The sequence below is a fragment of the Staphylococcus sp. GDY8P85P genome (assembly GCF_017892405.1).
In the GTDB taxonomy this organism is placed as follows: Bacteria; Bacillota; Bacilli; order Staphylococcales; family Staphylococcaceae; genus Staphylococcus; species Staphylococcus borealis.
Window position 1 is genome coordinate 1 of the sequence record NZ_JAESLA010000014.1, and the last position, 57,671, is coordinate 57,671.

At 33.4% G+C, this 57,671-nt stretch carries 53 protein-coding genes and 1 pseudogene (1 of these 54 running past the window's edge); 13 read left to right on the plus strand and 41 right to left on the minus strand.

Annotated features, from left to right (window positions below; genetic code table 11):
• Window position 1: 1 nt before the first annotated feature.
• Window positions 2–172: pseudogene (locus tag KA828_RS03070) on the plus strand (IS5/IS1182 family transposase); the annotation flags it as partial.
• A 57-nt stretch (window positions 173–229) separates the two neighbouring features.
• Here the strand turns inward: KA828_RS03070 and KA828_RS03075 are convergent.
• The 5 genes from KA828_RS03075 to KA828_RS03095 form a co-directional block, all read right to left on the minus strand.
• Window positions 230–721: a cupin domain-containing protein gene (locus KA828_RS03075; protein WP_075108280.1), complete on the minus strand. Its 492-nt coding sequence runs from the start codon at window positions 719–721 to the stop codon at window positions 230–232.
• On the minus strand, window positions 721–1,437 hold the full coding sequence (locus tag KA828_RS03080) for a YebC/PmpR family DNA-binding transcriptional regulator (protein WP_053030638.1): 717 nt from the start codon (window positions 1,435–1,437) through the stop codon (window positions 721–723). The genes KA828_RS03075 and KA828_RS03080 overlap by 1 nt, the downstream gene beginning before the upstream one ends.
• Window positions 1,438–1,588: 151 nt before the next feature.
• A complete protein-coding gene (locus KA828_RS03085; RefSeq protein WP_193839916.1) occupies window positions 1,589–1,948 on the minus strand; it encodes a transcriptional regulator, SarA/Rot family in 360 nt (119 codons plus the stop codon).
• Window positions 1,949–2,089: 141 nt separating this feature from the next.
• Window positions 2,090–4,246 (minus strand): helix-turn-helix transcriptional regulator, encoded by a 2,157-nt coding sequence (locus KA828_RS03090; protein ID WP_210125390.1) that lies wholly within the window; start codon window positions 4,244–4,246, stop codon window positions 2,090–2,092.
• A gap of 324 nt (window positions 4,247–4,570) precedes the next feature.
• Window positions 4,571–5,230 (minus strand): Bax inhibitor-1/YccA family protein, encoded by a 660-nt coding sequence (locus tag KA828_RS03095; protein ID WP_193839661.1) that lies wholly within the window; start codon window positions 5,228–5,230, stop codon window positions 4,571–4,573.
• Window positions 5,231–5,726: 496 nt separating this feature from the next.
• Between KA828_RS03095 and KA828_RS03100 the strand changes: the two genes are divergently transcribed.
• Complete coding sequence (locus KA828_RS03100; RefSeq protein WP_210125391.1) at window positions 5,727–6,545, plus strand: LysM peptidoglycan-binding domain-containing protein; 819 nt, start codon at window positions 5,727–5,729, stop codon at window positions 6,543–6,545.
• Window positions 6,546–7,014: 469 nt separating this feature from the next.
• Here KA828_RS03100 and KA828_RS03105 read toward each other — a convergent pair whose 3' ends face one another.
• The 7 genes from KA828_RS03105 to KA828_RS03135 form a co-directional block, all read right to left on the minus strand.
• Window positions 7,015–8,019, minus strand: coding sequence for an inorganic phosphate transporter (locus tag KA828_RS03105; RefSeq protein WP_053030648.1), 1,005 nt, complete (start codon window positions 8,017–8,019; stop codon window positions 7,015–7,017).
• Between the two features lie 14 nt (window positions 8,020–8,033).
• Complete coding sequence (locus tag KA828_RS03110) at window positions 8,034–8,651, minus strand: DUF47 domain-containing protein (RefSeq protein ID WP_011276491.1); 618 nt, start codon at window positions 8,649–8,651, stop codon at window positions 8,034–8,036.
• 274 nt (window positions 8,652–8,925) lie between these two features.
• On the minus strand, window positions 8,926–10,815 hold the full coding sequence (locus tag KA828_RS03115; protein WP_210125392.1) for an FtsX-like permease family protein: 1,890 nt from the start codon (window positions 10,813–10,815) through the stop codon (window positions 8,926–8,928).
• Window positions 10,805–11,566 (minus strand): ABC transporter ATP-binding protein, encoded by a 762-nt coding sequence (locus KA828_RS03120; RefSeq protein ID WP_210125393.1) that lies wholly within the window; start codon window positions 11,564–11,566, stop codon window positions 10,805–10,807. The genes KA828_RS03115 and KA828_RS03120 overlap by 11 nt, the downstream gene beginning before the upstream one ends.
• A 132-nt stretch (window positions 11,567–11,698) precedes the next feature.
• On the minus strand, window positions 11,699–12,739 hold the full coding sequence (locus KA828_RS03125) for a sensor histidine kinase (protein WP_210125394.1): 1,041 nt from the start codon (window positions 12,737–12,739) through the stop codon (window positions 11,699–11,701).
• A complete protein-coding gene (gene graR, locus KA828_RS03130; protein ID WP_193839664.1) occupies window positions 12,732–13,406 on the minus strand; it encodes a response regulator transcription factor GraR/ApsR in 675 nt (224 codons plus the stop codon). Before graR ends, KA828_RS03125 begins: the two co-directional genes overlap by 8 nt.
• A gap of 14 nt (window positions 13,407–13,420) precedes the next feature.
• On the minus strand, window positions 13,421–14,344 hold the full coding sequence (locus KA828_RS03135) for an NAD(P)H-binding protein (protein WP_075108287.1): 924 nt from the start codon (window positions 14,342–14,344) through the stop codon (window positions 13,421–13,423).
• A gap of 111 nt (window positions 14,345–14,455) precedes the next feature.
• On the opposite strand from KA828_RS03135, the gene KA828_RS03140 reads away from it, so the two are divergent.
• The gene (locus tag KA828_RS03140; RefSeq protein ID WP_075108288.1) at window positions 14,456–14,962 is read left to right on the plus strand and encodes a GNAT family N-acetyltransferase; all 507 of its coding nucleotides are present in this window, start codon (window positions 14,456–14,458) and stop codon (window positions 14,960–14,962) included.
• 333 nt (window positions 14,963–15,295) lie between these two features.
• Here the strand turns inward: KA828_RS03140 and KA828_RS03145 are convergent, their stop codons facing one another.
• The 14 genes from KA828_RS03145 to KA828_RS03210 all read right to left on the minus strand — a co-directional run bounded on the left by KA828_RS03145 (window position 15,296) and on the right by KA828_RS03210 (window position 33,341).
• Complete coding sequence (locus KA828_RS03145) at window positions 15,296–16,342, minus strand: alpha/beta hydrolase (protein ID WP_075108289.1); 1,047 nt, start codon at window positions 16,340–16,342, stop codon at window positions 15,296–15,298.
• Between the two features lie 258 nt (window positions 16,343–16,600).
• Window positions 16,601–17,668, minus strand: coding sequence for a YkvI family membrane protein (locus KA828_RS03150; protein WP_075108290.1), 1,068 nt, complete (start codon window positions 17,666–17,668; stop codon window positions 16,601–16,603).
• A 1,020-nt stretch (window positions 17,669–18,688) separates the two neighbouring features.
• On the minus strand, window positions 18,689–19,189 hold the full coding sequence (locus tag KA828_RS03155) for a hypothetical protein (RefSeq protein ID WP_210125395.1): 501 nt from the start codon (window positions 19,187–19,189) through the stop codon (window positions 18,689–18,691).
• Between the two features lie 145 nt (window positions 19,190–19,334).
• The gene (gene dhaM, locus KA828_RS03160) at window positions 19,335–19,715 is read right to left on the minus strand and encodes a dihydroxyacetone kinase phosphoryl donor subunit DhaM (RefSeq protein ID WP_075108867.1); all 381 of its coding nucleotides are present in this window, start codon (window positions 19,713–19,715) and stop codon (window positions 19,335–19,337) included.
• Entirely contained in the window at window positions 19,712–20,293 is a 582-nt protein-coding gene (gene dhaL, locus KA828_RS03165) for a dihydroxyacetone kinase subunit DhaL (RefSeq protein ID WP_075108866.1), read from the minus strand. The genes dhaM and dhaL overlap by 4 nt, the downstream gene beginning before the upstream one ends.
• 32 nt (window positions 20,294–20,325) lie before the next feature.
• Window positions 20,326–21,288, minus strand: coding sequence for a dihydroxyacetone kinase subunit DhaK (gene dhaK, locus KA828_RS03170; protein ID WP_075108865.1), 963 nt, complete (start codon window positions 21,286–21,288; stop codon window positions 20,326–20,328).
• Between the two features lie 235 nt (window positions 21,289–21,523).
• Complete coding sequence (locus tag KA828_RS03175) at window positions 21,524–22,540, minus strand: FecCD family ABC transporter permease (RefSeq protein ID WP_210125396.1); 1,017 nt, start codon at window positions 22,538–22,540, stop codon at window positions 21,524–21,526.
• Window positions 22,537–23,496 carry a FecCD family ABC transporter permease gene (locus KA828_RS03180; RefSeq protein ID WP_371106752.1) on the minus strand — a complete coding sequence of 320 codons (960 nt, stop codon included), beginning with the start codon at window positions 23,494–23,496 and terminating at the stop codon, window positions 22,537–22,539. Before KA828_RS03180 ends, KA828_RS03175 begins: the two co-directional genes overlap by 4 nt.
• A 77-nt stretch (window positions 23,497–23,573) precedes the next feature.
• Window positions 23,574–24,371 (minus strand): ABC transporter ATP-binding protein, encoded by a 798-nt coding sequence (locus tag KA828_RS03185; RefSeq protein WP_053030677.1) that lies wholly within the window; start codon window positions 24,369–24,371, stop codon window positions 23,574–23,576.
• A gap of 215 nt (window positions 24,372–24,586) precedes the next feature.
• Window positions 24,587–25,420, minus strand: a complete 834-nt coding sequence (locus KA828_RS03190) for a YitT family protein (protein WP_053030679.1) — start codon at window positions 25,418–25,420, stop codon at window positions 24,587–24,589.
• A gap of 726 nt (window positions 25,421–26,146) precedes the next feature.
• Window positions 26,147–27,379: a NupC/NupG family nucleoside CNT transporter gene (locus KA828_RS03195; protein ID WP_070854508.1), complete on the minus strand. Its 1,233-nt coding sequence runs from the start codon at window positions 27,377–27,379 to the stop codon at window positions 26,147–26,149.
• Window positions 27,380–27,754: 375 nt separating this feature from the next.
• On the minus strand, window positions 27,755–29,926 hold the full coding sequence (locus KA828_RS03200) for a bifunctional glycosyltransferase/CDP-glycerol:glycerophosphate glycerophosphotransferase (protein WP_210125397.1): 2,172 nt from the start codon (window positions 29,924–29,926) through the stop codon (window positions 27,755–27,757).
• Window positions 29,927–29,945: 19 nt separating this feature from the next.
• Window positions 29,946–31,445: a glycosyltransferase gene (locus KA828_RS03205; RefSeq protein WP_075108862.1), complete on the minus strand. Its 1,500-nt coding sequence runs from the start codon at window positions 31,443–31,445 to the stop codon at window positions 29,946–29,948.
• Window positions 31,446–31,613: 168 nt separating this feature from the next.
• A complete protein-coding gene (locus tag KA828_RS03210; RefSeq protein ID WP_210125398.1) occupies window positions 31,614–33,341 on the minus strand; it encodes an ABC transporter ATP-binding protein in 1,728 nt (575 codons plus the stop codon).
• Between the two features lie 140 nt (window positions 33,342–33,481).
• Here KA828_RS03210 and pbp4 point away from each other — a divergent pair, with 140 nt between their 5' ends.
• The gene (gene pbp4, locus KA828_RS03215) at window positions 33,482–34,774 is read left to right on the plus strand and encodes a penicillin-binding protein PBP4 (RefSeq protein WP_210125399.1); all 1,293 of its coding nucleotides are present in this window, start codon (window positions 33,482–33,484) and stop codon (window positions 34,772–34,774) included.
• 274 nt (window positions 34,775–35,048) lie between these two features.
• Here pbp4 and tagD read toward each other — a convergent pair whose 3' ends face one another.
• The 4 genes from tagD to KA828_RS03235 form a co-directional block, all read right to left on the minus strand.
• Window positions 35,049–35,447 (minus strand): glycerol-3-phosphate cytidylyltransferase, encoded by a 399-nt coding sequence (tagD, locus tag KA828_RS03220; RefSeq protein WP_016930898.1) that lies wholly within the window; start codon window positions 35,445–35,447, stop codon window positions 35,049–35,051.
• A 99-nt stretch (window positions 35,448–35,546) separates the two neighbouring features.
• Window positions 35,547–36,611, minus strand: a complete 1,065-nt coding sequence (locus KA828_RS03225) for a glycosyltransferase family 2 protein (protein WP_075108859.1) — start codon at window positions 36,609–36,611, stop codon at window positions 35,547–35,549.
• Entirely contained in the window at window positions 36,608–37,696 is a 1,089-nt protein-coding gene (gene tarB, locus KA828_RS03230) for a teichoic acid glycerol-phosphate primase TarB (RefSeq protein ID WP_075108858.1), read from the minus strand. Before tarB ends, KA828_RS03225 begins: the two co-directional genes overlap by 4 nt.
• Window positions 37,697–37,806: 110 nt before the next feature.
• Window positions 37,807–38,619 carry an ABC transporter permease gene (locus KA828_RS03235; RefSeq protein ID WP_049426488.1) on the minus strand — a complete coding sequence of 271 codons (813 nt, stop codon included), beginning with the start codon at window positions 38,617–38,619 and terminating at the stop codon, window positions 37,807–37,809.
• A 324-nt stretch (window positions 38,620–38,943) separates the two neighbouring features.
• Between KA828_RS03235 and tagH the strand changes: the two genes are divergently transcribed.
• Complete coding sequence (gene tagH, locus KA828_RS03240; protein WP_075108857.1) at window positions 38,944–39,738, plus strand: teichoic acids export ABC transporter ATP-binding subunit TagH; 795 nt, start codon at window positions 38,944–38,946, stop codon at window positions 39,736–39,738.
• 228 nt (window positions 39,739–39,966) lie between these two features.
• On the opposite strand, the gene tarA is transcribed toward tagH, so the two are convergent.
• On the minus strand, window positions 39,967–40,731 hold the full coding sequence (tarA, locus tag KA828_RS03245) for an N-acetylglucosaminyldiphosphoundecaprenol N-acetyl-beta-D-mannosaminyltransferase TarA (RefSeq protein ID WP_075108856.1): 765 nt from the start codon (window positions 40,729–40,731) through the stop codon (window positions 39,967–39,969).
• Between the two features lie 205 nt (window positions 40,732–40,936).
• Here tarA and KA828_RS03250 point away from each other — a divergent pair, with 205 nt between their 5' ends.
• Window positions 40,937–41,680 carry a M50 family metallopeptidase gene (locus KA828_RS03250; RefSeq protein ID WP_075108855.1) on the plus strand — a complete coding sequence of 248 codons (744 nt, stop codon included), beginning with the start codon at window positions 40,937–40,939 and terminating at the stop codon, window positions 41,678–41,680.
• Window positions 41,681–41,747: 67 nt separating this feature from the next.
• On the opposite strand, the gene KA828_RS03255 is transcribed toward KA828_RS03250, so the two are convergent.
• Both KA828_RS03255 and KA828_RS03260 read right to left on the minus strand, forming a co-directional pair.
• Entirely contained in the window at window positions 41,748–42,395 is a 648-nt protein-coding gene (locus KA828_RS03255; protein WP_053030796.1) for a metal-dependent transcriptional regulator, read from the minus strand.
• 331 nt (window positions 42,396–42,726) lie between these two features.
• A complete protein-coding gene (locus tag KA828_RS03260; protein WP_210125400.1) occupies window positions 42,727–44,769 on the minus strand; it encodes a cation:proton antiporter in 2,043 nt (680 codons plus the stop codon).
• 417 nt (window positions 44,770–45,186) lie between these two features.
• Here KA828_RS03260 and KA828_RS03265 point away from each other — a divergent pair, with 417 nt between their 5' ends.
• The 3 genes from KA828_RS03265 to KA828_RS03275 all read left to right on the plus strand — a co-directional run bounded on the left by KA828_RS03265 (window position 45,187) and on the right by KA828_RS03275 (window position 47,938).
• Window positions 45,187–46,092, plus strand: a complete 906-nt coding sequence (locus KA828_RS03265) for a phosphatase PAP2 family protein (protein WP_075108853.1) — start codon at window positions 45,187–45,189, stop codon at window positions 46,090–46,092.
• 135 nt (window positions 46,093–46,227) lie between these two features.
• The gene (locus KA828_RS03270) at window positions 46,228–47,475 is read left to right on the plus strand and encodes an ArgE/DapE family deacylase (RefSeq protein WP_193839677.1); all 1,248 of its coding nucleotides are present in this window, start codon (window positions 46,228–46,230) and stop codon (window positions 47,473–47,475) included.
• Window positions 47,476–47,698: 223 nt separating this feature from the next.
• The gene (locus tag KA828_RS03275) at window positions 47,699–47,938 is read left to right on the plus strand and encodes a DUF3923 family protein (protein ID WP_193839678.1); all 240 of its coding nucleotides are present in this window, start codon (window positions 47,699–47,701) and stop codon (window positions 47,936–47,938) included.
• Between the two features lie 174 nt (window positions 47,939–48,112).
• Here the strand turns inward: KA828_RS03275 and KA828_RS03280 are convergent, their stop codons facing one another.
• The 8 genes from KA828_RS03280 to KA828_RS03315 are packed head-to-tail and all read right to left on the minus strand — an operon-like array spanning window position 48,113 to window position 54,624.
• Window positions 48,113–48,634 (minus strand): Na+/H+ antiporter subunit G, encoded by a 522-nt coding sequence (locus tag KA828_RS03280; RefSeq protein WP_210125401.1) that lies wholly within the window; start codon window positions 48,632–48,634, stop codon window positions 48,113–48,115.
• Entirely contained in the window at window positions 48,609–48,911 is a 303-nt protein-coding gene (gene mnhF2 / locus KA828_RS03285; RefSeq protein WP_053030711.1) for a Na+/H+ antiporter Mnh2 subunit F, read from the minus strand. The genes KA828_RS03280 and mnhF2 overlap by 26 nt, the downstream gene beginning before the upstream one ends.
• On the minus strand, window positions 48,908–49,390 hold the full coding sequence (mnhE2, locus tag KA828_RS03290) for a Na+/H+ antiporter Mnh2 subunit E (RefSeq protein WP_053030713.1): 483 nt from the start codon (window positions 49,388–49,390) through the stop codon (window positions 48,908–48,910). The genes mnhF2 and mnhE2 overlap by 4 nt, the downstream gene beginning before the upstream one ends.
• Complete coding sequence (mnhD2, locus tag KA828_RS03295) at window positions 49,387–50,886, minus strand: Na+/H+ antiporter Mnh2 subunit D (RefSeq protein WP_070854515.1); 1,500 nt, start codon at window positions 50,884–50,886, stop codon at window positions 49,387–49,389. Before mnhD2 ends, mnhE2 begins: the two co-directional genes overlap by 4 nt.
• Entirely contained in the window at window positions 50,876–51,226 is a 351-nt protein-coding gene (gene mnhC2, locus KA828_RS03300) for a Na+/H+ antiporter Mnh2 subunit C (protein WP_075108849.1), read from the minus strand. The genes mnhD2 and mnhC2 overlap by 11 nt, the downstream gene beginning before the upstream one ends.
• Window positions 51,223–51,648 carry a Na+/H+ antiporter Mnh2 subunit B gene (mnhB2, locus tag KA828_RS03305; protein ID WP_053030719.1) on the minus strand — a complete coding sequence of 142 codons (426 nt, stop codon included), beginning with the start codon at window positions 51,646–51,648 and terminating at the stop codon, window positions 51,223–51,225. The genes mnhC2 and mnhB2 overlap by 4 nt, the downstream gene beginning before the upstream one ends.
• Window positions 51,635–54,037, minus strand: coding sequence for a DUF4040 family protein (locus tag KA828_RS03310; protein ID WP_075108848.1), 2,403 nt, complete (start codon window positions 54,035–54,037; stop codon window positions 51,635–51,637). Before KA828_RS03310 ends, mnhB2 begins: the two co-directional genes overlap by 14 nt.
• A 29-nt stretch (window positions 54,038–54,066) precedes the next feature.
• Window positions 54,067–54,624, minus strand: coding sequence for a tyrosine-type recombinase/integrase (locus KA828_RS03315; protein ID WP_053030723.1), 558 nt, complete (start codon window positions 54,622–54,624; stop codon window positions 54,067–54,069).
• A 142-nt stretch (window positions 54,625–54,766) separates the two neighbouring features.
• Here KA828_RS03315 and sroA point away from each other — a divergent pair, with 142 nt between their 5' ends.
• The 4 genes from sroA to KA828_RS03335 all read left to right on the plus strand — a co-directional run.
• A complete protein-coding gene (gene sroA, locus KA828_RS03320) occupies window positions 54,767–54,973 on the plus strand; it encodes a sigS mRNA-stabilizing protein SroA (protein WP_053030725.1) in 207 nt (68 codons plus the stop codon).
• A 34-nt stretch (window positions 54,974–55,007) separates the two neighbouring features.
• Complete coding sequence (locus tag KA828_RS03325) at window positions 55,008–55,229, plus strand: DUF2922 domain-containing protein (protein WP_053030728.1); 222 nt, start codon at window positions 55,008–55,010, stop codon at window positions 55,227–55,229.
• Between the two features lie 354 nt (window positions 55,230–55,583).
• Window positions 55,584–56,510 carry a DMT family transporter gene (locus KA828_RS03330; RefSeq protein ID WP_075108846.1) on the plus strand — a complete coding sequence of 309 codons (927 nt, stop codon included), beginning with the start codon at window positions 55,584–55,586 and terminating at the stop codon, window positions 56,508–56,510.
• Window positions 56,511–56,765: 255 nt separating this feature from the next.
• Window positions 56,766–57,671, plus strand: the 5' portion of a protein-coding gene (locus KA828_RS03335) for an efflux RND transporter periplasmic adaptor subunit (RefSeq protein ID WP_245336027.1). 51 nt of this gene lie beyond the right edge of the window; only the first 906 of its 957 coding nucleotides appear in the window; the start codon lies at window positions 56,766–56,768; its stop codon lies beyond the right edge, outside the window.

The following is a 57,671-nucleotide window of genomic DNA, read 5'->3' on the forward strand; positions in this document are numbered from 1 at the left end:
TATGTATAAAAATTATAACATCACTCAACTTACTCTACCAATGAAAACTTCAGTTCTTATCCCCACAAATGATATTTCACGACATGTAAATGATATTGTTGAAACAATTCCTGACAATGAATTCGACGAATTCAGACATCACCGTGGTGCGACATCATATCATCCAAAATTATTTCAATAGAAATTGTCTTTATTCACTTATCCAAGAACTTTATGTCCCAGACTCTTTTTATGATTTATTTATATCTAATAAGGCATACTGTTGAATCAACTTCTTATGTTGAGGATATAAATGCATTAACGTCTCTTGTGTAAACAATTCAAAGTGATTAAATTCAAATGCTGGTTGACACATACAACCTACCAAACTGTATCCTTCTCTGTCTATTAAACTTGAAGCAAAAATCGTATCTTTAGGCACCTTATACTGAAGTACTTGTCCTTCTTCAATTGCAGGTCCTAATTGAACACTTTCATAGTCGCCATCAGGTGTAATCATATGAATCGTTAATGATTCACCTGCATGGTAGTACCATACTTCATCTGCGTCGATACGATGAAAATGAGAAATATCACCTGTCTTCAGTAAGAAATAAATACTACTAAAAGGCGCACGTTGTGTTTCATCCGTTGATTCTCGAATGGTTTCCTTGAAATAACCACCTTCTGGATGAGGCGTAAGATTAAGTTGTTTAATCCAATCATCTGCGTGTTTTTTCATTATTTTAAGTCCACATTGTGGAAGACATTTTGAACATCTTCAAGATCTTCGAGTGCATCAATTAATTTCTCAAATGTTGCTTGGTCATCTTCCGATAATTCAATATCAGTTTGTGGTAACATTTCAAATTCAGCAACTTTAAAATCTTCTACGCCTGTTTCACGTAACGCATCTTGAACTTGAGCAAATTGGTCCGGTTCCGCATAGACAATTGTAAGATCTCCATCTTCAATAACATCTCTAACATCGACATCTTGTTCCATTAATGCCTCTAAAACATCATCTGCTGACTTACCTTCAATTCCGAATGTCGCAGTATGATCAAACATATAAGCGACTGAACCTGATACGCCCATATTACCGCCATTTTTGCCGAAAGCTGCTCTAACATCTGAAGCCGTACGGTTTACATTATTTGTTAAGGCATCTACGATAAGCATTGAACCACTTGGTCCGAACCCTTCATAACGTAAGTGGTCGAAATTTTCATCCCCAGCACCTTTAGCTTTGTCTATAGCTCTATCGATAATATGATTTGGTACTGAATAAGTCTTAGCTCTCTCAAGTACTAATCTCAACGCTTGGTTAGATTCAGGATCTGGCTCACCAGATTTAGCTGCTACATAAATTTCTTTACCAAATTTTGCATATATTCTACTTGTATTTTTATCTTTTTGGGCCTTTTTTTCTTTAATATTGTTCCATTTACGTCCCATAATGTCATCTCGCTTTCATACTCAATAATCCTTATTATATAGCATTAACAAAGCATTGTCTAAAATGGAATCCATTTTATAATGAATCAAATTAAAAGAAAAAATACTGACAAAAACGACTTTGTCAGCACTCTTTGTTTAACATATTAAATTAAATATCTAAAAATTCTTCAACATCATTGAATAAAGCATCGAAATTTTTAATATTTTTTTCATCCATGTAGATAAAAATTTTTCTTTCATCTTCAGTGGATCGAACCTTACTTAATCTTTCCTTTTCTATAAGTCGTCGAATTGATACTAACAATTTGGTTCTACTCAACTCCAACTCACTAATTGCTATTTTTAAAAACTTTTGCATTAACATTTGATCATTAGCAATATGTTCATGAGCAAGTTTTAGTAAAGCTAAATCATTTAATGTCAACTTATATTGTTTATCTATATACTCTGACAATGCTTTATACTGTTTATAGAATTCTAGCAATTTATTTAATTTGTCATTATTCAATGCTTCTTGCACCTCCAAATATAAGCAGACAACTTAATTACTATTATCCTTTATATTTGTAAGTATGTCCTATAACTTTGTTTAGAAATTTTTGTCTAATTTACTAACAAAGTTAAATATAGTTGTGCAAAACATTATTTATTATTTCGTGACTCTTTTTAAAATCTTAACGACGTATAAAGCATTGTAATTGAGGTTAATTTGAAGTGGTTCTTTTTTGAAATTGTGTTCTACGAGTTTTAATGTAGGATGAATGTGATAATCCATTTTTCTTAAAAAACGTTTCGACCATTTATATTTATTCCTAATATGCTTTGAAATAAGATGATTAATATTGCCGTTGTAGTCATCAATGAGCTGAATCTTGACTAAATACGTCTCCTTTAACGCGTCATCGTTAAAATCAATAAACACGTCTGTTTGGTCATAATTGACTTGCAAGGATTCATTCTCTAACACGCGCCAATCATAGATGAAAATCGTATAGTGCGCTTCATCATCAATTAAGATGTAGTTTTCATTAAACAATTTAGGTTTCGTACTAATTTCAAGCAACTGATCCACTATTGTGCCTAAAATGGATTTAAATCCATTTTCGTCAAATATGTGCAGTGCATTAAATTGTCTATTATGATGCTTGAAATCGAAGCCAATGCCATTAAAGTAAGAAGCTGTTCTTACAAATGTTTCTATTAATAAAGGTGCGCTATTATTCAAATCATTATATTTACTATTTAAAAATTTATGATTTTCAAAATTTAAAAATATTATCTTCTGATTCTCTAAATCAATTTGCTTTAGAATTTGTCGGATATTTTGATAACGTACTATATTTTTTACCAATAAGTGTTCATTTTGTTCAATTAGATATGGCATTTTCAGTTGCGCATTATCAATATATAAAAATTTAAAATTAATACGTTTGATTTGTGATTCTAGCGCTTTAAACAAGACTGGGTCATTTAACAATTTACTTATTTCTAAACCGAATGAGAATTGTTGGGTCTTATGCTGTATCTTTAAAATGACGCGATAGATAGATTTTAAATTTAACTCCTCTAAATCAAATACAAGCTCTAGTTTATGATTACCAGTCGTAGGCAGTTGATGTGCTCTGAAGTAGTCTGCTACCTCCTCATAATTTGACTCTAAAAAATCTGTTAACCCTAAATCTTCTAATCTAAAGACCACATTTAACCCATTACGAATAATATATTCAAATAAGCGTTGTCTCTCATTCTTAGTCATTTGATCTTTAATATCACGCATATCTACATTAAGGTAAAACTTCAATGTTGTTTTGCCAAAATACATTGGTCGTGCAAAATCTTGAAGAAAAAGTAACCTGATTTCTTCAATCGTATTAACTTGAATGACTAAATAATATGGATTGACAACCGAACCAACCGTTGAATCTGCATAAATTTTATGTTCATCATGTTGGTTATAATATTGTTGCTTCGTTTTAATCAAATGTCGTATATCCTTCAAACTAGTATCATTCAATGTTTCATAATCCATGTAAATTGTTTTGTCGAATTTATCACAGTATCGGTATTCATTAGGCGTCATGCCGACATGATTTTTAAAGGATTTTGAATAACTTGAGGCATTACTAAAACCTACTTTTTCACTTATGAGACTGATTGTATTTTCCGTAGTTAACAACCATTCAAATGAATTTGCAATTTTCAAAGTATCGACATAGGTTTTAAAGCCCATATTTAACAATTGGTTAAATTGTGCTGAAAGATTGGATTTAGAAGTGAATAATTGTGATGCAATACCAGTTAATGTTATTTTCTTATTAATATTTTGATTAATATATTCTAGTACATCGCTTAACTCTCCGTAATAAGAAAAGTTATATTGATGATTAGCAATCATCTTTTCAATTGCCCCTTCTTTCCCAATAATATCGACAATTGAAGTGATGTGTGTCGTATCATCAGAAATGGCGTCAACATTTAAAGCGTTTAGTGCTATATGTAGTAACAAACGTTTGATTGCGCTGGTTGATTTTACTAAATTAGTCGAATATTTATAATTAAAAAATTCAAAACCTCGATCTCTAAACCAGTCACTAGCGATGTATAGCATCAACGTTTTTTTATTTTCTATAATTGAAAAGATATCTGTGTTATTGATGACGTAAATATCATTTTCGACGCTAACAGTTTTAGTAAAGTGCTGAAGTTTAAGTTGACCTTCAATTGGAAACAACAGAATAATACCGTCTTGGCAACGTGTCATTTTGTATTCATGTTTAGTCAATATATGAACATAGGTATTAGCCATTGATTAACCTCTTTCTTATTCATGATTGTCTTTCTAAATGTTGTACTATTTCTTCTTTTGGTATCTTAGCACTATCACAGTGATTAAATGTAAATTTATCACAACATGATAAACAAATCAAAAATACATTTTTTTATAAATTAATTACTTTTTATTATTTATTTAAATTATGAATTTGATAAAAAAGATGCCTCGTTATTGCTCAATAATTCAATCATGTATTTAGTAATGCGACCAATCATACAATTACTAAACAAATTAAAATCATTAAATACAATACGAAGACATCTCAAATGTATAGTTTCTCATTATATGTGTTTTTATTTAATTTTTAAAGCGATTTGCAAGTCTTAATACATCTTTTATAATATTTAATAAATTGATAAATAGATTAAAACCCATTTCCCTCGGTGAGAAATTCCCTCGTTTCATACGATTGAAATCATACAAGGTATACAGTAAGAATAATATTAAACCTACCACTGTGATAACGGTATGATATATCGGATTATTGATGAACATACCAATTAATCCAGCAATAATTAACGCAATTAATGCGACAAATAAATATTTACCAATACTTGAGGCATCATTGATTATAAAATAGCCCAAAATACCGAAAACAATGAACGCTCCAATTGCCAATAGGACATTTTTATAAAAGACCTCTGGCCCTAAATTTTGCATATAAGTTGTAAACGTGGCGTATGATAAAAGACCCACAAGTATGGCGTAAATATGCGAAATGATCAATCCATATTTACGTGCCCGTTGAATAAATAATGTTGCTAATATTAATACAAATAGTGCTATGGATAAAGGACGTCTCCATTCCATAGGCAAATACTGTCCAAAGTAACATCCAATTCCAAATATAATCCAATAATACATAAAATAGAGCCATACTTTACCATAAGCATGTGATTGATCTTTCTCTTGATGCTTCCGATTCACATGTTGTGCATTATTGTACGTCTGAGACATATTTTAAATCTCTCCTTATTAACTATCCCTTTTTCAATTCGATTGTATCGCATTCTAATTACTTTTCAAAAATAAATCATTTACGATTGATATGTTTTCTACAATTACATTACTAATAATCATTAATTTAAGTACAAAAAATATACGTTACAATTAAGTTTAATACAACCTTAAAGCCTGTTGTTAAGCCATTTTGAGCTAAATTTACTTAAATTAGTTGTCCTAACATCTCATCAAAATATTACAATTTACTTAATTTTAAAAATGAAATCAATGAGCAAATGTTAGCTGAATCCTATCATATCAACGGATTGGACGGTTTTACACAATCAATGACAAATATTAACAATGTTACAAGATAATAACAACGCCCACAGTGTGTCACATTTTTGATAGTATGAATACGTGATATATGTGAATGAATATATAAGGTAATGAATAGTTTAGGAATAAATTAATTAAAAATATAATGAATTTTCTCAAGGAGGACATTTAGTTGAAAAAGTTAGCAGTCGCAGCTTCTGTCGCAACCGGAGCAGTTGCAGTATTATCAAACCATAATGCTGAAGCATCAACACAACATACTGTAAAATCCGGCGAGTCGCTATGGAGCATCGCTAGTAAATATAATACATCTGTAGATAGTATTAAGAAGAGTAACAACCTTTCTAACAATATGATTTTCCCTGGCCAAGTTATTACTATTGGGGGCAGCAGTAATAGCGCTAATAATGCCAGTTCAAACGCAACAACTTCTTCATCATATTACACAGTAAAATTTGGCGATTCTTTATATGCAATTGCTAGTAAGAATGGTGTATCGGTCAATGCATTAATGAAGGCCAATAACTTATCAGGTTATTTAATAACACCAAATCAACAATTAAAAATACCAAATGGTTCAGCAAATACACCTACTGAAACAAATCCGAATACAACGAATAACGGTGGCGGAAGTGGCGGTTATGCTAGCCCATCATTCAATCACCAAAACTTATATACTGCTGGTCAATGTACATGGTATGTATTCGACCGTCGTGCGCAAGCTGGTAAACCAATTAGTACTTATTGGTCAGATGCTAAATATTGGGCAGGCAACGCAGCAGCAGATGGTTATACAGTAGATCATAATGCAACTGTTGGTTCAATTATGCAATCAACTACAGGCTACTATGGACATGTGGCTTATGTTGAACGTGTTAATGCAGATGGTAGCATCTTAATTTCAGAAATGAATTATGCTAATGGTCCATATAACACAAATACAAGAACAATTCCTGCATCTGTAGTTTCAAGCTACAATTTCATTCACTAAATAATATAATAATGCTATCTTGTGGATGGTCACCCTATCAAAGAGAACTTCATCAAGAAATTCTACAAGCCAAGTAAGCTAGGAGTGGAACAGCGTTTTAAAATTCTGTTCCACTCCTTTTGTGTTCTATAAAAAATACATGGCAATAGCACACCACTTTATTAATTTGATTTGACTACCTATAACTGTTATTTAGGTTTGATATCCTATCAAAATAGCCACATGCTTAGATTGTCATTACTAACTTAATTCATCTAAATGATTTAGCATATAAGTAAGACACTTTAAAATGAACATTCAGTTAAGCAATACTTTAAAGAATGTCTTTATAACCAAATCCCCCTCCCTATCTCAGGACGTACATAAAAAAACTGCCTACAAAGTCAAAGACTCTATAGGCAGTTTGAAAAGGGTGAGACGACGAATTTAATAAGTATTCTGTCCTACTCCCTAACACTTAATTATTTAATTATAAGAAAATGTTCATAACTAAGAAAATCAAAGCAGCTAAAATAGCTGAGATTGGTAATGTAATAACCCATGTAATAATCATACGTTGTGCAGTGTTCCATTTAACACCTTTAGCTCTGTTAGAAGCACCAACACCAAGAATTGATGATGATACAACGTGTGTTGTAGATAATGGGAAGTGTAATGATGATGCTACAAATATTGTTAATGCTGATGATAAGTCAGCTGCAGCACCGTTAGCTGGGCGGATTTTCATAATGTTTCCACCTACAGTTTTAATAATCTTCCATCCACCAATGGCAGTACCTAGACCCATTGCAGTTGCACAGGCAACTTTTACCCATAAAGCTGGTTCAACATTCGATGGATCTTGAATATTGGCTACAATTAAAGCTAATGTAATGATACCCATTGATTTTTGTGCATCATTCGTACCGTGTGAGAACGATTGTAATGCTGCAGTAAATACTTGGAAGAATCGGAAATTACGATTCGCTCTAGTAAGGTTAGCATTTTTAAAGACAATTTTAACAATCGTGTACATAATGAATCCGACACAAAATGCAATAATTGGTGAAATGATTAAAACAATAATAATTTTAGTGAAACCTTGATAATGAAGTACACCAAATCCTTGTGCTGCAATCGCTGCACCTGCGATTGAACCTATCAACGCATGAGATGATGAACTTGGTATACCATAATACCATGTTAATAAGTTCCAAATAATTGCGGCTAATATTGCGGCTAATACAACGACTAACCCATTTTGTAATTTAAATGGATCAACAATATCTTTCGTTATTGTACCGGCAACACCAGTGAAGGTTAGCGCACCAACAAAGTTCATAATTGCCGCTAAAAAGATAGCAGTTCTAGGCGTTAAGGCACGTGTTGATACTGCTGTAGCAATCGCATTGGCTGTATCATGGAAGCCATTGATAAAGTCAAAGATTAAAGAAAATATTACGATAGCTATAGTGATAATTAATACATATTCCATAAATTAAAACTCCCTTAGCTATTTTTCATAATAATCGTTTCGAAATTATTTGCCACAACTTGACATTTATCTGCGATTTCTTCCATGCTTTCATAAATATCTTTTATTTTAATAAGTGTGATTGGATCAGTTTCGCTGTTAAAAATGTGTTTAATAGATTGACGTAAAATGCCATCACAGTTTGTTTCAAATTCTTTAATGTTAATAGAATGAATGCGCATGTGTGATAATTTTTTCTCTACTAATAAACCAACAGCTAATTTCATTTCTGCTACTGCTTTTTGAATATTTTCTACGAATTCTGCCATGTATTCATCTGTATATTCAATTGAATACATTTCAAACATTGCTGATGTTTCTTCCATAGCGTCTAGCACATCATCAATTGCATTACATAAAGATAGAATATCTTCACGTTCAATTGGTGTAATAAATGTTTGATTTAAATCTGTAATGACTTGATGCATTAATTCGTCACCATGTGACTCATAAGTCTTGATATTATCAGAATAAGCTTTTAAATCTAAGTGCGTATTGAAATCCATTTTCCCGAATTCAACTGCAGCACGGTCCAAGTTAAATACCATTTCCTCTAATTGAACCATGAACTTATCCTTTTTCTTAGTAAACATTATAAAGCCTCCATTATAGCGATCGTTTCCAATCACGTTGTAAATTTTTATTATTGTAAGACAACTTTAGATAAAGAATACATTTACAATAAGAACTTTTCAAAAGTCTTTTTTCGGACTATTTGTAAATTTTATGTAAATATAATGTTTTACTGTTATTCACGTAATACTCCATTACTGAATTTGTCCCTATTTGAAAATATCACAAAATTTACATAACCACAATTACATTTACAAATTCTTTACAAATACGAAATATTAGAAAAACATTAGCTTAAATTGAGTGATTAATTGTACGTTTAGAATGGTTATATGCGATAACTGCAAAAATGCTGTAAATGATTGAGTAAATGCCCATTACGACAAAAATCGGAACTTGATTATCAAATCCAATGATCTTCATAAAGACCACAGCAGCAAAGTATGAATGCAACAAAGCAATAATCAATGGTATACCAAAGTTAAATGCCACTTTAAGCTTTAATCCTTTGGCCATATCTTTTTGAATGAATCCTAATTTACGTAATACCGAATAACTTTCCAACTCATCCTCTGTTTCATCAATTTGTTTAATGTAAATAATACATCCTGTGGCAATCAAGAATGCAATGCCTAAAAATGACGTTACAAACAGTAATATGCCAGTTAAACTGGATACTTCACTAACGACTTCACTGCGCGTTTGCACATCACTATTGAGATCTTTCGTAATGCTTTCAAGTTTTGGAATATCTCTATTATGTTGTAAATCAAAACCATATTGTGAAACGATATATTTACGATTCGCATGTGTTTTCAAGTAATTATAATCGGTATCATTCAATACTAGTGTAGGACCACCTAAATCAATACTTTGTTTAAAATAAATTTTGTCCATCACTTTATGCAATTTAATATTCACGTGATGTTTTTTAGTTCCAATAGAAGCCGTACCATTTGATTTATGCTTCGACAACTCTTGAATTAAACCTTCAGGCATAATTAAATTTGCTTCACCTTTTTTTAAAGACACATTTGGAAAATATTTTTCGCTCGTTACAGTAACTGCATAAGGTTGTATCTGACTATTGTCAAACAACTGATCTTTATATAGTTGAGAATATACGACTTGTTTAAAATCATAACGATAAGGAATATGATGGCGACTTAATTCAAATCCTAATTCATTTGCAAGTTTCTCTTCTTTTAGCGTAACTTCATGGGGTGACTCTAAAAGCACTTCATTTGCCAAAGAACCTCTACTAATCGCAGCGAAACATAAAACTGATACAGTAATTGCTGAGATGATGGCCATTACAGTCAATGAAAATGCATTTTTCCTAATTCGAAACATGAGTGATGACGTGAAAATAACATCGTTTACAGACACATTTCCGCCTTTAAAATATCTAATCATCTTCAATATGAGTGAAATCGTACTTCGGAAGAAAAAATAAGTTCCTAAAACAGTTACAATTAAAATAACAAATGGTAGTATGACATCATCCACAATCTCAACAAAGCGCGTTGATAAATAATACCCTGTCAATATCAGCACAACGCCTAAGACACCTAATATAACTTCTCCTAATGTAAGCGTGATATGACTATCTTCTTTAGTATCTTGAAAGGCCATCAAACTTTTAATTGAAGATTTACTTAAATAAATAGATGCTTGGATAATGATGAGTATATAGGCAATGACAAGTATAAATAATGTTTGTGCAATCGCTTGAAAACTAAAAATGAATGATACAGATGTATGTATACCTAATAATTTCAACACAATCATTAGTAGTATTTTCGAGCCTAAAATGCCAATAATCATACCTAATAGTGCAGTTATAATGAAAATAAATAACTGCTCAAGCATTAGCATGTAAATAATACTTTTTTTACCTAAACCAATCGTTTGCAATAACCCGAATTCATAACTCCATCGTTTAATAAACAACATATTTGTATACATGATAAATACGACAATGATGATAAATAAAAAATAACTTCCCACTTGTGTACCTTGACGTATCATTGACAAAGACTGGTGCACATTTAAATGATGTACATATTTGATCGTAATAAAACTAAAGAACAACACGATACTTAATACAAGTGAAAAGATATAAATTGCGTAATGAATAATATTTTGTTGAAAGTTCTTCCATATAATATGACTAAAACTCATACATCATGCCACCTAAGATACTTTGTGCACGTAGAATTTCTCTGTGAAAGACGTTTTTATCATCTTCACCTTGATATATTTCAGTAAAAACTTGTCCATCTTTCAACATAATCACACGCTCTGAGAAACTTGCTGCTAATGGGTCATGCGTGACCATCACTATCGTCGCATTATAGAGTTCATTAATTTTTTGAAAACGTTGCAACAAATCTCGAGTATTTTTGGAATCAAGTGCGCCAGTAGGTTCATCCGCAAAAATAATCTTTGGATATGTAATAAATGCACGTGCAGCTGACGTTCTTTGTCGTTGTCCACCTGAAATTTCTGATGGATACTTATCACTAATTTCAAATATATTTAACGCTTTTGTGATACGTTGATAGCGCTCATTCATTTCGCTTTTATCTAACTTCTGAACGGATAAAGGTAACATGATGTTCTCTTTGGCCGTTAGTGTATGTAGCAAATTATATTCTTGAAATATAAACCCAATATCTTTTTTTCTGATATCAGACAACGCTTTGTTAGACAGTTTTTCTAATTGTTGACCGTCTAAAATAATAGAACCGTGTGTTAAATAGTCAATTGAACTTAATACATTCAATAAGGTTGTTTTGCCTGATCCCGAGGGCCCCATGATAGCAACAAACTCTCCCGCTTCAATTGACAGGTCAATATCTTTTAATACTTCTTGTTCAGTTTGCTTGTTACCATAGGTTTTGGCTATCTGCTTTGCCTGTAATATTGTCACGTTAATCGTTCACCTCGTCATTCAATATATCTCCGTGCGCGTTTATTTTAGTGATTTCGCACTTCTTTAGTCAGTTTAATTATAAAAGTAATTACAATGGATGAAATGAAGATGGAGTAACAAATCAACGTTTTAAGGTAACATTGTTGTCACTTGCGTCATACGCGCCATTAATTCATTTTGTTTCGGAAAAGTTAAAACAAATGTAGTCCCTTGCCCTACGGTAGACGTAACACGAACATCGATACCTAATTGTTCCTTAACGCTGTTTACCAAATACAGTCCAATACCCGAAGATGTCGTTTCATTACGATTCGCAGTCGAAGTGAAACCACGCTCAAATATGCGTGGTAAATCTTTGTGACTAATCCCTCTACCAAAGTCTTTAATTTCTAATGCCACATGATCATCCTTTATAAAAGAACGGATAACAATATCCTGGCCTTGTGAATATTTCAAAGAATTAGATAAAATTTGACGAATCATCATGCGACACCACTTGACATCTGTATATACATCTAAATTTGTCTCAAAATTCAAATCATAACCTATACCCTTAGCCTGACTAATATGACGTGTCAATTGAATCTCATCGATGACCAGTCGTTTCAACGCAGTTTCTTCAAAATACATATCTCTATTTTTAGACTCTAATCGAGTTAAATACAGTTGTTTATCTAATAACTCATTAATACGTGCCCACTCATATAATAATGACTTTTTACGGGTACCTTCTGCTTCTTGGTCAATTAACAACTTCATCGCTGTTACAGGCGTTTTAATATCATGCACAAATTCAGTTAAAGATTGTTCCGTCATTTTGATATGTAATTGCTGCTCAACTACGCGTTCTTTTTGACTTGTTAATTTACGGTAAAGGTAATTAACAACTTCCCGTTGAAACGGATCTTCAGCCAAATCTTTGTGCTTAATTTCTTCAATTTCCTTATTATTATATAAATGTTGATATAACTTAACTTCTTTCAAAAAGGTAAAAACTAAAAATAGTGCAGTAAGACCAAGATTTAGCATTACAATAAAGCTGATACCTTCAATTGAAATATCATAATCAATATAAGCCATACCTAATAAAATCAAATGTAAAAACACAATCCAAAAAATCCAATTACTACGTGTTTTAAGGAATAACCAAAACCATTTCAAGTTACTCATGCGCCATGTAACCTTTACCTACTTTAGTTTCAATTTGCGTATCCATACCAATATCAGATAGCTTTTTACGCAAACGATTAACATTAACAGTTAACGTATTATCACTTACAAAAGCTTCATCATCCCAAAGCGCAGTAATTAACGTGTCTCTCGTAACAATTTGATTCTGCTTTTGTATTAACATTTCTAAAATAATCATTTCAGTCTTAGATAAATAGATCACTGCGTCGCCTTTTTGAATGCTATCCTTTGATAAGTCTACAAGCGCATCTTGCCAATTCAATGTTCGCTTTTCTTCTGCGCCAAATTCATAGACACGTCGATAAATCGCCTGCAGTTTGGCTATTAGCACGTTTGTATGAAATGGCTTTTGCATATAATCATCCGCACCTAATTCCATACTCATCACTTGGTCCATAGGATTATCGCGAGAAGATAAAAATAAGATTGGCACGTTAGACACTTGTCTAATCTTTCTACACCAATAAAATCCATCATATTTAGGTAATTGCACATCCATAATAACTATTTCTGGATTAGTTTCTTCATAAATATCCATTACTGCACTAAAATCATCTATTCCTGTCACGAAGAAATCCCAATGTTCGAGTTCTTTTTTCAATTCTTGAAATAGTGTTTGATCATCTTCTACTAATAATACTTGCATCACTTTATCACCTATTATTTTGTATATTTCATTTTTTCTCCAGATTGTACGCGTCCGTTAAAATGTTTAATACGGCAGTCAATTTCAAACCCTCGCATAATCAAGCCTTGTAACGGTGCTTGAACGAAGTAATATATTGGCCATAACAATTTCGGGATATAATCATATAAATGAATCATGACTAAGCGTGTACCTTTAATTTGTCTAAATTCTAATTTGCCTTGTTTCTTTTGATTACGTTTAATTATCGAACCTGAAATGAAATGTAACGTTATCAATCCTATATCGTCTTCAACTTTCTCCATTACTAGTAGTGGCTTAGATTTTTTACGGGCATAAATGAAGTATCTGCCATTCTCTTGATACGTATGCATCAATGTACCACGTGTATCATTCAGCCATTTCATAAAGTAATCTACTAGATACGTCAATGTCCATTTCCTAGGTAATATCATTCGCATCGCTGTTCTGATATCATCGTATTTAGACATTTGTAATTCAGCGTTAATATGTGGACGTTTAATTTGAGTGTTTGTCTTTTCAACAGGAACACCGTAATTCTCTAAACGCTGTACTGTCTCACTATCAAATCGACTGCCACTTACATACACTATTTTAGACACACCTTGTTGCGCTGCTGCTCTAGCAAAGTTATCTGCTGCAATTAGATTTAAATCTCGCGCAGTTGCTTGCGTTAATTTCGCTGAGTTCTTGTTAGGGTCCAAATAATAAACCGCAATATCCATTCCTTCCATAGCCTTTACAACATCAGTATAACTATAAATATCTCTTTTCAACCATGTTATGCGATTATTATTTTCTTTTTTGGTATTAGGATATTTCGATAAAGCATAAATATGCGCTTCTTCTTGAATCACATTACTTATATATTTGCCAATATAACCACTACCGCCTGCTAATAGCACATTTGGTTTCATTTTTGAAATTGCCCCTTTAGTTTAAAAAGTTTTTTATTTTATGTATATTTAAGAATTATTGCTATAATACCATGTAAGACACAATAGTTTATTAATTTGGGAGGAAGCCGTATGGCTCATATTATTCGTGAAATTAGTATAAAAGACGTTGAAGACTTTATAAAATTATTAAGCAAAATTTATGATGAATCTGAATACACACTATATAACCCTGGTGAATATACACCGAGCATTTCAAGCGTGAGCAATCACCTAGAACGCATTATCACTTCTCCAAGAAACACAGTTTACGTTGCAGAACAAGATGATCAACTGGTTGGTTATGCATTTATGACAACTGAAAATTATGAACGTAAACGTCATGAAGCAGTCATTACAATTGGCGTTAGACAGCTTTATCAGAAACACGGTATCGGTATGGCATTAGTAAACGCTGCTGAAGCTTGGTCGATTAACCATGATATTAGACGTATTGAAGCCTCTGTTGTCCCTGAAAATGCACGCGCAGTTGAACTCTTTAAAGCTTCAGGATTCAATATTGAAGGCGAATTAAAAGATAAATTGTACATTAACGGCCAATACTTCAATAAATATGTTATGGCCAAATTACTGATTTAATAACGATTTACCATCACTAATATTATACTCTAGTCATTAGAATATTAAACTAAATTACTACAAAGTTAATTTAAATTTTCAATTACTTCTAAGATTTCAACACCATCATCGCTAATAAAATAGAGAAATGGGAGTGGGACACCGAAATATATTTTAAGAACATATTATTTCGGTGTCCCACTCCCACTGTTTTGGTTAGACATACCTTTTTATATCAACCACGCTCTAAGCACCACAACACTATATAGTCATCATTGGACATAAGCTATGATGTTATGCGTCACTCACACGCTTTCTCATTATCATGTAACTAATGCTCGCGGCACACCGCTTCTAATACGGAGATAATGAAAAATGATTATCTGAACCTGTTGATCCATCAAATGGTGATTGGTAATTTTGTTCTACACCAGATGACGACGTATTTCTACTTAGGAATGCAAGTACACGTTTCATGTTCTCTTTAGATTCTGGTTTGTCTAGATGGAATTGATATTGATGATGTAAATGATGTGAACCATCATAAAACAATGTACTTACCGGTATATTCGCCTCTTTCAACTTGCGATAAAATTCAATGTTTTGACTATAGAAAGGATCCGCATCACCTACTGATAAATATGTTGAAGGATAATCCTTAGTCACTTGATTAATGGTTGACATTTGAGAAATATTTTTAAAATCAGTTTCCCAATGTGTTGCACCTGTATAACTATGCATAAACATTTGAATTCTTGGAAATTCAGTTTCTCTTACCGTCTTCATATCATAAAACCCACCGAAAAAGATAGCACCTTTAATTTGTGAGGGTGTAAAACGCTGTTCAAATCCCATTTCGTTTCGTAAAGTACTGTTTGTTTGTATCGCAACATATTGACTCGTTAGTTGTGCACCGGCAGAATCACCACCAATAATGACTTGGTTTAAATCGATTGGGAAACGGTCTTTATTATGCTTAATAAATTGAATGGCATCATCAAATTGAATAAGCGGTGTAGGATACTTATAGTTAGGCGCTAAAGCATAGTTAACGTTGACTACTACATATCCTTGCTCAACAATTTGAGATAGTAATGGATTTTTGTATTGTTTATCACCTGCAACATAGCCACCACCGTGCATCCAGAAGATAACCGGTAATTGAGTATCCTTATCTACATCATCAGGCATCATGATATCAAGTTGACTTTTAGGAAGATGATTATTGTATGTAATATTTTGAAATAGTTTGACGTTAGGGTTATTAATTTGAACTTTTTCACGCTGCTGTTTGCGTTTTTCACTTTCCTGTTGGTGGTGATATAACCCTAAAGCAACTACGATACTGACGATCATAATTGTGACACCAGTAATCATCGTCCACTTTTTCTGAGTATTCATTCCTTATGATCCTTTCAATTGATTATAGACGGTTTGTCCGCTTTTTTAATAGAAAAGGGAGTGGGACAGAATTCTTTTTAAATTCGTTGTCCCACCCCCGCAAGGGTGACTAGAACTGAGAAAAGCTTGAATTATGCGCCTTCTCAGTTCAGTCAGCTACTGCGAATTTGCAAAAATAGCTTCATTATATTATTTATGTCCCAGCCTCTTTAACATTAAAACATTCAATTTAAATTGTAAAGTATAGCTGTTTTAAATCTAAGCGATATGGTCTTTATTATCACTCTTACGTAGATAATATTTAATTAATACTGCAACTACGATAAACAGACCGACAACACCCATGATGTTATAAAGGAAGTTAATTAAGTCTGCAAATCCTACAAAGCTTAGAATAAACGCAGCAACCATCATAATAGCAATGAAAATGTGATATTTTTTACTATATGGTTCTGTAAAACGTGCTGCGAATGAATAGCATAGTCCTAAAATTGTATTGTACATAACTGCTAACATAATGACAGTTAAAACAAGACCAATCCAAGGATGTATAGCATTAGCTAATGTTAATGTTGGAATTTCAACATTTTTAATTTTAGGATATTCAGATTGTAATGCAAAGTTGATTAAGGCTAATAAGATTGTGTAAATAACACCGCCAAACATTGCACCTCCACCTGAAATTTTACGTTTAGAAGCGTCGCCACCAATAGCAACAACCGTACTAAAGCCAACTGCAAAAGCTAGGCCTCCGTACATTAAGCCTCTAATTACACCCCAAAATGCACTTGTTTTATCAACTGTACTATTAACTTCGTTTAATGGAACGCTACCTGCAAATAAGTAGTAAACGGCAATAAGAATTACCATAATAATTAAGAATGGTGTTACGATACCAAGCGCGCTCACAATTTTGTTGAAGTCTAATAATAATGTTAAATAAATGACAATCGTCATAATTAAGGCACCTAACCATGTAGGTATACCAAAACTCTCTTGGAATGTTGAACCAGAGCCTGCAATCATAGTAACTGCAATACCGAATAAAAAGAATACTAATATATAATCGAAGATTTTGCTAAACTTTTTCCCGAATAAATATTGTAATGTTGACTCATGGTTTGTAGCTTCAAACGCGGTACCTATTTTAGCTACTTGTCTACCAATGAAACCAAGAATTAAACCTGAAATAAGTACACCGATATATGACCATAAACCATATGGTGTAAAGAATTGCATAACTTCTTGTCCAGTTGAGAATCCGGCACCTACTACAATGCCGACATAGGCGAAACCAATTTTTACAGCTTCTTTATTTAATCCCATGCGAAAATATAACCTCCTTAAATTTGACACATTGTGCATTATAACGTACTACAAATAATATGCAACAGTGTATACTAGTTGCGACACGCCGTTTATCGGCTATAACCACTATGTTATATACGCTTATTAAAGATTTAAAATTTCTAAAAAAATTATTATTATTGCCTCATTTCCCATAAATAAGTAACTAGACACATCGTAATTTATGTTACGTTTATGATAAATATCACATTAGAAAAAATGAATGAAGCATTATAATTGGGAATGTTTTAAAGCCCAAATTAATAGAATGCTTGCAAAATCAAAAATAAAAATCATCTACAGCCAAAGGAAAGTTGATGTGGGGTCTGTTTTTGAATTTATGAAGGCTATCTTAGGTTTCACTTGAATGTCTGTACAATGGATATATAAAGTCAAAAGAGAACTAGGATTTGGGAGTGGGACAGAATTCTTTTAAATTCGTCGTAACCCCAGCTTGCTTTGCTTGTAGAATTTCTTGATGAAATTCTCTTTGCTGGGGCCCCGAACCCCAGCTTGCTTTGCTTGTAGAATTTCTTTATGAATTTCTCTTTGTTGGGGCCCCGACTCCCAACTTGCTTTGCTTGTAGAATTTCTTAGTGAAATTCTCTTTGTTGGGGCCCCGACTCCCAACTTGCTCTGCTTGTAGAATTTCTTTATGAATTTCTCTTTGCTGGGCCCCCGCCCGCAAGGATGACTAGAACTGAGAAAAGCTTGATTTAAGCGCCTTCTCAGTTCAGTCAGCTACTGCGAATTTTCTAATTAGCATTATTATATTATTTATGTTCCAGACTCTTAATATCAGAAAAATAACAACTCAACGAGCTGAAAATAATCAGAAAAATAACAACTCAACGAGCTGAAAATAATCAGAAAAATAACAACTCAACGAGCTGAAAATAATCAGAAAAATTATAAAAAAGACAATTTCTATATTATTTCAATAGAAATTGTCTCTTTTCACTTATCCAAGAACTTTATGTCCCGGACCCTCTATCTTTCCTAATTAGAATTTCCATATTGTTGTAATTCGTTAATATCAACGACAACATTATCCATACGCTTAGCTGTTTCTTTAAGTGCATTTCTTGCAACATGATTACTTGGATCTAATTTCAAAATTTGTTTAGCTACTTTGAAAGTTTCAGAATCTGTAATAACAGGCTCTGGAATTGCGTGTAATAATAACATTTGCAATAGACTCTTAATTTCTTTACCATTTGTTAATTGGATGGATGCTTGCGCATGGTAGTACGCAGAATCTAATGCACCCTCAATTTCACTTAACGGATACACAAGTAATAGAAATGCTAAATCATGCAACTCAGACGTTTCTTCAAATTTAATCATATATAAAATACAAGTATAAAACATCATGCTTTCATGTTCATGTGCACATGAAATGTAGGCTTCTTCAAAATCTAGAAAGTCTGCTTTGGCCATTATCTGTCTAACTTGTTCAAATTCTCCACTTAAAACGTTTTCCTTGATGCTGTTTTGCATGACCTTGCCCACCTACTCTTTCGCTTTACTATAATAACCTATTTTATCACAATCATTTGTCATTTTCATTTTATAAATTACTTAATTATAAAATTTATTTTGCACATATCAATGATTATTATATTACAGCTGATTAACCTAGATTTTAGTCAAATGCATTTGCTTTAAATGACGTTTGTGCAACTTCTTGTATCGCTTCATCAGTAGTTCCACCAACTGACAATTTGACTGCTGCAGTGAAACTGCCTTCTACAATTGGTGCATCTATTTTCTTAATATGATGGGGGCCATCGTACATTTCAATCGCTAAATCGATATTCATTTCAGATGATCCTAAATCATAGAAACATAGTGCATCATCTTCTAGGTCATTGATAATATTTTGAATGTCATCAAATGAGGTACCTATACCGCCATCGACACCACCGTATGCGATAATGTTTACATCCTTGGCCATCTGATTAAGTAAAGATTTAGTGCCTTTCGCAATATCTGCACTATGGCTAATAATTATGATTGATGTCATTTGATATCATCTCCAATCAAAGCACTTAAGATATACACCATACTTTGAGCACCGGGGTCAACATAACCTATTGAATCTTTTTTAAAGTATGCTGCACGTCCTTTTGTAGCTTCAATAGCTTTCGTATCAGTCGCAAATTGTTGCAATACTTCAAATGTTAATGTTTCTTCATTCTCTAAAGCTTCACGTGCACGATCTACAACATCAAACATAGTTTTCTCATTACGTTGCACTTTACCTCTTTGCGCAATCGCATTTGCAAATTCAGTAACGACAGCTTTTAAATTATCATTGTCAATATCATCTTTAACGACATTAGACATTTTAACAAAGCTAAATCCGTATAATGGACCAGATGCACCGCCAATATTTGACATTAATGCCATACCTGTTGTTTTAAACAGCGATGCCATACTACTATCATCTAGCTTATCTTTCAAACTTTTGAAGCCGCGTAACATATTAACACCATGATCACCGTCACCAATTGCTCTATCTAAATCTGTTAATACTGTTTCTTTTTCTGAAAAAGTTGTCTCCAAATCTAACAAACGTTGTTTCATTTCTTTAACATCCATTTTTATCACCTCAGTTGAAAGTAGTGTTTCTGTTAAAAGTAACGTGATGCTGTAGGCGCTTGTAAGGCTTTTAATAGCGCTTTATCGCTAGGTAATAGAGTAATTGAGAAACCTTGCATATCTAGTGAAGTCATGTAGTCACCAACAAACCATTGTGCGACTTCTCGGTTCTGTTCCTCTAAATAACGTGCGCTAAATTTAGTTACGATATTCAATTCAGATAATGGTGTACCTCCCATGCCATTAATCATAACGATTAATGATTGCGCTTGGCTTTCTTTGAGTAATCGACCCAATAATCGTTCAACGATGCCATCTATTTCTTCATATTGAATGCGTTCAATACCTTTTTCGCCATGAATACCTATGCCAATTTCAATATCATTGTCATCAATATCGAAGCCATATTGTCCTGTCGTTGGAACCATTGGTGGTGTAAGCGCCATACCAATACTTTTAATTTGAGAAGCAACTGCTTCACCTTTCTCTTTAATATCCTTTAATGTCATACCTTGTTCAGCTAAATATCCTACATATTTATGCACAAATACTGTACCGGCAACACCACGTCTTTGTGTTGCTTCAGATACTGAAATGTCATCTTTAACAATAATCATTTCTACTTGAATGCCTTCCATTTCAGCCATCTCTTGCGCCATTTCAAAGTTCATTACATCACCGGCATAATTTTTAACAACTAATAGCACACCATCACCTGTATCGACAGCCTTGATTGCTTCTAATACTTTATCTGGTGTCGGTGAGGTGAAGACTTCCCCGCACACTGCTGCATCAAGCATTCCTTGTGCGACATACCCTGCGTGAGCGGGTTCATGACCACTACCGCCACCTGAAACAATTGCCACACCTTGAGATTTCTTGTGACGTCGTACGACAATCGTTTCTGCGATGATGTCGATATCATCATTTGCTATTACTAAACCATCCAACATGTCTTTTAAAAAGTGCTCTTTTTGTTTAATTAGCTTTTTCATATGCAATTTCCTCCCTTGGCTATCATCTCAATTATAAATCAAGCACAATGTATGCGCTAACATTTACATGCATGTCGTTATATTTTTCATTTTTTTACAAAAAATTGGGAATGGACTAGATTTCGTCGTTATGCTAGAAAATCTATCCACTCCCGTGAGCATCACTCGTATCAATGAAAAATTTAGTATTGAACTACTTAGATACGAGATATTATATAGTGTCACTTTCGCTTTATTATATGCGTTTCGATTTATACATTAAGTAAATGAAATATGGTGCGCCGATAATAGCAACTACAATACCAGCAGGTACACCTGTTGGTTCGAGAATAATTTTACCAATCGTATCTGATAGAACAAGTAAGAAAGCACCTACAACAATTGAAATTGGTAAAAAGAGTTGATGGCGTGGTCCAATAATTGATTTTGCAATATGCGGCCCCATTAAACCAATAAATGCAATCGCACCTGCAACTGCAACAGCAATTGAAGATAATACAACCGCAATAAAGAATAGAACGATACGCTCGCGTTCAATCTTCACGCCAAGCCCTTTGGCAATATGCTCATGTGTATGAATTAAATTAAGCACATTAGATTTGTATAACAGAAATGGAATGATGATAATAAGCCATGGAATCGTTGCAATCACAAATGTCCAATCATCGCCCCAAATATTACCAGCAAACCAAGTCGCTATAAATTCTGACTGATCTTCGTTAAATTTTGACATAAGTGTAATAGAACCACCATATAAAGCTGTCTGCATCCCTACACCAATTAACACCATACTTGAAGGTGTAATGCCATCTCTTTGATTCACACTAAATAAAAAGATAATAATAGCGGTTGCTACGCCACCAACAATACTTATTAGCGGTAATACATATACAAAATTATCTGGATTAATATGAGCAATTGAAATAAATAAAGCAATTGCAAAACCACCGCCAGCATTAATACCTAAAATACCTGGTTCGGCAATTGGATTCTTAGTGACACTTTGAATAATAGCACCACTTAAACTAAGCGCTGCACCTGCTAAAATCGTAATTAACATTCTAGGGAATCTAAATTCCATTAAAATTAATTGATCATAATATTCACCTTGACCAATAAGCGTCTTTAAAAAACGATCTACGGGTATCTTATACTCTCCAGAAGACACACTCCATGTACATGCTGCTAATAATAGTATTGAAAAAATGATTAACGTAATGATTTGTTTACGTCTTAATTTTGGATGTATCATATTGTGCGCCCCCCTCTTTTAACTAAATATAAGAAGTAAGGTACGCCAATAAACGAAATAATAGCGCCCACTGGTGCCTCACCTAACATACGTGCAATGGTATCAGCTAATATCATGAGCAAACCGCCTGACAACGCAGTTAATGGTAATACCTTGGCGTAATCAGTACCCACTAAAAATCTAACAATATGAGGTACCATTAATCCGACAAAGGCAATTTGTCCTACCATCGACACGGCAACACCAGCTAAAATCATCGTTAAGAATAGACTCACACCACGAATCATCGTGATATTCTGTCCTAATCCTTTCGCAAGGGTTTCACCTAAATTTAAAATCGTTAGTTGTTTACTCATTGCTATAATGATTATGATAGCAATAATAATTACTGGGCCACTCCACATAAGTTGCTTCCAAGTCGTACCTGAAACACCACCGGCAGTCCAGAATGTTAGTGTTTGGTTTAGTTTAAATGTTAACGCAATACCCTGACTTAAAGCCGTTAATAATGCACTTACAGCAGCACCGGCTAAAATAATTCTCATAGGGTTAAACCCATCTCGTCTAGATCGCCCTATCGTTAAGACGATAAAGCCACCTAGCATTGCGCCTAAAAATCCTGCAAACATAAGCATTAAAAATGGCGCCGCGGGATAAATGGCAAACGTTAATGCCAACGCAAATGAAGCACCTGAATTCAAACCAATTAGACTCGGATCAGCGAGCCCGTTTTTTGTTACACCTTGAATCACAGCACCTGCAACTGACAGTGCCATACCTACTAATACCGCACCTAAATCACGCGGTATACGTATCTCACTAATAATGTTATGTTGTTGGTTTTTAGGATTATAATGAAAAATAGCATCCATAATAGTTGAAAAACTAATTTTTGCTTCGCCTATCAAGATAGATACGAGCAATGCGCCTATTAACAACACAAAGACTAAAATCATATAGCCAATAAAACCGATGTTTACTTTTTTATCTTTCTCCATCATGATAAATTCCCTTTTCTTAGTTTATCTATATATTATGAATAATTACGTTGGAATAAGTCATATGTGACTAATAATGGTTTCCCTGTACGTGGATCTGTACTAAGCACGACATCAATATTGAATACTTGTTCTAAAATATCTTTCGTTAGCACGTCTTCCGTAGGGCCACAAGCAATGATATCACCTTTCTTCATTGCAATAAGATGATCAGAAAAACGAATAGCTTGATTAATGTCATGTAAGACCATGACGATTGTGCAACCTTGTTCTTTATTTAATTGTTGTACTAATTCTAATATTTCTAATTGATGTGATATATCTAAATATGTCGTAGGCTCATCTAAGAAAATGATGTCTGTTTTTTGAGCAAGTGCCATCGCAATCCAAACACGTTGGCGTTGACCACCACTTAAATCATTAATAGAGCGATGTCTAAATTCAGAAGTTCCAGTAACAGTCAAAGCCCAATCAATTTCTTTCTTATCTTCAGCAGATAGTCGTCCAAATCCTTTTTGATGTGGAAAACGACCATAAGACACAAGTTCTCCAACTGTAAGGCCATCTGCTACTTCAGGTGTTTGTGGTAATATCGCAATTTTTTTAGCAATCTCTTTTGTAGACTGTGTATGAATATTTTCACCATCTAATTGAATTTCACCATTTTTTATTGTTAGTAAGCGCGATAATGCTTTTAATAATGTAGATTTACCGCAACCATTAGGGCCAATAATTGACGTAACTTTGCCATCCGGAATTTCTACATCTAAATTGTTAATAATCGTATGATCCCCATAACCTATTTCCACTTGTTGTGCTTTTAAACGATTCATGCTTTCCCTACTTTCATAATAAATAGCTTTGGATATGATTGAAATAGTCAATTGATAATAATTATCATAGTCAATAGATGTATTATAACATCTTTGCAAACAACTGACTATTTGTAATTAATGCACAAAAGGTTAGGCATTTTATGGATTGGCAGAGTCATTTAACCTTTACCAATCAATGAAAACACCTAACCTCATTCATTCACTATTATCAATTATTCATCAATTAAAAATCCATTGCCATATACATCTCTCACATCATGGACAACTAAAAAGGCATGATTATCAATCTTACGTATCATTTTCTTTGCTTTAGATACTTGTGTTTTCGCAACAACAACATAAAGGACGTCTTTTTCTTCACGACTATAATAGCCTCGCCCATCTAAGATGGTAAGGCCACGCCCTACTTGTTCATCTATTGCCTTCGCTACTTGGTCTGGCTTACTTGAAATAATTGTCATTGCTTTTTTAGTATTTAAACCTTCAATCACATATTCCATCACTTTTGTACCTATGTACAGTGAAATAACTGTCACTAATGCCATTTGTAAAGGTAGTACCGTTAACGATATAAGTACAACAATTAAATCGAAAAATAACAAGGCATATGCCGTACTAACATCTAAATATTTATTAGCAATTTGGGCTAGTATCGTTGTTCCTGCAGTGGTACCACCGGCGAGAACTATAATACCAATACCTAATCCAACACAAGAGCCACCAAAAACGGCATTAATGATGACATTTCCTGTTTCAACATGCCACTGCTCAGTTAAACTCAAGAAAACGGAGATCAATACAGTTGCTATTATAGTCAATACCATACTTTTTTTACTTAAAAATTTATATCCAACTATGATGAGTAATGCATTAGCTACAAAATTTGTAATGGCTGGAGAAATGTGAAACGCATAATATAGAACAATAGCTATACCTGTTACCCCACCTTCTCCTAAATTACCTGAGATAATGAACGCATTTACCCCAGCTGAAAATATGAAAGAGCCTAGTATGACCAAAAGTAAATCTTTAATATTTTTATTCACATATACCAACCCCTTTAATTGTAATATCACTAAAAATGTTAGCACATTCACTAGCAAAGCTACAATATTCATTTTGAAAAGGGATTAAAACCATGAATGTTTAACCATATCATTGTCTTGTCTCTCGTTTGAATCCTCATTATAAATAAAGAGAATCATAAATAAATATAAATTTTCTGAATTTTTTGTTTACTTTAGCGATTCCTTTTGCTATAATGTGTATAACTTCTTAATAAGAGAAGTTATCTCCTTTGTGTTGTTTATAGTAACAAAACAAATTTTGCTCGAAGTACTGTGACAGTACCTAGTCCTTACCGTTACAAGTACATTAATATTCATTTCCCATAAAAACCAAGTATATAGAGTGTCTCCTCACTCTACATACTTGGTTTTTATCATTTATCTTAAAATTATCAATCATTATAATATCGATAGCTTGTCTGTCTCACCCAAAAACGAAAAAAACTGAGAAAAGAGGCTGGGACATAAATAATATAATGAAGCTATTTTGCAAATTCGCAGTAGCTGACTGAACTGAGAAGGCGCTTAAATCAAGCTTTTCTCAGTTCTAGTCACCCTTGCGGGGGTGGGACGACGAATTCAAAAAGAATTCTGTCCCACTCCCATCTTCTCAGTTCATTTAGCTACTGTGCATGAACAACATCACTTTAATGATTCATACGTATCTTAGATTTCATTAATTGGATAAGTATAAATGATATCTTCTTACCAAGCGAATAATCCAACAAACGCTGCAGTAAGTAATGACACTAAAATACCTGCTAATAACATCATTGGTACATATTTAGATACAAAATCTGATGTTTTTTTATCAACAATCCCTTTTAACGTTCCTACAATCATGCCAATCGTTGAGAAGTTGGCAAATGAAACTAAGAATGTTGAAATGACTGCTCTTCTATGTGGACTATATGAATCTACTACTTTACTAATTTCACCCATAACTACAAATTCATTCGTAACAATTTTCTTAGCCATTTGTTGCGCAACGATCCATGCTTCTCCCCATGGTAAACCAAGTAAAAGTGCAAATGGATACATAAATAAACCTAAAATTTGATTCAAGCCGAAACTGCCTTTTACACCAATCCATCCACCAACAAGACCTGTAATCAGATTTATAAAGCGATCAATTAAGTCTGCTAAAGCAACAAAGCTAATGACGAAAGCAATAATGATTAATACCAGTTTACCCGCATTCAATACAGAATCACCTAGGAATGAGAAGAACGGTTGACGTTCAACTGCTTCATCATTCTTAATGCTATAAATGATATCTTCTTGCTCTTCAACACTTACTGGATTCAAGATTGAAGAAACAATAATCGCATTGATAATATTTAAAGGTATTGCAGTTAAAACAAGTTCACCAGGTATCATTTGTACATATGCCCCAACAATGGCACCAGAGATAGAACTCATTGACATCATAGCTACAGTTAATACACGCATTTCATTCATGCGTTTAAGTTGTTCATTAGATACAGCTAACGCTTCAGTATTACCTAAGAACATCATTTCAATACCGAAGAATGATTCAAATTTAGGTTGACGTGTAACCTTAGCTAGTACCCAACCAATACCACCTATAACTTTAGGTAGAATGTTGAAATACATTAAAACGTCAAACAATGGTACAACAAGTAGAATTGGGAATAGCGCACTAATCGCCATATCCATTTGTTTACCGCTAGTAAAGCTGCTAAATGCAAACCCTGTTCCAGTGTGTGCGGATTGAATTACCCATGCAATTGCTGAAGCTAATCCTTCTACAATCGTTCTCCCAATTTGGAAATAAACAAAGAACCATGCTAAAAACAAGTTTAAAACAACAAGAATTAAAATAGATTTCCATTGGATATTTTTGCGATCTCTTGAAAATAATACTGCAATTCCCAAAAATGCAAGTAACCCAATGATGTTAATCACTAAAAACATAAGGCACCTACCTGACTAAATTTTTATGACGTGATGTCATGGCATGTTTATATAACAGAACCGTACTTTAAACTCTAATTAACCCCAAAAGTTCCGTTAATATTATATTTCTCATTATACCATGAGGCAATGTTCGAGAAAATATAGATTCGTCAAATTAACATAAATGAAAAAGCGCGAGACAGACTTCGTTTTGAAATCATTGTCTCACGCTTTCTACTTGCTTTACTTATCGTTGTTCATGTTGACTATCTATTTGCTATAACCCTAGATTAGGTTTTAGAAAAGCTTAGTATATATGTCTTTTAAATTCAGATAGTGATTTTACAATACAGCATCACACTATGGTTGGTTACAGGTGTGTTTTACATTCATTTAATCATGGTTCTTTTCAATATCATGATAAATATAATCACCAATATACTGAGACGCTTTTCCGTTCTCTATTGAGCAGAAATCATTATAAAATGCTTCGATTTTATCTTTATATTTTACTTTATGTTGTTCAATTTGTTTTAATTCTTTAGCTAATTTAAATTCATCTGTAATGATTTCACCAGGTAGATCATTCATATAATCCATGTAGAAACCACGTAGTCCTTTATCATATTTTTCTATATCATAGGCAAAGAAAAATTGTGGGCGTTTTAAGATACCAAAATCAAACATAACAGATGAATAATCAGTTATTAACGCATCAGAAATGAGGTATAATTCCGAAATATCGCTATAATTTGATACATCGATTGCAAAGTCGTCAAATCCATGTAAATCTAACGCATTAGCAATAAGATAATGCATTCTTAGTAAGATGACATAGTCATCGCCAATTTCTTTTTGGAGATTTGCCAAATTAATTTTCAAATCGAATAAGTATTGGCCTTTCTTCACAAACTCATCATCTCTCCAAGTTGGTGCATACATAATGACCTTTTTATCTGCAGGTAAATTTAAATTACGCTTAATTTGTTCAATATATTCAGTATCATTTTGACGATTAACTAAAACATCATTTCTTGGGTATCCAATTTCCCAGATACGGTCTTCGTCCATCCAAAATGCAGATTTGAAAATATTTGAAGAGTATCTATTAGGTGATACCAAACGATCCCAACGAGATGCTTCGGCATAGAAATTCTTCTTATAGTTTGCAGTAGTTGTGCCAGGCATTCTAACCACTTTCATATCGTTAGCTAAACGTTTTAATGGTGTTCCATGCCAAGTCTGAATATACATTTGATTCTCTTTTTTATTTAAATATAGTGGCAATCTAGCATTTGTCACCCAATATTTTGCTTTAGCATAGGCATCATAATACGCTTTTGATCCCTTTTTAACTTTAGTTGCATTGCCTGGAACAATGTTATTTTCAGGCTTAGAAAAGGCCCATATATAATTTAAATGTGGATAATGTGTCTGCATGTATTCATAGATATACTTAGGACTATCGCTGTAGTTTTTACCGCCGAACGCTTCAAATACAATTGTATTTGGATCGACCATAGCCTCATTATCACTGAGTTGATATTTTGAACGTTCTTTCATTTTGCTATTTAACAAAATATTTTTAACTAAGCGCGTTTTATTGCGCAAATCATTAACATATTTAGCATTTTCAATATTATCCATAGATAAGAATACTATTTCTAAATTGTATAATATCTTTCCATCTTTAAAGATGTCCCATTTGATTGCTTTAACAATCTTAATCAATACATCTTCAAGTGTTACATATCGAGATTTTATATCTCTAAGGGCTGGATCGAAGCCGCTTTTAATTTCATTTTTCATTCTGTTGATCAAGAAATGTTTGACGCGTTTATCATTAGTTCGTCGCATTGCATCAAAGAAACTATTAACGTGATCTTCAAATTTATTTGTAAAGTCTTGATCACTTAAGGTATTACCATAAAACGGATCATAGACTTCGCCACGATAATAGAATGGGAAATTGGTAATTCTAACGAAACGCTCTGCATATTTTAAATATTCCAACACAAATGATGTATCTGCATATATACTTAATGACTCATTAAATTGAATTTGGTGTGCTTTAATGATGGCATTTTTAAACAGAATATTACATGCTGATTCTTTTCTCAAAATTGAGTTTGGACTTTTTTGATGCGTATCATATTGCATACGCACTCTGTCTTTATCTACATATTGTGGACGTTGACTTCTAAATTTATGAATAGGTGCAATCAATGTATCTAAACCATTTACGTGTTGTAGGTAAAAATCAACAGCATAGGATGCTAATTGATCATCCGCATCTAGGAATAGTACATATTGCCCATGCGCTTGTTCTAAAGCTACATTACGTGCATGTGCGTGACCAGTATTTTCTTGTAACTGAATGAAGTGAACGTCTTTGTCATATGTCTTTAACGTTTCTTGTAGTCGTTCTGTTGAACGATCAGTTGAACCATCATCGACAATAATAACGTCGAAGTCTTGGTTTCTTTGACTTTTCAAGCTGTGAATACACTCACTAATATAATCTTCATTATTAAAATACGTAATAATAATCGATAATTTATTCAATATATTTCTCTCCAATTTTCTAATTATTCATCGTATGCGTCACGTCATTGATGAGGGATTGGTAGTTAATTAATGCTTGTTCTACACTAAATTTTTCACTTAATTTTACATCTTTGAAATGGATATTTCTAGCCATTTCCATTGCATTCGCAAACCCTTCAATGTCATCTTTTTCCACAAGTATACCATTTTCGTGATTCCGAATTAACTCACTTGGTCCATAGCGTACATTATACGAAATAACAGGACAACCACAATTAATACTTTCCATAATGGATAACCCAAAGCCCTCATATCGACTTGTTAGAAGGGAAGCAATTGCCTTTGGAAATACTTCTTTAGGCGTATTCGTGTGCCCTTTAAAAGTAACTTTATCTTCAAGTTGAAGCGTTCTAACTAGTTGTTTGAGCTTGTTTAAATTACCTTCTTTATCATCGCCATACACTAAAAGTTTAGATGAATACCCTTTTTTCAAATACATATCGAATGCTTTGATAATATGATCAATCTGCTTTTCAGAAGCTAATCTACCAATAAAACAAAATTGATCTTCAACAGCATCTCGATGATTTGATTGCGCTATGTCTAGAAAATGAGGTATCACCTCTATTTTATTATCATCTATATCAAATTGCGATTGAATATCACGTTTTTGGTAATCGGTTAAAACAACATATTTGTCAATCTTTTCATGATTATCAAGCGCAAGCTTATACGAATGACGAACGTTATGATCTTGTAAATGGTTACTATGAAACATTAATATACGCTTAATATTATTTTCACACTCAATCAATGGTCTGTCGAGTAAGCGTGCATCATTGAATACGATACTTCCATCTGCTAAAACATGATTGTAATAATACGTAAATAAAGCTTTTTCTTTTTTGAAGATGCGCGTTTCACCTTGCTTAGTGAAATGTTGTATATCAATCAATTGATTCTTTTGATCGTTCATAAAATGTTTCTTTAAATACATGTTACCCTTTTTATCGTAATATTCTTCCGATGTTTTGATGGCTGTTACGTCGTCAAAATAATCAATTTTATGCAGTCTACCGTTCAAAGTAAATGATTTGCGTTTAGCTATCTTTTGCGTATTGGGATTTATTGTATCTTCAAACTTGATCACCTGTCTGTCCGTATAATATCTACGAAACAATACGTATGTCTGATCTTTATAATACTTTACGCTATCTCCTTCTTGAACAGCTTCCAATCCGCGTATATTAACCTTCGTTTGGATGGGTAACTTTCGAAATAATTTAGGTTCAACGGGCTCCTCTAATAATTTATAATTCGCCAACCAGTCATATATGTTTTCAATGACTGTGTTGTCAGTAATTAACTTTTTATTTCTAAAAATGCGATATACATTTTTATAATTAGCGTTATAATTCGTCGTTAAAATCGTAGATGTTTGTCCCAATTGTGTTTCTAAAAATTGTATTCTATGCAATAAAGATTTTGTTCTCCCACCATGTGTAGGCGGCAAAGTAGATGTTATTGTATATAGCATAGTCATTCTCCAATCTCATATCTTAATGGTGTAAATGTTTATATGTCGCTTAATTAGTGTCGATTATTCCACAATCGACTTCATAACTCAAAGCATATCTATTATTTCATGGTTACTTATTTAAAAAAGTAGCTGGAACTATTATTAGTCCCAACTACACACCCCGCATTATTCAGTTAGGTTTTGTGTTGTAACAAATTGATGATATTTGTCATGGTTACGCATTAATTCAGTATGCGTACCTTCTCCTGTCACTTTACCTTGATCTAAGAAAATGATTTTACCCGCTTTTTTAATAGTTGAAAGACGGTGGGCAATAACTATCGTTGTTCTACCTTCCATGAGAATTTCTAATGCCTCTTGGATTTTTTGTTCACTCTCACTATCTAAATTTGCAGTCGCTTCGTCTAATAATAAAATATCAGGATTCTTCACGAAACTACGTGCAATATCAATACGTTGTCTTTGACCACCCGATAATTTCAGTCCTCGTTCTCCTACTAACGTGTCATAGCCGTCATCAAACTGCATGATGAAGTCATGACAATTCGCTAATTTAGCATATTTAATCAATTCTTCATCTGATACTTCTCGATTAATACCATATAGAATGTTGTCACGTATTGTACCACTCATCATAGAATTCGATTGCATGACATAACCAATCTTATTACGCCAATTTGTGATAGGTACATCATAAATACTTTGGGTGCCATACTTAATTTCTCCAGATTCAATGTCATACATACGTTCAATCAGATTGAATATTGTACTTTTACCTGAACCTGATGGCCCAACAAATGCACTGACCTCGCCTTGAGGAATACGGAAAGATACATTGTTGAGAATGGTTTTGATATCATATTTGAAATCAACATTTTCAAATGACAATTCGCCATCGTTGATTGAAATATGATCTATAGGTTGCAAATCTTCCATTGGCTCAATAGGTTCTTGCATAATTTCAAAGATCCTACTACTTGCACCCACTGCCTTTTTATAGTCTGTAACTAATGTTGAAAGATTCATTAATGGCATTGATAATTGCATCACATAAAAAATCATTGCAATCAGTGCACCCGCTGTGATAGCACCAGTTGCTATTCTTATCGCACCGAAACCTAAGATAACTGCAATCATTAATAACATAATTACACTTGAAATAGGTTGAATCACTGCAGTAATTTTGGCTTGTCGTAGACCCAAATTATAAATTTCACGTAAGTTACTATGTGCATTATTTAACTCTTGTTTCTCTGTATTCGATACTTTAACTAATCGCATCTCAGTTAACACACGTCCTAATAACCCACTAAAGTTCGCAATTTCAGTTTGTGTATTCATTGATATCTTTTGCATTTTACGTCCTAGTGGAATCATGATCGCCATAAATATCGGAATAGCAATAAATGTTAATAATGTCATTTGCCAATCCATAATAAATAGCATGACGATTGACCCAATGAGCGTTATAACTGCTGGTAGTAATTGTGGCAATTTCTGTGAAATAAATTCATTAATAACCTTTGTATCGTCTGTCAAACGACTCATTAGCTGTCCGCTTTCATTCTTATCAAAAAATGGCATCTTTAATTTAATGATATGTCCCCATAATATGGAACGAATATCATAAATCATTTTCTCACCAATTTTACTTAGTAAATAAATACCTATACCACTTAATAGTGCATTGGCAATAAATATACCTGCAAATAATAGAACGATATTCCAATTAATACTACTTGTAGAGAATTTATCAACCAGCCGTCCGGTAAATAGCGGAATTAACAGACCACTAATACTCCCTAGCGAAGAAATTATGATTGCCGCGATAATTAGTCCATATGGCCACGACAAACGTTTAAATAAGAAAAATAATGGATTTTGTCCTTTCATATATTAGCCCTCTTTTTATATTCATTTTAAAAATTTAATTATCTCATTTTCCAAGTATAAAGCTTTAGCAAAAAAATTCATATAAACATACTTATATGATAAAATATTTTAGTTGAAATTTTGAAAAAGGAAAGATAAGAATGAAACGACGCTTTACAATGATATTGGTTGCATTGTTAACCATTGCTATTATAGCACCTAAAACATATGCTTCCGAATATGAGCCAACACCTACCGAAATTGCTAGACAATATGGTTACCCAAATGTAACAGATGCCTATCAACCAGAAGGTAGTATTAATGTTAGTCAAACCGGGCAAATTTTATATGACTATCAATCTAACCAAAAATGGTACCCTGCTTCAATGACGAAGTTAATGACCATGTATTTAACACTCGAAGCTATCAATAAAGGGGAACTTTCTTTAAATGACAAAGTACATATTACGGATCAGCATTATCGTATGTCAACGTTACCAGAATTAAGTAATACGAAATTATATCCTGGGGAAACTTATACCATTAGTGAGTTACTTCAAATTACAGTCTCTAACTCAAGTAATGCTGCTGCTTTAATTTTAGCTGATGAAGTTTCTGGAAACGTCAATGATTTTACAGATTTAATGAATAAGAAAGCCAAAGCGCTAGGTATGTCAAATACGCATTTCGTTAACCCAACAGGTGCCGAAAATTCACAATTAAAAGATTTTGCACCATCAAAATATAAAGATCAAGACAATTCCACTTCTACTGCAAAGGACTTCGCAATTCTAGATCACCATGTCATTAAAGAAACACCGAAAATACTACACTTCACTAAGCAACTTGCTCCAACACAACACGGTGTTACATACTATACATTTAACCATTCATTAGAAGGTGCCGATATGAGTTTGCCAGGTACTGACGGATTAAAAACAGGTTCAAGTGATGTTGCAGATTATAACCATACGATTACAACTAAACGTAAGCAATTCCGTATCAACCAAGTTATTATGGGCGCTGGAGATTACGTTAGTTTAGGCGGTGAAAAACAGCGTAACATGATGGGTAATGCGATGATGAACCGTTCTTTTGATCAATATCGTTATAAAAACGTGCTTTCTAAAGGTACGCATAAAATAAACGGTAAAACATACTATGTCAAAGAAAATTTATATGATGTAGTGCCTAAAGACATGAATCAAAAAGATTATAAATTCATTATTAAGGATGGTAAGGTTCATCTTGATTATGATCGTCAATTTCTTACAAAGGACGATGGACCACCTAAAGTTGACGTAACGAAACCCTTATTACACAAAGCAAACACTATTGCTCAAACGACTTGGAAAGAACATCCAATTGTCACTTTTATAGCATTAGCGTTATTAGCAATTGCATGTATACTTATTGTACGTTCAATTATTCATTTATTATTTAAACGCAAATAGCATCAATTAAACGCCTATAGTTTGAGACAATGTCTCAGATTCGAGTGATACTCAAATCGATAACATAACGCTGTTATACGACGCCTAGTGGAAATGAACTATATCTACTTTAAAATGACGCACAGGACAGAAATTAAAATACATTCATTGTCCGCTTCTAATATGCTTTAAGCGCGATTTCAAATCAGATAGCTACTGCCAAATGATAAAGGAGGTTGAGACATTTTATCTTGTCTCAACCTCCTTTTAATAGGATTAAATCTCATATTCTTAATTATTTAGCATCTTTGCCATATAATTCTTGTTTAATTTTAGTTGTTGAAATACCTTCCGTACGTTTTAAGTATACAACTTCACATTTGTCTTTTAAGAAGTCAAATTCGCCTTCCCAGTCATGTCCCATTACAAAGACATCTACTTCAAAACGATCTACGTCAGTTTCTTTTTGTCCCCAATCATTCTCAGGAATGACTAAGTCAACATAACGAATTGATTCCAACATCATTTTGCGTTGCTCATAATCATAATATGATTTTTTATTCTTAATTTGATTGAATTCATCTGAAGATAAAGCGACAATTAAATAATCGCCCATTTCACGCGCTCTTCTTAATAATTCAATATGACCATAATGTAATAAGTCATAAGTGCCGTAAGTAATAACTCTTCTCATATAACGCTATCTCCTTAACATAATTTTTAACATTTTTTCATAACTTTAATTTAGCATAAATAAAATTTACATACCATTAATTATATAAGACATATTACACTATCGCTTTAAAAGGCGTTTGACAGACTGTTTACTATTAAATGCAAATTTCTTAGGCATGACCTGTGCTTTAAATCGGAAATATCCAGGTCGTCCAATACCGACATCAATAAGTGTTTGACGCCACTTCTCATAAGTATCGCGCGTCCAATGCGTTGCACCTTGCTCAACAGCTTGGATAATTCTAAACAACGCATCTCCAGAGTAATTGGTATGTTGCATATCCTTAATATAATGCGTAACTTTATCAATAAAGTTAGGTGTTACTCTACTATATTTTAATAAATAAGCTTGAATAAGATAACTCACGATTAAATCATCCATTCGATAACTATAGTAGGCTTTCTCATTTGTTAAAAGGAGTATCTCCATAACCCTTTGACGTACGCGTCTGGCATCTTCAATATAGGAGATAAACGTATCACCACGCTTATCAGTGATCGAACCTTCTTGCTCATTATATCCATATATCATCAGCGGTAATAATTGTATATCACGTGCAGTTAAATAAGCACGTGTGATAAAGGTATGTTCTTCACAAAACACAACATCTTCATCAAAGCGCAACGCACTAAATTTAGAATTGAATAGTTTTCCACCTGGCCCAATAGATTGCAAGATTTCAGGTGCTTGTGCTAATGATACTAATGCTTCACGGTTCATTTCTTCATGTGTAGGTACAATTTTCCAATCTCCATGAACGCCTCTTCCAATTTGTCCTATAACGATATCGACTTCTTGATTACGCTCATAATAATCAATCATTTTATCAAGTCTTCCCGGTAGAAACTGATCGTCTGCGTCTAAAAACATAAATGCTTCCACATCATCAGACATTGCAGCTAATCCAAAGTTTCTACTTGCAGCTGCACCTTGATTATCTTGATTGTAAATCATGATATTTTTAACTTCTTTTTGCAATTGCGTAAGTTCATGCCTTGAATGATCTGTAGAGCCGTCATTCACACAAATAATCTCAACTTCATGCGTTGTATCAATCGATTTGATTGCCCTACGTATTGTATTTTCTGCATTATAAACAGGAATTATGATAGCTATTTTCATTTTTCCACCATCTTTTCAATAAATTCTGTAACACGTTGAACGCTTGCTTCACTATTATATTTATGCCAATGTTTAAATAATGGTTCAAACATCGCGACATCATTTTTAATTTTTACAATCAATTCTTCCTCAGTCGTTGCTTTATATCGTTGAGGAATGGCTTTATAAAATTGGTTTAAGCCACGAATTTTATCATATTTTTCTTCGTCATACACATAAAACAATGTCGGTTTTTCTAGCAAACTTGCCTCAATAGGTAATGAACTATAATCGCTAATAATGATATCCGCCATAATCATCAATTCCTGAGTTGTCGCTACAGTTTGACGTTGCGAAATTGATGGATGTAGTTGATTAATCAATGTGTACTCAGGCAAAGCTTGCTCAAATCGTTCAACATCTATGTGTCTATTATTTTCTGAACCTTCACGATACGTTGGAACATAGACAACTAACGTTTTATGAATATTATAAAGTTTTTTCAAACGTTCTTGCTCGGCCTTAAGATTGAATTTTAAATAGTGGGTTAAACGAGGTAAACCAAGTGGCAACATTTGTGATTCAGTAGCACCAAATGAGGCCTTAAAGCATTCCCCCATCTCTTTTCCACCAATAAGATAATAATCTGTTGCATGATATACACGCTGGTATTGCTTAACCATTGTGTTGTTAGTTAAATCAACTTGATGATCGGTTAAACCGAAATTTTTTAGGGCACCTGATGCATGCCACGTTTGAATAATCGTTTGTGAGTGTTTCTTAGAATAACCACCTAGCATTAAATAATACGTATCAATGATAATGATTTTTGAACGACTTAACGCTCTGATATGTTTGACGATATGTTTATTTCCTGCAGGTATAAAAGTAATATGGTTAAGATGTTCTAGTCTATATTGTTCTTCAACCTTCGCAATCACAGTTATATTGTAACCCTTACTATCTAAGTCATTAATAATTGGCATGACATCTTCAGGGAACGTCATTAGAACAGTGATACGTTGTTTGTCTACGGATTTCCCTTTAAAAATGAAGTTCAATAATGCAATCATCAACATATATACTTTTTTTATAATTAGTCGCATACGTTTACCTCTCATATTTTCAATATAAAAATTATAAATCAAAACTACCCGATGTGCTGAATATACAAAATCCTTGATAAACGCTTCTACATTTATCAAGGACTTTAAAATTATAAGAAATCTGCGAAATGATCACGATATCTACGATGTAAAATTGAACCTAATACGAAGAATATTAAAATAACGATAACGTTATATAGTAATAATTTCCAATGTTCAATAAAGTACCATTCGTGGAATAATATTGCAGCACGATATGATTCTGCTAAGAAATAGACTGGATTAAATTTAATGATTTCACCAATTGTTCCACCAATACCTGAATCTTTAGGCACCCATAGTATTGGAGACATATAGAATAGAATTCTTAGCAAGGCCTGCATAATCATTTGCGTATCACGTACAATAATGCCGAGCGTCGATGTGAATAATGCAACTGACGCCGTAAAGAAGAATGTAAGTGGTACGTAAATCAATAATTGCACAATATGAATCGAAGGGTAAATACCATTAACGATACAAATGCCAATGATAATTAACAATAATCCTATATGACCATAAAATCGGCTGGTTACCGTATACGTCGGTATAATAGAGAGCGGGAAGTTCATCTTTGCTACTTGATTAAATTTCATCGCTACCGATTTCGTTCCTTCTAAAATACCTTGATTGACGAAGAACCACATACTAATCCCTACTAGCAACCAATAAATAAAAGGTATACCGTGAACAGGCTGGTTACTTCTGATTCCCATACCAAATACGAACCAATAAACCATGATTTGTAATGCTGGATTCAGTAATTCCCATGCTACGCCAAGATAGTTATTCGTATTCGTTATTTTAATTTGAAATTGTGCAAGTCTTTGCACTAAGTAAAAATTCTTGATGTGTTCTTTAAAAACAGATCCTACTGCCGACATTGAAATTAACCACGCTTTCAATTAAATATATACAATGTATTAACATATTAATTAATGATTCGGATAACTACATTATATATAACATTTTCTCAAAAGTTTAATATAATTATTACGTACGCATCGTATTATTATATATTGTAAAGTAGATTACTATAAAATAAGACCATAACTATGGACTTCATTTTATAAAAAAAGTAAAATCTACTTATTGTTTACAAAAAGTTATACAAAATCTCTTATACACTTTACACTAGGTTAATAAATTTAACAACTATTGTATGATGTATTATAATCTATATAAGTATTGATAAGGAAGGAATTATCATGAGCGTATCTGTAAATATCAAAAATGTGACAAAAGAATATCGCATTTATCGCAATAATAAAGAACGCATTAAAGATGCCTTAATCCCTAATAATAAAAATAATACATTTTTCGCTTTAGATGATGTCTCTATCACAGCACACGAAGGTGATGTCATCGGTTTAGTCGGCATCAATGGCTCAGGTAAATCTACATTAAGTAATATGATTGGTGGCTCAATCTCACCTACTTCAGGCAATATTGAACGCAACGGTGAAGTGAGTGTCATTGCAATCAATGCAGGCCTTAACGGTCGTTTGACTGGTGTGGAAAATATCGAATTTAAAATGTTATGTATGGGGTTCAAAAGAAAAGAAATTAAACAACTTATGCCTCAAGTAATAGAATTTAGTGAATTAGGCGAATTTATTCATCAACCCGTTAAAAATTATTCAAGTGGTATGCGTGCTAAATTAGGATTCTCAATTAACGTTACAATCAACCCTGATATTTTAGTTATTGATGAAGCATTATCCGTTGGAGACCAAACTTTCACACAAAAATGCTTAGACAAAATTTATGAATTCAAAGAAGCCAACAAAACGATATTCTTCGTTAGTCATAACATCCGTCAAGTTCGAGAGTTCTGTACTAAAATTGCTTGGATTGAAGGCGGAAAGCTCAAAGAGTACGGAGAATTAGAAGAGGTACTTCCTAAATATGAGCAATTCTTAAAAGACTTCAAGAAAAAATCAAAAGCCGATCAAAAAGCATTCAGAAAAGGTTTAGATGAAAAACGATTTATTGTTAAATAGCGATCATCAAGATAAAAATATGAAGAGGCTGGGACAAAATAAAATGTCTCAGCCTCCTTATCATTTTGGCAGTAACTGGCTGAACTGAGGAGGCGCTTGAATCAAACTTTTCTCAGTTCTAGTCATCCTTGCCAGTGGGGCCCGGCAAATAAACTTTTATTAAGAAATTCTATTCGCTAAGCAAGCTAGAAGCGGGACAACGACTTCAAAAGCATGCTGCCCCACTCCTTATTTATTCTTCTTCATTCGTCGCTGTACTTTAAAAATTTTATACATAAATTTAGGAATACTACGCATACGCCCAATACGCTTCCAATCGATTAATAAGCGATATACCCATTCTATATTCAATTGAATAAATAGTTTAGGCGCTCTCTTCTTCGTGCCACTGTAAATTTCAAGTGAGCCACCTACACCCATCATTACAGTACTTTTAAAGGTATGTCGATACTTTTGAATCCACTCTTCTTGTTTTGGAAAGCCCATCCCAACGAAAATATAATCCGGATTAAAACGTTGTATTCGTTTGATGACGGTCTCATCATTTAAGTCTATATAGCCATGATGATAATCAAATTGGGCTTGCGGATATTTCTGCTGTAAATTATTGTGTGCCAGTGTGACTACTTCATGTTTAGCACCCAGTAAATATACCTTTTGATAATTCGTATGCGCAATCTTTAAACAATGTTCCATCAATTCGATACCTGGCACACGTCTTTTTAACGGCGTCCCTAATCGATTCGATGCCTTGATAACACCCGTACCATCTGGAACAACGTAATCCGCACTATTAATTAGCTGTCTATATGTACTATGCTCTGACGCATAATCAACGATTTCTGGATTAGCTGTCACGATAAACAAATTATCTTCAGTGTCTTGCGTGAAAAATGTTTTGACATGTTCAATCATATCTAGCATTGTTACATTGTCGAATTGAACACCTAAAATATCCACTTTAGTCGCTGTTGTCTCTTTTTGATCATGCATTTAAGTAATCTCCTTACTGTCTAAACCATTTCATATGCATATAGTATATGAAAATAGAATCATAATAAATAATTATTTTTTCTTCTCAACACGTTTTCAACTGATATTCATGTTCTCTCTAAAAGATACATCTAAAGTCTAAACGCTAAATCATTAAATTTACTTTATAATCAATACTATAATCTTATACTCGACGAGGTCAATTATGGTCTATTTAGAACAATTTTTTACTACAACTATCAATTTAAATATATATTTAATCCTTATTATAGCAATGATCTATATAATGATTCATCAAAATAGACATCGCTCATTTAATCAGTATTTAGACGTTTATTTAAACTATATTCCTGTACTTACACATGAATTTGGTCATGTATTATTTAATAAAATCAGTGGCGGACGCGCAAAAGATTTGGTTATCGTTACCCGTCCATCTGAACGATTGCAAACGATGCAACAAGGTTATGCTATTACGCAATCCAAAGGGCGTATTGGACAATTCATTACAACACTAGGCGGCTATATCATGCCTCCATTGATGCTCTTAATTGGTCTAAGTGCTGCTTATTATGGTCATCCAAGTCTATTCTTAAGCGCTTATATTATTATTTTTATTTATTTTTTCATTCTAACATCACGCAAACTATCACCAATGATTGTATTAATCATATTCATCGCACTTTTATACTTTTTAGTGCAACACGACAATCAATTGCTATTTTATTATTTAGTCATTTTTATGTATCATCTGATTCTTGGCGTATTATTAGGCGAAGTTTTACAATCAAGTTGGACAATATTTAAACTAACATTTCAACGCCCCATCCCGAGTTGGGATGGGCGTACCTTAACAGAAATCACACGTATACCCACGTTCATTTTCAGTACCTTATGGATAGCGTTTAACGCGTTAGCAATATACATTATGCTTATCTTCACACTTTAATTCAATTTAAACAAATCTCCACTAAAGCGGTATCACTGACCCATTTAGTGGAGATTCTATTATCTAATTAAACATGTTCTGCAAATATATTCATTGCGTTGTCATAGCTTAGTATCGTTACAATATCATTTCGTTTCACTATCATGACTTTATTCGTTTCATCTTTTGTTACTATTTCAACATCATTTCCAATTGAAATATCTTTGCTTGAAAGATAGACCAGAAGTTCAGTCTTATCACGTACACGTTTAATCGTCACTTTATCACCAGGCGCGAATGCTAATAAAGATATTGTAAATTTCTCTTCGAAATGTTGATTTCTTGGGATAATGCCACCATGCGGACATGTTTCAGGATAATCAAGTATCTTATCCAAACGTTCTACAAACAAATCTGATATGCGATGTTCTAATATTTCCGCTTCTTGATGTACCTCTTCCCAAGTATATTGTAAAACCTCTATTAAAAATAACTCCAACAGACGGTGACGCTTAATGATATCTAACGTATGTTTTAACCCCTCATCTGAGAGCTTTACACCTTTATAGTGTTTCGTTTCAACATAACCAGCTTTTTCCAAACGTCCAACCATTTCACTAACTGAAGGAGGCTTTATATTTAAATACTGAGATAACTTTTTATTTGAGACAAAGGATGTATCTCCATCATTAGCTAATATTGCTTTCAGATAATCCTCTTTTTCTTCAGTTAACATCATTTCACCTCACCCATGCATTCACTTTATTGTATCATGAATTGCTAATGAATGTTATTCACGCTTATTTAAACAAACTGCAATTTTATTAAAATGCAATCCTGGACAAAAATTATAGAGTGATGCTACTTTGCACATTCATAGTAGCTGACTGAACTAGGAAAAACTCAAATCAAACTTGTATCCCTTCTAGCCATTCTTGTGAGCGGTTCTCAACAAAGAGAATTTCATCAAGACATGCCACAAGTTAAGCAATGTGGGAGTGACCACGAATTTATAAAGCATTCCGTCCCACTCCCACATCGCTATATCTTCAACAACCATGATTAAATTAATCGGTTAAACTGTCAACGATAACCATTTCATCATAGTTAATTGCTTCTCTTAACTTTAATGCTGTACTTTCAGTAATGTCGCCATCATCAGTCAAACTAGATAAAACACGACGTTGTTCTCTCAAAGCATTTAATTTAATCTTCGTAATTGAATCTTCTGCTCGTGTATTAAAGAAATTAGATGGCGATAAGTTATCTATTCTCATAAGATATCCGTCACAAATCATACCAACTTCTAATTTATTATCTTCATTCGCTTCATCTACTAAACGACTGACTACATTATAGTGAACAATCTTATTGATTTTAGATAGTTCCAATAAGTTATCCGTCACACTTAACGATGATGCGGCATTTGTACGCGTTCTTATACGACGTTTTAAAAGTAAAGCTCTTGCGCCAACAATCATTCGACGTATAAGTGAAGCTTGACGATATACTTGAGTACGTTCAGCGTAACGCATATAGTTTTCTAATACGCTCGCTGTAATTTCACCATCATCGGCAAGTTGTTCTAACGTTTTCGTTTCAAGTTTAAATGCTAAACTTTGTAATCGTTCAAGTTCTTTAGAGTTCTCGTCATCCTTTTCAACAGATTTCAAGAACGTTAATTTATCGTGATATTCTTTAATCACATTGCCATAGCGATAACTTGTTTCAAACGATGAATGATGATTCAAGTAATCAATGACATGCTCAAGAATATAAATTCTTGCTTCTTTAAAATTCATACTTCCAATCTTCGCTTTAGGTGCACTCGCTGTTACAAACGGCAATACTACTTGTGCAACCACTAGACTGATAATAACCATACCTGAGGAAATAAATAATAAATCATTACGATATGAGAATGCATGATGATCTGCTAAAAAATAAGGCAGTGTTAATGCGATTGCCAATGAAATGGTTCCATGAACACCACATAGCGTCATGATAAGTGCATACATACTTCGTTTAGGTGGTTTTTCTTTTTTCTTGTCTTCCCCTTCTTCATTCATTAATTTTTGGAAAGGACTGACAGATAAATAGAATAATGGATATAGCACATACACCCAAATAAATCTAAATAGATAGACTGCTAACGCAACTAAGGCCGTGATCACAACTAAGAACAATAAATTGTGTGGTTCTGTTTTTACAATATTCCCAATAACTTCTGGAACTAAAAATCCTAATATTGAAAAAACAAAACCATTCAATGCGTACCCTAGAATATTCCAAGTGTGGTTATAACTCATTTGAAGTCGTGTGCGCGTCTGAGCGATACGATCACGTTCAAAGCCATGTACTAAACCTGCAACAACAGCGGCAATAATTCCTGACGCATGAAACATTTCAGCTACAAGATATGTAACAAATGGTGTTAATAATTGTAAGAACGTAAACATATTAATGTTCTCTATGCCACGTCTGGTAAGCGTTAAACGGAATCTAACGAGTGCAATACCAATAAGTAAACCAATAATTGCACCACCAATTGACGCAATCAGAAATTGTTGCACCGCTTCAAATAATGAAAATGTACCAGTAATTAGAACACCTACTGCAATTTTAAATGAAATGATACCTGCTGCATCATTAAGTAATGATTCACCTTCAAGTATAGTCATAGCACCTTTAGGTAGAACCTTACCTTTTGTAATTGCTTGCACAGCCACAGCATCCGTTGGACATAATATTGCGGCTACAGCAAATGCGGCACCTATAGGAAGTGTCGGCCAAATCCAATGAATAAACAGGCCTACACCAATTACAGTTGTGATAACGAGTCCTAATGCCATTAACATAACCGGTTTAATATAGCGACGTAAATGAGCTCTGGAAACGTTAACACCTTCCACAAACAGTAACGGTGCAATCGTTGCTACCATAAAGAGTTCTGAATCAAAATTGAATTCTACAGGTACAGGTGTTAAAAAGAGGAGCATTCCTAAAGCAATTTGAATGAATGCCAGAGGCACTTTGGGTATAAAAGTATGAACAAAGGAGCTTATAATCACTACGGCTAGAAATATGAGAATCGTTTCAAATATTTCCAAACTTCCACCCCATTTTATACTTCATATTTAATTGGAGAAATAAGACTTGCCTAATATAAAAAATACGCTTTATGTCTATTTATATCTTTATAAGATACATCTTAAACTCACAATCGTTTAGTTATAATTTTACCATTAAAGTTACAATGAATTAACTAACTTGCATTCATTTTTAATCCATTTTTATTAAATTGATAGCATTCCAATCTACTTCTAACCATTCATTTGTTTGATCACCTATAACAATGATCTTTATAGCTAATAAGACTTTCATTTAGATTTTAATAAAATTTTTACTATCCCCTAACATTGAATTAAACATTCATTACTATGCTTTAGTTAGAAATGTTCAAACTGAAATCATTTCGTTTTAAACAATCGGGTACTTCAATTGAAAACAATTTAGGAGGATTATACATGACTATTTCAAAAAGACTTACTGCGACAGTATTAGGCATTTTACTCTTAATTATGTTGCTTGCAACAGTCGCAGATCAACCGATATCAAATGCATTGATGAATCAAAATGATCTATTTGGCACACTCTTTCAAAATTATGGGTTATTCCCGCCTACGTTAGTACTCATTATTTCTGTGATTATATTAAATTATTATGTATTCACAACGTTTAATCATCGATTTGCTAAGTTAATCATCTTAGTTATGACTTCTGTATTCACACTAATTAAAACGAACGCACTAGTATCAGAAACTGTTCAATACATATTATCAACATCAAATAATATAAAGCACCATAAGCCAATGGGTATGGCAAATAATGAAGGAAATGCAGGTACCGCTTTACCCTTAGGTTGGAGTATGTTTATATCACTAATCATTTTATTAATCATCGCATTTGTTTGTTATTATTTTTGGTTAAAAAACACAAATACTGCTGAATTAACTAGATTATTTAAAGTGTCACTTATCAGTTTTATCGTACTATTTATCGGCTTAGAACTTGTTGGCAATATGAAAGAATTATGGGGACGTGTCAGACCATATGAACTTAGCGACAAAGGAGCACATTTTACCAATTGGCTTACCATAAATGGCAATACAGGGCATAGTTCATTCCCATCAGGGCATACGGGTAATGGTGCCTTTCTCATGTTTCTAGCTTTCTATTTCCATAAGCTTCGCTCACGAAAAATCATGTTCGCAATTGGTCTATTTTATAGTGTATTAATGGCATTAAGCCGAATTCGAATCGGTGCGCATTTTACTAGCGATGTAACCATGAGTTTAATCATTATGTTTGGTCTTATGGTGATGGCAGACGTTCTTATTCATAAGATAACTTCAAATACTAATCAGCAATAATGTGGCATGTATGACGGACGTATCATCATCGATTCAATTGCTACGTTCTAAATTAGAAATAACTACAGTTGACGTATATTTTATCTTTACTACAATTTTAACCGTACGATATTTCTATTTTAAGGAGTTAAAATCATGAATACATTTTCAGAGAAAGAGAAACTGACATTATTATCAGATATTGTAGAGATTAATACGGTGAATGATAATGAAATGGAAGTTGCTACTTATTTAAAAGACTTATTTGAAGCACATCATATTAAGGCAGAAATTGATACGGTTGAAGGTCAACGTGCAAACTTAATTGCTACAATCGGTAGTGGAAGCCCTGTGGTAGCAATTTCAGGCCACATGGATGTTGTATCAGAAGGCGATCACAATGATTGGGACTATCCCCCATTTCAATTGACCGAAAAAGAAAACCGACTATATGGCCGTGGTACTTCAGATATGAAATCTGGATTAATGGCTTTAGCGATTGCAATGATTGAATTGAAAGAAAACCATCAACTACCTCATGGTACGATAAAATTCATGGCAACTGCGGGTGAAGAAAGAGAGCAACTTGGTTCAGCACAACTATATCAAAAAGGTTATATGAATGACGTTGACGCTTTGATTATTGCTGAACCATCTGAAACAAACATCGTTTATGCTCATAAAGGATCAATGGATTATAAAATCACTTCTAAAGGTAAAGCTGCTCACAGTTCTGTACCTGTTATCGGATATAATGCGATTAAACCATTAATTGACTTTATTCAAGATATCGACACTGAATATGAACGTATTTCTAAAACTTTAAAAAGCGAGAAACTAGATTTTTCACATCTTATTGAGCGCATTCAAACACAATTAACACAAGACAACCACATAGATGCGGATGAGGTTGAACGTGTGATTTCTGGACTTGTTATTAGCAATACCATTTTACATGGTGGGAACCAAGTGAATTCAGTTCCTGATATTGCCACTGCTGAATTTAATATTAGAACGATTCCAGAATATGATAATAAAAAAGTTAAAGCCCTATTTAAAACTTACTTAGAAGAAGTAAATAAACAAGGGGGTCAACTTGAAGAAGATTTATATTTAGACTTAGATCCAGTATTAACAACAGGAGATAACCCATTAATTAAGATTGGACAACGTGTGGCTAAGCAGATATTCGGCGAAGACATTGTTGCTTCACCAACAGTCGGTGTCACAGATGCTTCTAATTTGTTACGAGATAAAGATGAACATTTTTCTTTCCTAATGTTTGGACCCGGAACAGTGCCACATCAAATTAACGAGTATGTAGAAAAAGAAAAATACCTTCGTTTTATCGACTACTACAAGGAATTACTCATAACTTATTTAAAAGAAGAGTCCGGGACATAAATAATATGATGATACTATTTTGCAAATTCGCAGTAGCTGACTGAACTGAAAAGGCGCTTTAATCAAGCTTTTCTCAGTTCTAGTCACCTTTGCAGGGGTGGGACGACGAATTTAAAAGAATTCTGTCCCACTCCCAACTCATATTTACAACGAGAAAATCTATAATCAAAAGCATAAGTTAGCATCGTACGACGTCACACATTCAAAAGGGGGTGTGGATTTTATGAAAATTTCATGGATCTTTTGGTGGATAGTAAGCGGCATTGAAGTACTAAGTTTTTTAGGATTTGCACTTTTACTTTGGTTAAGATCAGTAGATGCTACAGGTGTCATACAAACGACTGAAGTAAAATGGATTAATATTGCAGTACTAGGATTTGCGTACTTACTCCCCTTCCTAGTACAAATCATATGGCTAGTGATTAATCTCATTTACTCAAAAAGACAACAAACACCCATATAAATGATGTATTCAGCAGGTATTACTTTGTGCTTCACCTATATCATTGTTATTTCTTTATGTTTATTTAAATCTATTAATGACATTAATTTTATATATCAACCTAAAAAATGAGATTGAACATTCAAACCAGTCGTCTTTACGATGACGTGTTTATGTTCAATCTCATTCATTTAATCATTCTCTAGTTTCTTTTCTAGCTTCTGATAAACTTTCAATATTCCCTTCTTGTTGCTTTTCTTTTTCTTTCTGTCGTTGCTTTTGAACGTCATAATAAATTTTCTCTCGACGTTCCTCTCGAATTCGAGCACGATTTTTAAGTTCCTCTGTTGAATTGTATTCTTTAGAGCTCAATAAAATTGAAGAGCGTTTTGGTGCATCATCTTTACGGTACATGTATGCGCCTGTACGGTATGCTGCTCTCGCAACTAAATGCATACCAACTGGTGATGTTAAATTGATAAAAACAATCGATAATAACAATCTTACACTAAAGAAACTCTGTTGATTCGTAAAGTAGATTAACACGCCTACTAATGTTAATAAGACAGATAACGTCGAACTTTTAGTAGATGCATGACTTCGTAAAAAGACATCTTGAAATTTAACAATTCCAATCGCACTAATCACAGCAATAATACTACCAAGAAATATAAGGAGCGCGGCAATCAACTCAATGATTTCGTTTATTTGTACCATTGAATACACGACCTCCCCCTATAAATCTAGAAATAGATACAGAACTTACAAATGAAATAATGGCAACAAGCATAATAGAATCAAGGAATGACACAGTGTTATAAATCACACTAACCACACCTATAATACACATAATAACAGCACTGGAAGCATCAAATGCTACAACCCTATCTGCTGTTGTAGGTCCTTTGATTAAACGGAATAAGCCAATTATGAACGCTATGCCAAACAATACTAATGCACTTGTAATGAAGAAATTCGTGAGCGTTTCAATCATTGTGTCACCTCCGTAATCAAGTTTTCATATTGTTTTATACTTTTAAGTAGGCTTTCTTTTTCTTTTTCAGAAACATCAATACTGTGTATAAAGAATTTATTCGTTGTCTTTGAAATTCGAATCACTGTCGATCCAGGCGTAATAATAATTAAAATTGTCAAAAAGGTTATGGCCCAATCATTTTTTAATTTCGTTTCATACGTTAATAAGCCCGGATTCATGTGATTCGTTTTGAATAAAATGTACTTAATAATACTAATACTAGAAGTAATTAATTGATATAAATATACGCCGAGAAACTTGATAGCTACCCATATCTTTTTAGGATAAAAAGCTTGTCCAAAGAAACGATGCAGTATATAAATTACTATTAAACCAATGATGAAGCCAGATACGAAGGTAGAGAATTGAAATGAGTCTTCATCTTGAAACAGTACCCATAAAAATGCGATTAATATGTTCAATACAATTTGTCTCATTTATTCCCCTCCTTCAAATGTGTGTTAACAATGCTATGGAAGTAGTTATCATCCAAATTCAATTTTGTAGCATTTTCAGTAGCATGCATCACGACTGGTGCTGCAATACCCATTGCAAGTACTACTGCGACTAAGACGCCCAGAATTGTTTTACGATGTTTAGGTAGCGGGTTGAAATCAACCTGTTCACCATCATTATCTCCAAAATACATAATAAATAGAATTCTAAATAAGCTATACATAGCTAATAAACTTGTGATAATCATTAATGCTAAGCCAATGTAATTACCATTTTCAATTGCACCTTGGAAGATTAACACTTTTCCTGGGAAACCACTAAATGGCGGAACGCCTCCAATCGCAAATATCATAACAACAAATGCAACACCAAAGAACGGTTCCTTCTTAGCTAGCCCACATAAGTATTTATATTCACGGTAACCAGACATATACACTAAGCTACCTATAATAAAGAACAACATCGTTTTAACGATAATGTCATTGGCTAGATAGAAGATGGCACCATGGACACCTGCAAACGTATTTGAACCTAGACCTAAAATGACAAAACCTATTGATAATATAACTTGATATGACGCGACTTTCTTAATATCACGATATGCGATAACACCGAATGCACCTATGAGCATTGTGATACAAGACATAAATACTAGTAATGGATGTGTCACGCCTGTATGTTGGTCAAATAGAAGTGTAAAGAAACGAATTAGTGCATACGCACCTACTTTCGTCATTAATGCAGCAAATAAAGCTGCAAGTTCAGTGTTAAGTACTGCATAGGCTTTAGGTAACCACATGAAGAGTACCAATGCGGCTTTCGAACCAAATGCCACAATAAAGACAATTGAAATAATAATAATCGCTTTATTGTCATGAATTTGATCTAAGCGTAATGCGACTTGTGAGAAGTTTAATGTTCCAACTGTCTTATATAACAAGCCGATACCAAGTAAGAAAAACCATGAACCTATGATATTTAATACAACATAAATAATGGCCGCTCTTAATTGTTCGACAGATTGACCTAATGTTACGAGCACGAATGAAGCGAGTAACATAATTTCAAACATAACATATAAGTTGAATAAATCAGATGTTAAGAATGAACCAATAACACCCGTTGTTAAGAACAAGATAAATGTAGGCAAGTAGTATCGATTAACACGATCCTCGCCACGTCCAAATCCATAAGACATGATAAGTGTCACAACAAACGATGCGACAGTCACCATAACTAAACTTAAAGCATCACCTAAAAATTGAATACCAAAAGGTGCTGCCCAACCACCAAAATCAAGGGTGATAGGTTTATGCTGTAGCACATAGATTAATAAATAAAGTGAAATAATTGTATTAATAGACATTGTTCCAATGTACAAAATTTTAGATAACATGTTTTTTTCTTTCGTAAAAACAAGCACCAATGCACATAACAATGGTAATAGGATAGGAAGAACTAATAAATTACTGTTCATTGTCATCCTCCTCTCCTCTTAATACATCAATATTAGATTCCTTAGTAACACGGTATGTTCGATAAACAAGCACTAATAGAAATGCAGTCATCGCAAAGCCAATAACAATTGCAGTAAGTACAATCGCCTGCAGTAACGGATCCACATAATTGGTATTAGAACCATGAATTAACGGTTCTGTCATCTTATTACTATAATGACCCATACTCATAATGATTAGATTCCCGGCATGTGTATAAATCGAAATACCTATAACAATTCGAATTAAGTTGAGTGATAGTATCATGTACGTTCCTATAAATACTAAAAATCCTATCACAAGTAATAATATTAAATTCATGATTTACCACCACTCAAAGCCAACATAATTGTCTCAATAACACCAACAACCGTTAACAATATACCTAATTCAAATAATGTAATTGTTGTTACATGCAATTCACCCAATAAAGGCAAATGGATGTATGCTTCACTTTGATATAGGAACGCTTTACCAAAGAACACTGGCACAATTGCAGTAAGTGCCGAAATGATAGCACCAACAATCATCAATTTTTTAAAATCGATTGGAAGACTTTCTAAAACTTCATCTACATCAAAAGCTAAGAACATTAGGATAAAGGCCGAGCTAAAGATTAGACCACCTATAAAACCGCCACCCGGATTATTATGTCCCGCAAAGAAAACATAAAACCCAAAGGTTAATAATATAAAGACAACGATTTTAGTAACGGTTCTTAACACAACATCATTTTCTTTCATCTTGGCCCCTCCTATCTTTGTAATGTAATAATGTATAAATACCTAAACCAGCTATGATTAAAACAATACCTTCAAACATTGTATCCAATGCTCTGAAATCACCTAAGATTGCATTTACGATATTTTTACCGCCAGTTAATTCATAGGCATTCATATAATATTTAGAAATTGACTCAAAGCCATCACCTTGTTGTGCAATAAATATCAGAGTCACGACGGCTCCAGCCATAATAAATGACACGATAATTTTGACAGTTTCCTTTTTCATATTCGCAGTAGTTCGTGCGATGTTTGGCAATCTTGAGAAACTGACAATAAAGAGAATTGTCGTAATTGTTTCTACTACTAATTGCGTTAATGCTAAATCTGGTGCTCTCATTAATAAGAAGAACAATGCCACACTATAACCGATGATGCCATTTAAAATAACCATCGTTAAACGTTGACGAATAAACACTAACGCGATACCAACAATACTGATCATAATGCCTAAAATAACTTCCAATGGGCCAAATTCTGAAACTTCTATTTGATGTAGCTTTGGCAAGCCGACTTGGAATATACCGTAAGCAATTAATATAGAGAAAATGAGTACTGTAATAATGTTATAGTGGTTTAATCTGTTGTTCATTAAACCGCGAATCATTTGACCAGAATAACGCTCGAAACCTCGATACACATTACGATAAGAAGTTGTTATCGATGCATATTTAATCACTTGATGCGTTATCGCTTTCCAGTTCACTTTTAACGCTAAAATGAGACCAACTATAATAACAATCACACTAAAAATGAGTGGTAAGTTAATGCCATGCCATTGAGATACGTGCGGTGCTATTGCATCGACGTTGCTACCTAAATTGGTAACATTACGAAGTGCTGGCAATACTAAACGCTCAGTGAAAACGTTAGGGATAAAGAAAATAACGGGTATCATAACCATTAAAATGATTGCGGGTAAACTAAACAGCCATGGTTCGTGAATGTGTTTCTTAGGCACTTTCTTTTCATCAAATTCTCCCCAAAAAGTTTCTTTAAGCATGTAAACTGCATAGACAAAAGTAAAGATACTCGCGATAACACCAATTGCTACCACAATAATCGTTAACGTTAGACCAAATTGTTGTAATTCGATTGCGCTAACTAGAGAATCAAAGAACATCTCTTTACTCAAGAAACCATTTAATAACGGTACACCTGCCATTGATAACGCAGCGAGTGTCATGACTAAGTTCATTTTCGGGAAGTATTTTCGCATACCACTTAAGCGACGAATATCTCGTGTACCAGCTTCATGGTCAATAATTCCGACACCCATAAATAAAGCACACTTAAATATAGCGTGATTCATTAAATGGAATAAACCTGCGAATAATATGAGTGTGTAGGTTTCTGCCATTACACCTGATGGATGTTGTGCAATGCCTCCACCTAGACCAACCATCGACATAATCATTCCTAATTGACTAATAGTTGAATACGCTAAGATACCTTTTAAATCATATTGTCTCAAGGCTGTTACAGAGCCGAATATCATCGTAATCAATCCAACAAACGTAACAATATAAATATAACTATCACTTAAGCCTAAAATAGGTGTGAATCTAAATAGTAAAAAGATACCAGCTTTAACCATTGTAGCCGAGTGCAAATAAGCACTTACAGGCGTTGGTGCAGCCATGGCTTTAGGTAACCAAATATGAAATGGAAATTGTGCTGATTTAGTAAAAGCCCCAATTAACAACATTATCATCATTGGTATAAATAGAGCATGTTCGCTAATGCTATGACTTTGTGTAAGTAATTCTGAAATCGTATTTGTACCAGTAATGATATATAGCATAATAAAACCTGTTAATAAGGCTAAACCACCTAATACGGTAATGATAAATGACTGAATTGCGCCTAATTGACTTTCAGCATTGCTATACCAGTAGGAAATTAATAGAAATGACGATACACTCGTTAATTCCCAAAATACATACATTAAAATAGTGTTGTTTGAAACGACAATACCTAACATACTAAACATGAATAATAATAAATATAAGAAGAAACGTGGCAAGTTATCTCTATTAGCAGATAAATATTGAGTAGCATAGAAAAATACTGCCACCCCTATAATGGAGATAATTAATCCGAACATTAATCCCAGGCCGTCTAATCTGAGGTCAAGATTAACATCAATAGCGGGCATCCATGGAATCTTAAATTCTACAAATTTTCCATTTAAAACACTGGGAATTTGGGTCAAGAAATACCCTGAAGCTAAAATAGGTGCTAACAATGCAATATATCCCGCAAACCGTCTCAATGGTTTAATAAACAACGTCATTAGGACGATTAGCATAATAACGATTAGTCCACCTAGTAAGTATACTAAGCTCATCAAAAGCCTCCTTTTCAATAAAAATTAAATTATAAATTTAAAGCGATAATTGTATGAAGTTCATCATCGGCAGACAACCCGATAAATTTAACCGTTTCTTGTGTTGTCTGATGACCTAAATATTTTTGTATGATTGCAATAGAAATACCCGATTGGTAAGCATGATAAGCAAACGTTTTACGCAAAGTTGTCAAACCAATATGACACAATCCTAATTCTTCAGCCGCATGATGAATGATTCGGTAAGCTTGTTGTCTAGAAAGTTCCTTATGTGTTCTTATTGATTGGAATAATAATTGGTTGTCCATAAGGTTATTATATTCAATAAACCGCTTAATCTCTCCACGCAAGTCATTCGGCAACAAGATTTTGATTGCAGGTGCACATGATTGAATCCAAGAAGACTTAATATCATCTTGATCATCCATTTTGACGTCGTTTACTTTTAAATTTAATAAATCTGTTAAACGTATACCCGTATGTATTGCTAATTTAAATAAAAGATAATCTCTATCTGATTTACGTTTTAATACATCATACATCTTTTTTATATCATCTTTATTTCTGATTGGTTCAACTTGATTCATCTATCCACCTCATAAAAGTTTCTTATTTAATGATAAACCATATTTTAGTAACATGAAACGTTTTTGCTCAAATTTCTTTAAAATAATGTGTCTCTTTTTTGAATTGATTTCGATATATAGAGTGAAAGGAGGTGACAAACACATGAATGAAATTTCACAATTATCTGTTGTTTGTACGCATATCACTCACGATGCAAGTGGCAAAGCAAAAGAAACGAAACGTCGTTTTACAAACTTAAATACAAGAGCCACAGATTCAGAAATCAGATCTTTTGTTAATATCATCGCACATCTGATTAATGAACCATTCGACAAAATTGAAGTCGTTAAAACTCAAGATTTAACTTAATTCAAATCTAAAAATAATTAAGGAGGTATATAATATGACTAAAACTTTAGAACTTGCTTTTAAAACAAATTTAAATAAAACTGCTAAATTGCAATTCCCACAAGTTAACGTTGTTGTATCAGAGGCTGATGCTAAAGATGCCATGGATAATATTATTAAGCTTAATATTTTACAACCCACAGCCGGTACACCGATTAAAGCGACATCTGCTAAATTAATAGATGTTACGAGTACTGTCATTTTCGAAACGAAATAACCTATCACGATCGTGTTATGTCATTGATTTCGAAACAAAGCGATTATTACGCGTCCACATCGAAAATTGACAGTAATGAATTGAATTGAGAAGGTACTTCAATGATACTGTTCTCAGTTCTAGTCATCCTTGCGAACGGACCGTAATATCAAACATGCGCCTATAAGCAAGACAAATTGGGAGAGTAACAATGAATTCAACTTGAATTCTGTTACTCTCCTTTTTTACTTCAATTCAAAGTCCTACACCTATAATGATGCGCAACGAGACAATTCCGCTATTGTATTTTGAAAATAATATTTAAAATGCGTATAATAATGATGTTTTAGTTATAAAAAATGTAGGAGGTCAATTGTGGCATTTTTATTTATACTCGGTATCGTGGCTGGTATGATGGTTCCAATACAAACCTCAATTAATGCTCGTCTGGGACGTTTCACTGAATCATCTTTCTATGCGTCTACCATTTCATTTTTTGTAGGTAGTTTATTTTTATTTATATTAAATGTAATTTTTAACCCTAAATTATTTGATGCTTCATTTTATAGTGGCCACACAATAGACTATCATTGGTGGGTTGGGGGTCTGTTAGGCGTTTGTTTCTTAACAGGAAACTTATTATTACTTCCCCGTATAGGTGCAGCATTAACAGTAGTTATGACCGTAGCTGGTCAAATCATCATGGGGGTCTTCATTGATACTTTCGGTTTACTTGGCGCGAGTAATCATCCCTTCACACTTTTAAAAGCAGTAGGCATTTTAATCTTACTCTTCGGTATTTTATTGATGAATGAGATACCTAAAAATAAACTTGAAGAAAAAACAAATCGAATGTTTTATGTATGGCTAATTATTGGATTTATATTTGGCTTTGCACCACCATTACAAACAACCATTAATAGTGGTTTAGCTCAACAAATGCATAATTCATTGTTTGCGGCACTTGTATCATTTAGCGTTGGCACATTCGCGTTATTCATTCTAACGTTAATATTTAACCGAAGCCTTAAAATTAAAGTCTCACAACCAGATATAGGTAAAATCAAGCCTATTCATTTCATTGGTGGTGTATTAGGCGTTATTTTTGTTACTTCAAACATTATTCTAATGCCATTTTTAGGCGCAGCGTTAACTACAATTGTTGCCATGTTGGGACAAATGCTCATGGGCGTATTGATCGATCACTTTGGCTTAGGTGTTCCCAAAAATTCAATAACATTGCGCAAATTCAGTGGATTAATCGCTATTGCCATTGGGATTGTTTTATTACGTCTCTTTTAATTTGTATAACAGAATATTGATATATTTATTCAAAATGTCTTCTTTTCTTAATTGTTGAGAAGACATTTTTTTAATTTAATAATATTGGGAGTGGGACAGAATTCTTTTTAAATTCGTTGTCCCACCCCCGCAAGGGTGACTAGAACTGAGAAAAGCTTGAATTAAGCGATTGCTCAGTTCAGTCAGCTACTGCGAATTTGCAAAATAGCTTCATTATATTATTTTTGTCACAGCCTCATCACCATTGTATAATCATTGTATAACAACTTTATAGAGGTGATTTTACTGAAGACATTTTTTACCCCATTAAAACTTTTAGTGACTGCACTTATCCTCCTGATTATCTTTTTCGGCTATTATATTTATTCAAAAATACCTAACGAACCAGACACTTCAAAAATAGAAACGCTCACTGCCAAACCTCAATATTCTCTTTCTTTTACTGGTGAACAGCAATCTCAAGAAAGCTTCACTTTATATTTCAACCCTTCTTTAGGCAATGTTGCCACTTTATTTGTTAAAAATGGTGAAACCATTCATTCTGATGCACCTTTGATAGACTATTATAACCCTATTCTCGAGAAAATGATTGTCTCTAAAAAGAAAGCTTTATCTTCTCTTCTCAACCAATCACCGAAACCATCAGGCGGACAACACATAGCGCTAAACACACAAATACTTGAACTTCAAAATCGGCTTCAAACACGTATTCATTCCCCTATTCATGGCAAAGTAACCGTCTTAGATCCACATCCTTCTAAATTAAATACAAAAATAATGCAAATTAATAGCGAAAAACATATTATTCGTGCTAATATAACTGAATCCCAATTAGATCAAATTAAAATAAACCAAGAGGTAAATGTTACAACAAAGCACGCTAAATTATTCACTGGTAAAATTTTATCTATTTCTCAAATTCCTCACAAAGTGGAAAAAGGAGAATCCATTTATCAAGTAGATATTTCCACCCAAGATCATTACCCACTTGGTCGTCATTTCGATATTGATGTTGGAAGTTCTAAAATAGAACTACCTACAAATTCAATATTTGAAAATGATTATGTTTTAATTACACAAAACAACAAAATTATTAAAAGAAGAATAGAATATACTAAGAGCCCCAAAAATGGGTATATTATGGTATCCAAAGGATTAAAC

Bases quoted from the DNA above. Each gene is read 5' to 3' on its own strand.
- KA828_RS03075 (WP_075108280.1), bottom strand. From the start codon at position 721: ATGAAAAAACACGCAGATGATTGGATTAAACAACTTAATCTTACGCCT.
- KA828_RS03080 (WP_053030638.1), bottom strand. From the start codon at position 1,437: ATGGGACGTAAATGGAACAATATTAAAGAAAAAAAGGCCCAAAAAGAT.
- KA828_RS03090 (WP_210125390.1), bottom strand. From the start codon at position 4,246: ATGGCTAATACCTATGTTCATATATTGACTAAACATGAATACAAAATG.
- KA828_RS03095 (WP_193839661.1), bottom strand. From the start codon at position 5,230: ATGTCTCAGACGTACAATAATGCACAACATGTGAATCGGAAGCATCAA.
- KA828_RS03105 (WP_053030648.1), bottom strand. From the start codon at position 8,019: ATGGAATATGTATTAATTATCACTATAGCTATCGTAATATTTTCTTTA.
- KA828_RS03110 (WP_011276491.1), bottom strand. From the start codon at position 8,651: ATGTTTACTAAGAAAAAGGATAAGTTCATGGTTCAATTAGAGGAAATG.
- KA828_RS03115 (WP_210125392.1), bottom strand. From the start codon at position 10,815: ATGAGTTTTAGTCATATTATATGGAAGAACTTTCAACAAAATATTATT.
- KA828_RS03125 (WP_210125394.1), bottom strand. From the start codon at position 12,739: ATGAGTAACTTGAAATGGTTTTGGTTATTCCTTAAAACACGTAGTAAT.
- graR (WP_193839664.1), bottom strand. From the start codon at position 13,406: ATGCAAGTATTATTAGTAGAAGATGATCAAACACTATTTCAAGAATTG.
- KA828_RS03135 (WP_075108287.1), bottom strand. From the start codon at position 14,344: ATGAAACCAAATGTGCTATTAGCAGGCGGTAGTGGTTATATTGGCAAA.
- KA828_RS03140 (WP_075108288.1), top strand. From the start codon at position 14,456: ATGGCTCATATTATTCGTGAAATTAGTATAAAAGACGTTGAAGACTTT.
- KA828_RS03145 (WP_075108289.1), bottom strand. From the start codon at position 16,342: ATGAATACTCAGAAAAAGTGGACGATGATTACTGGTGTCACAATTATG.
- KA828_RS03150 (WP_075108290.1), bottom strand. From the start codon at position 17,668: ATGGGATTAAATAAAGAAGCTGTAAAAATTGGTTTCGCCTATGTCGGC.
- KA828_RS03155 (WP_210125395.1), bottom strand. From the start codon at position 19,189: ATGCAAAACAGCATCAAGGAAAACGTTTTAAGTGGAGAATTTGAACAA.
- dhaM (WP_075108867.1), bottom strand. From the start codon at position 19,715: ATGACATCAATCATAATTATTAGCCATAGTGCAGATATTGCGAAAGGC.
- dhaL (WP_075108866.1), bottom strand. From the start codon at position 20,293: ATGGATGTTAAAGAAATGAAACAACGTTTGTTAGATTTGGAGACAACT.
- dhaK (WP_075108865.1), bottom strand. From the start codon at position 21,288: ATGAAAAAGCTAATTAAACAAAAAGAGCACTTTTTAAAAGACATGTTG.
- KA828_RS03175 (WP_210125396.1), bottom strand. From the start codon at position 22,540: ATGATACATCCAAAATTAAGACGTAAACAAATCATTACGTTAATCATT.
- KA828_RS03180 (WP_371106752.1), bottom strand. From the start codon at position 23,496: ATGATTTTAGTCTTTGTGTTGTTAATAGGCGCATTGCTCGTATCTATC.
- KA828_RS03185 (WP_053030677.1), bottom strand. From the start codon at position 24,371: ATGAATCGTTTAAAAGCACAACAAGTGGAAATAGGTTATGGGGATCAT.
- KA828_RS03195 (WP_070854508.1), bottom strand. From the start codon at position 27,379: ATGTTTTTAGTGATTAACATCATTGGGTTACTTGCATTTTTGGGAATT.
- KA828_RS03205 (WP_075108862.1), bottom strand. From the start codon at position 31,445: ATGCTATATACAATAACATCTACTTTGCCGCCTACACATGGTGGGAGA.
- KA828_RS03210 (WP_210125398.1), bottom strand. From the start codon at position 33,341: ATGAAAGGACAAAATCCATTATTTTTCTTATTTAAACGTTTGTCGTGG.
- pbp4 (WP_210125399.1), top strand. From the start codon at position 33,482: ATGAAACGACGCTTTACAATGATATTGGTTGCATTGTTAACCATTGCT.
- tagD (WP_016930898.1), bottom strand. From the start codon at position 35,447: ATGAGAAGAGTTATTACTTACGGCACTTATGACTTATTACATTATGGT.
- KA828_RS03225 (WP_075108859.1), bottom strand. From the start codon at position 36,611: ATGAAAATAGCTATCATAATTCCTGTTTATAATGCAGAAAATACAATA.
- tarB (WP_075108858.1), bottom strand. From the start codon at position 37,696: ATGCGACTAATTATAAAAAAAGTATATATGTTGATGATTGCATTATTG.
- KA828_RS03235 (WP_049426488.1), bottom strand. From the start codon at position 38,619: ATGTCGGCAGTAGGATCTGTTTTTAAAGAACACATCAAGAATTTTTAC.
- tagH (WP_075108857.1), top strand. From the start codon at position 38,944: ATGAGCGTATCTGTAAATATCAAAAATGTGACAAAAGAATATCGCATT.
- tarA (WP_075108856.1), bottom strand. From the start codon at position 40,731: ATGCATGATCAAAAAGAGACAACAGCGACTAAAGTGGATATTTTAGGT.
- KA828_RS03250 (WP_075108855.1), top strand. From the start codon at position 40,937: ATGGTCTATTTAGAACAATTTTTTACTACAACTATCAATTTAAATATA.
- KA828_RS03255 (WP_053030796.1), bottom strand. From the start codon at position 42,395: ATGTTAACTGAAGAAAAAGAGGATTATCTGAAAGCAATATTAGCTAAT.
- KA828_RS03265 (WP_075108853.1), top strand. From the start codon at position 45,187: ATGACTATTTCAAAAAGACTTACTGCGACAGTATTAGGCATTTTACTC.
- KA828_RS03270 (WP_193839677.1), top strand. From the start codon at position 46,228: ATGAATACATTTTCAGAGAAAGAGAAACTGACATTATTATCAGATATT.
- KA828_RS03275 (WP_193839678.1), top strand. From the start codon at position 47,699: ATGAAAATTTCATGGATCTTTTGGTGGATAGTAAGCGGCATTGAAGTA.
- KA828_RS03280 (WP_210125401.1), bottom strand. From the start codon at position 48,634: ATGGTACAAATAAACGAAATCATTGAGTTGATTGCCGCGCTCCTTATA.
- mnhF2 (WP_053030711.1), bottom strand. From the start codon at position 48,911: ATGATTGAAACGCTCACGAATTTCTTCATTACAAGTGCATTAGTATTG.
- mnhE2 (WP_053030713.1), bottom strand. From the start codon at position 49,390: ATGAGACAAATTGTATTGAACATATTAATCGCATTTTTATGGGTACTG.
- mnhD2 (WP_070854515.1), bottom strand. From the start codon at position 50,886: ATGAACAGTAATTTATTAGTTCTTCCTATCCTATTACCATTGTTATGT.
- mnhC2 (WP_075108849.1), bottom strand. From the start codon at position 51,226: ATGAATTTAATATTATTACTTGTGATAGGATTTTTAGTATTTATAGGA.
- mnhB2 (WP_053030719.1), bottom strand. From the start codon at position 51,648: ATGAAAGAAAATGATGTTGTGTTAAGAACCGTTACTAAAATCGTTGTC.
- KA828_RS03310 (WP_075108848.1), bottom strand. From the start codon at position 54,037: ATGAGCTTAGTATACTTACTAGGTGGACTAATCGTTATTATGCTAATC.
- KA828_RS03315 (WP_053030723.1), bottom strand. From the start codon at position 54,624: ATGAATCAAGTTGAACCAATCAGAAATAAAGATGATATAAAAAAGATG.
- sroA (WP_053030725.1), top strand. From the start codon at position 54,767: ATGAATGAAATTTCACAATTATCTGTTGTTTGTACGCATATCACTCAC.
- KA828_RS03325 (WP_053030728.1), top strand. From the start codon at position 55,008: ATGACTAAAACTTTAGAACTTGCTTTTAAAACAAATTTAAATAAAACT.